The following is a 56,122-nucleotide window of genomic DNA, read 5'->3' as shown; positions in this document are numbered from 1 at the left end:
GACGTGCATCCACGCGCGGTCCTTCCACCCCGCCACCGACACCGGGACGAGCTCGCCGGCGTCCTCCAGGTCGGCGATCGCCGCCGCGGTGTCGTCCGCGCGCAACCGGTGGTGGTCCGCCAGGTCCGCCCGGGTGCCGATGCCCACCGCGCGGGCCGAGCGTCGGACGAGTTCCCGGACGGCGTCCTGCCGGTCCGGAGCGGTCGCGAAGTACCCGGCCGGCAACACCTGGTCGGGGAGCGCGTACACCCGCTCGAAGCCGGCACGGCCCGCGCTGACGACGTCGCCCCACCGGAAGAGCTGTTCCAGCCCGTGCTTCACGTCGCTCCAGCCCCACCAGGGGCCCCGGCGCACGTTCGACTCGTGCTCGACGGCGCTCGCCGGCATCGGCCCCTGCGCCGCGAGCAGCGCGAGGAGCTCACCGCGCACCCGGGCGGTGCGTTCGACCCCGGCGACCCGGTTCGGCCGCGTCGCGTCCCGCTCCCGGTACGCGTCCATGCGCCAACGGAACAGGCGGAGGTCGTCGCGCGGGACGAACGCCGCCTCGTGCGCCCAGTACTCGATCCACGGGCTGCGCTGGGTGAGCGTCAGCCGGTCGAGGGCCGCCTTGTCGTAGGCGCCGAGGCGTGCGTACAGGGGGAGGTAGTGGCTCCGCTCGAAGACGTTGACGGAGTCGATCTGCAGCAGGCCGAGACGTGCCGCGCCGGCCGACACCGTGCGCGCCGTGACCGCTTCCGGTCGGGGCCGGCCGAACCCCTGCGCGGCCAGGGCCACCCGGCGGGCCTCGGAGGCGGAGAGTGTCGTCCTGACCATGGGGGAACGCTACCGACGGCGCCCGACACCGCGTGCCGATCCGGTCCATGCCGCGCCCGGTACTCCTGCGGCATCGCGTGGATACAGTGAGCGCATGGCTTGGGTCAAGAAGGCGCACCCCGATCCCGTGGTCGAGGAATCGGTGCCGATCGGCATGCGGATCGCGGGGGCGTTCTCGTGGCGGGTGCTCGTCATCGCGGGCGTGATCGCGCTCTTCGTCTGGCTGATGACGATCTTCAGCGACATCCTCGTCCCCTTCCTCGTCGGCATCGTGATCTCCGCGCTCCTGGTGCCGATCTCGAACCGGCTGCAGCGGCACCACGTGCCGAAGTGGCTCGCCGTCGTCCTCAGTCTGCTCGGCGGGCTCGCCGCGGTCGCAGCGCTGCTCTGGCTCGTCATCGACCAGATCATCGCGTCGTACCCCTCGCTCCGCGACCGCACGGTGTCCCAGTTCGGCAACGTCCGCGAGTTCGTGCTGAACTCCGGATTCGGGATCTCACAGGCGGACGTCGACAACTGGATCGGGGAGGCCACCACCTGGGTGCAGGACAACACCGGGACGATCCTGTCCGGTGTCGCCACTGCCGGCTCGAGTGCCACGCACGTGTTCGAGGCGCTCTTCATCATCCTGTTCACCACGATCTTCCTGCTCATCGACGGCAAGAACGTCTGGCGCTGGACCGTGCGGCTCTTCCCGCGCAAGGCCCGCGCGACCGTGGACGGGGCCGGCGTCGCGGGGTGGATCACCCTGACGAGCTTCATCCGCGTGCAGATCTTCGTGGCCTTCGTCGACGCCGTGGGCATCGGCCTCGGTGCGTTCATCGTCGGACTGTTCTTCGGCGGCATGCCGCTCGTCATCCCGATCGCCGCGATCGTGTTCCTCGGTGCCTTCATCCCGGTCGTCGGTGCGATCGTCACCGGCTTCCTGGCCGTCTTCGTCGCACTCATCTTCAACGGTCCACTCGCCGCGGTGCTGGTGCTCGGCGTCGTCCTGCTCGTCCAGCAGATCGAGGGCCACATCCTGCAGCCCCTCGTGATGGGCAACGCCGTCAAGGTGCACCCCCTCGCGGTGGTGCTCGGTGTGACCGCCGCGTCCGGGCTGGCCGGCATCGCCGGGGCGTTCTTCGCGGTCCCGCTCATCGCGACGCTCAACGCGATGGTCACGACCATCGCGAGCGGCCGGTGGCGGGGACTCGACTCGGAGCACGTCCGCGAGGCAACCCCGAAGCGCGGCCAGCACGGCCGCATCCAGCTCCTCCGACGACGTCGTCACCAGATCGGCGACGACGTCCCGGCACCGGGCAGCGACGCGCAGCCCGCGGCCGAGCCCGGGACCGCCAGCACGAACTGAGCGTCACGTGGCACGCGACCGCTCCGCGACCGACGATGATGGGACCGTGACCGACACGACTGCAGCCCCGATCCCGACGCTCGCCGACATCGAGGCCGCGCGCGAGACGATCGCCGGGGTGGCGCGGGTGACCCCGATGGAGACGTCGAAGTTCCTCGAGGGCCTGCTCGGGTCGCCGGTGCACCTCAAATGCGAGAACCTGCAGCGCACCGGCGCGTACAAGGTGCGCGGTGCCTACAACCGGTTGTCCACGCTGTCGGCCGAGCAGCGGGAGGCCGGGGTCGTCGCCGCCAGCGCCGGCAACCACGCGCAGGGGGTCGCCTTCGCCGCCCGCGAGCTCGGCATCCCCGCGACGATCTTCACGCCGGTCGGTGTCGCCCTGCCGAAGCTGCAGGCCACCCGCCGGTACGGGGCGGACGTCGTCCTGCGCGGGCACTCGGTGGAGGAGGCTCTCTCCGCCGCCAAGGACTTCGCCATCCGCACGGGCGCCGTGTTCATCCCGCCGTTCGACCACCCCGCGGTGATCGCCGGTCAGGGCACGGTCGGCCTCGAGATCGTCGACCAGGTGCCCGACGTCGACACGGTCGTCGTGCCGATCGGCGGCGGCGGCGTCATCTCCGGCATCGCGATCGCGGTGAAGGGGATGGCCGAGCGCCTCGGTCGTGACATCCGGGTCATCGGCGTGCAGGCCGAGAACGCGGCCGCCTACCCGTCGTCGATCCAGGCGGGGGAGCCCGTCACCATCACGACGAGCCCGACGATCGCGGACGGCATCGCGGTCGCGCGCCCGGGCGACATGAACTTCCCGATCATCCGCGATCTGGTCGACGAGATCGTGACCGTCTCCGACGACGACGTCGCCCGGGCACTCCTCGTGCTGCTCGAGCGCGCGAAGCTCGTGGTCGAGGCCGCCGGTGCCGTCGGCGTCGCGGCGATCATGGCGGGCGCGGTGCACGACACCGGCCGGACCGTGGTCCTCCTCAGCGGCGGCAACATCGACCCGCTCATGATGGAGCGGGTCATCACGCGCGGACTCGTCGCCGCGTCCCGCTACATCGGGATCCGGATCATGCTGCCGGACCGTCCGGGTCAGCTCGCCCGCGTCTCGCAGATCATCTCGGACGCCGGCGCCAACGTCGTCGAGGTCCTGCACACCCGCCACGGCCAGGGCGTGGTGATCAGCGAGGTGGCGCTCGACCTGTCGATCGAGGCGCGCGGGCCCGAACACGCCGACGAGGTCATGGCCCGGCTGCAGGAGGCCGGCTTCCGCCCGGAGCAGCTCACGAACTGACGCGCGCTCCTGGGGCAGGACCGTGCTGCGCACGGCGACGGCCTGGAGGCCCGGGCCGACCCGGCGGACGGCGGTCGCGCCTCCAGGCCGTCGCGACGGTCAACGACCTCCGGCCCGCCGTGCGCGGCGGGCACACGACGGCCCGGCGTGTACCAGGAGGGTGCACGCCGGGCCGGAGGTCGGGTGCCGCGAGGCCGCGAAGGCCGCGAGGGCCTACGGCTCGTACCGCTCGACCTTCGTGACCTCGACGGCGATCTCCTTGCCGTTCGGGGCCGTGTACGTCGTCGCCTCACCGGCACGGAGGCCGACGATCGCGGCGCCGACCGGGCTGACCGGGCTGTACACGGTGAGGTCCGAGCCCTCCGCGACGATCTCGCGGTTGCCCACGAGGAACGTCGAGGAGTCGCCGGCGATGGTCGCGGTGACGACGGTGCCCGGTTCGACGGTGCCGTCGAACTCGGCCTCGGTGACGGTGGCGTGCTTGAGGAGCTCGGTCAGGGAGCGGATGCGGGCCTCGATCTTGCCCTGCTCGTCCTTGGCGGCGTGGTAGCCACCGTTCTCCTTGAGGTCGCCCTCTTCGCGCGCGGCCTCGATGCGGCTCGCGATCTCGATGCGGGCCGGGCCGGTGAGCTGTTCGAGCTCGGCGGTGAGACGGTCGAACGCCTCCTGGGTCAGCCAGGTGCCCTGCGTGTCGTTGCTCATGTCGTTTCCCTTCGGCCGCGACGGTCGGGACCGGTCACGGCGTGTGGCGCAAAAGAATCGAGACCGGCCGGCGGCCGGTCTCGAATCGTGATTCCGAGCAGTCTAGGGAACCCAGCACGAGTGGATCAAGCCGGTGACGGCGCGCGACGTCGTGTTCACGGGCGTCGAGAGCGAGCGGCTCCGCTGGTCGTCCGCCGGCACCGTCACCACCCGCCAGCCGACGATCGTGTAGCCCTTGTCGAGCGCCTGGACCGCGCACTCGACCTCGGTGCCCGGGTCGACCGCCAGCTGGGTGTGCACGACGACCTGGTGGTCCGACACGACCTCGTACCCGACGTCGTCGGTGTCGAGCCCGTGGTCGGTCTGTCCGGGGCCCGCCCAGATCGCCCAGACCGCGAACACGACGGCGATCGCGACCGCGGTGACGATGGCGAGCAGCCTGCCCCGGCGCCGGGTGCCGGCACCGCGACCGTAGCGGTCGTCCAGTGCTGCCCGGTCGGCGGGTGCCGCGCTACCGGCTGCTGCGGGCCCTGCTGCTGGGGCGGTGTGCTGATCGGACAGTTCGGGGCTCCCGGGGTGATTATCCTGATCCCAGGGTAGTTCACGCTCGCCGTGCGCCACCCGCGTCCGAAGGTCCGTGAGCAGTGGAGGAACGCTGTGCCCCGTCGTCTGCTCGCCGTGCACGCCCATCCCGACGACGAGTCGAGCAAGGGCGCGGCCACGGCGGCGAAGTACGTGGCCGACGGTGCGGAGGTCCTCGTCGTCTCGTGCACCGGGGGCGAGGCCGGGGACATCCTCAACGAGCAGCTGCCGGACGCGTCGAAGGCCCGCGCGCACCGCGACATGGCGGGCTTCCGCCGCACCGAGATGGCGGCCGCGCAGGCAGCCCTCGGGATCGACCACGTCTGGCTCGGGTACCACGACTCCGGACTGCCGGACACCGAGCAGGGTGAGACGGTCCGCCCCGGCACGTTCGCGACGGTCCCGCTCGAGTACAGCACCGCGGCCCTGGTCCGGGTCGTCCGTCGCTTCCGCCCCCACGTCCTGGTGACGTACGACGAGAACGGCGGCTACCCGCACCCGGACCACATCCGGACGCACGAGGTCTCGGTCGCTGCGTGGCGTGACGCCGCGGATCCCGAGAAGTACCCGGAGGCCGGGCCCGCCTGGTCCGTGTCGAAGCTGTACTACGAGCGCACCATGAACCCACGGCGGTTCTCGGCCTTCCACGATGCCCTGCGGGAGCGCGACCCCGAGAACCCGCTCCTCGAGCAGCTCGGCGAGTGGGTGCAGCGGTTCGCGGACCGGCCGGACCTCGCCACGTCGCACGTCGACGTGCACGAGTACTTCGAGGCGCGGGACGCCGCACTCCGGGCGCACGCGAGCCAGGTGCCGCCGGACAGCCCGTTCTTCTACTGGCCGAACGACCTGCTCGCCGAGGTCTGGCCGACCGAGGACTACCAGCTCGTCGAGGCACGAGTGCCGACCGAGCTCCCCGAGTCCGACCTGTTCGCAGGGATCCCATCCGAAGAGGACGCGCACGCGTGAGCACCATCGCCGCCGTACTGGCAGCCACCCCCAGCCCGAGCCCGAGCGGCGTCCCCGACGTCGACGTCACGCCCGGGGTCGCCGGCTTCGTCGCCATCGCGGTGGTCGCGATCGTGACGATCCTCCTCGTGCTCGACATGACGCGGCGCATCCGTCGCACCCGCTACCGCGCCGAGGTGCGGGAACGCCTCGAGGCCGAGGTCGCGGGCGAGCCCGCCGACGGCGCCGCGACCGACGAGCCGTCACGTCGCGCCGCCGAGGACGGCCGGGCCGACGTGGGCGACGACACCGAGCGCGGCTGACGCGTCCGCACGACGGACGGGAGGCTCCCCACCAGCTGGTGGGGAGCCTCCCGTCCGTCGTGGGTGCGGCGTCCGCGCGCCGCCTCAGCGCACCGGGTCGAGGGCGATGACCAGGATGCCCGCCCACTGCGCGGCGAAGGCGACGACCGTGAGGGCGTGGAAGACCTCGTGGAAGCCGAAGAACGTCGGCGACGGGTCCGGGCGCTTGAAGCCGTAGACGGCCGCTCCGAGGATGTACGCCACCCCGCCGGCGAGCACGAGCACGGTCATCGGCACGCTCGCCGCGAAGAGCTGCGGCAGGATGAGGAACGCCGCGCAGCCGAGCGCCAGGTACAGGGGCACGTACAGCCACCGCGGTGCCCCGATCCAGAAGACGCGGAAGGCGACGCCGAGCAGCGCCCCGCTCCACATCACCCAGAGCACCACGACCATGAGCGTGTGCGGCAGCGCACAGACCGCGACGGGCGTGTACGTGCCGGCGATGAGCAGGAAGATGTTCGTGTGGTCGATGCGCTTCAGCACGCGCTTGACGACCGGGCCCCACGGGAACCGGTGGTACGTCGCGGAGACGCCGAACATGATCATCGACGTCGCCATGAACACCGCACTCGCCGCCTTCGCGGCAGGGGTGGCCGCGAGCGCGATGAGCACGATGCCCATCGCCACGGCGAACGGGAACGTGCCGGCGTGGATCCACCCGCGCCAGGCCGGACGGGGCGCGTCCGTCGTGGCGGCGTCGGCGCTCGCCTCCTCCGTGAACGGGACGTGGGGAAGCGCTGGCGCGTCCTGGTCTGACTGCATGCCCTCGACGCTACGACCGGATCACGGAAGAGCGGCTGGGAGTCCTCGTGCGGAGTGGTTGCACTACAGTCGACGCGTGACGGGCAGGCTGGGATGGGCGGGGCGTGGGCTCCTCTACCGTGCGTACCAGAACCGCATCCGCCGTGAGATCGAGGGCGCGCAGAAGCCCAAGCACGTGGCGATGATCGTCGACGGGAACCGCCGGTGGGCCCGGCAGCTCGGTCTCGAGACCGCGGCACACGGCCACCGGGCCGGCGCTGCCAAGATCCCCGAGTTCCTGTCCTGGTGCGAGGACCTCGACATCCAGGTCGTCACGCTCTACCTGCTCTCGGCCGACAACCTGAAGGGTCGCGGCGGCGAGGAGCTCGACCAGCTGGTCGGGATCATCGCCGACCTGGCCGAGCGCCTGTCGCACCACCGCACGTGGCGGGTCCAGCACGTCGGGTCGAACGACGGCCTGCCACCGGAGCTCGTCAGCGCGCTCGAGCGGGCCGAGGAACGCACGGCGGACCACGCCGGGCTGCACATCAACCTCGCGGTCGGGTACGGCGGTCGGCGGGAGATCGCGGACGCCATGCGGAGCATCGTCCGGTCCCACGGCGAGGGCGGCGGGACACTCGACACCCTGGCCGAGGTGCTCACGCCCGAGCTCATCGGCGACCACCTGTACACGCAGGGGCAGCCGGACCCGGACCTCATGATCCGGACGTCGGGGGAACAGCGGCTGTCGGACTTCCTGCTCTGGCAGAGTGCCCACAGCGAGTTCTACTTCGTCGAGGCCTTCTACCCGGACCTGCGCGAGGTGGACTTCCTCCGTGCGGTCCGCGACTTCGGGTTGCGCTCGCGACGGTTCGGCGGCTGAACCGCTCCACAGGGTCCGAGCCGGGGTGGCCGGGGCCGATCGGCCGCCCCCGTGTGCCTGGCGTTCCGCGGACTGCATTCGACCGCCTGCACCGGTCCCAGTAGGCTCACAGGGTTCTGCCCACTGGAAGGTGCACCCCGTGACCACGATCGACGAGTACGTCGCCGGCTTCGCCGAGGAGCCCGGCTACCTCGACCACGCCGCGTTCGGCCCCGTGCAGACCGCCGTCCTCGAGGAGCAGCGTGTCCTCGGCCACATCCAGGAGCACATGCGCTTCGGGGCGATGGAGACGCTCGACGAACAGGACGCCCGGGTCCGCGCCGTCGCCGCCCGTCTCGTCCGCCGCCGGGAGGACCAGGTCGTCTCGCAGACCGCGACCACGCCCGGCCTGCTCCACACCGCCTTCGGCCTGACCGGCGGGGTCCTCGTCGCCGCCGACGAGTACCCGTCGCTGCCGCTCGCCCTCGCGAGTGCCGCGTCGGCGACCGGCGGCCGCGTGCAGCCCGTCGTCATCGAGTCCGGCGCCGGCTGGCTCACGCCCGAGCTGATCCGCGAGCGGCTCTCCGACGACGTGACCGCGGTGGCGCTGTCCCTCGTGGACTGGCGCACCGGCTACCTCGCCGACCTCGCCGCGATCCGGGACGTCATCGGCGACCGTCTGCTCATCGTCGACGCCATCCAGGGCTTCGGCGTCGTCGACGCCCCGTACGAGGTGGCGGACGTCGTCGCCACGGGCGGCCAGAAGTGGCTGCACGCCGGGTGGGGCACCGGCTTCGTGTCGTTCAGCGACCGGGCCCTCGAGCGTGTCCGGCCGGCGCTGTCCGGTCCGCACGGTACGACCGGGTGGCCGTCCGAGGTCCCGACCGTGCGCCCCGGTGCGACGGCCTTCAGCATGTCGCGGGTGGACCCCGTGTCCCAGGCCCGTCTCGCCGTCTCCCTCGAACGCCTCACCGCCGTCGGCGTCGCCGCCGTGCAGGAGCGCGTCGCCGACCGGGTGGACCGGGTCATCGCCATCGCCGACGAGTTCGGCCTGCCCGTCGTGTCGAGCCGCGACCTCCCGGAGCGCGCCGGCATCGTCGTGCTCCGACCGGGCGCCGGACGGCTCACCGCACTGAGCGCAGCGCTGCACAACCACGGCGTCACCGCGACGGCCCGCCTCGGTGAGGTGCGGGTCTCGGTGTTCGCGTCCACGACGGACGAGACGCTCGGGATGTTCCGGGATGCCTGCGTCTCGTACGCCACGATGACGCCTGACGCATGACGCCTGACGCCTGACGCCTGACGCCTGACGCCTGACGCCTGACGCCTGACGCCTGACGCCTGACGCCTGACGCCGGGCGCTGGCCGCGCCTCCCGGCCGTTCAGCCGGCCGACACACGACCGTAACCGCGCGATCAGGCGTGTCGCTGGTGCGCTGCGCCCACCCGTCGTAGCTTGGCGACATCGGGCAACGCGCCCGGTCGGAGCGGCCACGGTCGGTGCTCCGGGACCGCTCCAGTGGCCGCGTCGAGGACATGGACCGGGTCGCTCGCGGCCCGGGGATGGAGTGGTCGTGACCTCTCAGAACGTCTCCCGCGGAACCTCGTCAGCAGCGCCGGCATCGACGTCGGCCGCCCAGCGCACCTACGTGCTGGACACCTCCGTGCTGCTCAGCGATCCGCGCGCCCTGTTCCGCTTCGCCGAGCACGCGGTCGTCCTGCCCGTCGTGGTCGTCGGCGAACTCGAGTCGAAGCGCAACGACCCGGAGATCGGGTACTTCGCCCGGCAGGCGCTGCGCATCCTCGACGAGCTGCGGGTCGAGCACGAGCGACTGGACTTCCCGGTGGCGGTCGGGGACGGCGGCTCGCTCCGCGTCGAGCTGAACCACTCGAACCAGTCCGTCCTGCCGTCCGGGCTCCAACTCGGGGACAACGACTCCCGCATCCTGGCGGTCGCGTCCAACCTCGCGAACGACGGGCTCGACGTGGTGGTCGTGTCGAAGGACCTGCCGCTCCGGGTGAAGGCCGCGTCGATCGGCCTCGCCGCCGAGGAGTACCGCGCCGAACTCGCCGTCGACAGCGGGTACACGGGCATCACCACACTGCAGGTGTCCGGCGACCAGGTCACGGCGCTCTACGAGACCGAGGAGCTCCGCACGGTCGACCTCGACGGCGTCCCGGTCAACACCGGGGTCGTCATCTCCTCCGAGCGCGGCTCCGCACTCGGCCGCGTGCACACCGCCGGCTCGGTGTCGCTCGTGCGCGGGGACCGTGAGGTCTTCGGCCTCCGCGGGCGGTCCGCCGAGCAGCGGCTCGCCATCGACGCCCTGCTCGACCCGGAGATCGGCATCGTGTCCCTCGGGGGGAGTGCCGGCACCGGCAAGTCCGCGCTCGCACTGTGCGCCGGTCTCGAAGCCGTGCTCGAACGGCAGCAGCACAAGAAGATCATGGTGTTCCGCCCGCTGTACGCCGTGGGCGGCCAGGAGCTCGGGTTCCTGCCCGGGGACGCCTCGGAGAAGATGAACCCGTGGGCGCAGGCCGTGTTCGACACCCTCGGGGCGCTCGTGTCCGAGAACGTGCTCGACGAGGTCGTCGAGCGCGGCATGCTCGAGGTGCTGCCGCTCACCCACATCCGGGGCCGCTCCCTGCACGACGCGTTCGTCATCGTGGACGAGGCGCAGTCGCTCGAGCGCAACGTCCTGCTGACGATGCTGTCCCGCATCGGGCAGAACTCGCGCGTGGTGCTCACCCACGACGTGGCGCAGCGGGACAACCTGCGGGTCGGCCGGCACGACGGGGTCGCGTCGGTCATCGAACGGCTGAAGGGGCACCCGCTGTTCGCGCACGTGACGCTGACACGGTCGGAGCGCTCGGCGATCGCGGCGCTCGTGACGGAGCTGCTGGACTCGCCCGACCTGGCGTAGGGGCGGGCCGGGCCGGCCGGCTCGCTCCGCGCTGAGCGACAACCCTCGCGCTCGTCGGCGCGAGGGGTGTCGCTCAGCGCGATCCGACGTCCGGTGCGACGGCGCTCGACGGGAGGCGCGGGGCGGGTCCGGCGGCGCGGACCGGGTCCGGCGTCGAATGGGTCCGTCGAGGTTGAACGCCGCCGGACGAACGAGACGCCGCCGGACGCACGAGACGCCGCCGGGAACGGCGGCGTCTCGGCGACAGGGCGGCGTCCTGGATTGGACGCCGGCGTCTCGTCCGGACCGGAGGTCAGGCGGGGCGGGTCATGCTGAGGACGTCGAGGGCGCTGTCGAGCTGCTCTTCGGTGACCTCGCCGCGCTCGACGAAGCCGAGGGCGACGACCGCCTCCCGGACGGTGATGCCCTGGGCGACCGCCGTCTTCGCGACCTTCGCGGCCGACTCGTAGCCGATGACGCGGTTCAGCGGCGTCACGATGGACGGCGACGACTCGGCGAATGCGCGCGCCCGCTCGAGGTCGGCCTCCAGCCCGTCGACGGTCTTGTCGGCGAGGACGCGGGTGCTGTTCGCGAGCAGACGGATGGACTCGAGCAGCGCCGTGCCCATCACCGGGATCGCGACGTTGAGCTCGAACGAGCCGGACGCGCCCGCCCACGCGACGGTCGCGTCGTTGCCGATGACCCGCGCGGCGACCATGAGCGTGGCCTCGGGGATCACCGGGTTCACCTTGCCCGGCATGATCGACGAGCCCGGCTGCAGGTCCGGGATGTGCAGTTCGCCGAGCCCGGTGTTCGGGCCGGAGCCCATCCAGCGGAGGTCGTTGTTGATCTTCGTCAGGCTGACGGCGATGACCTTGAGGGCACCGGAGACCTCGACGAGGGCGTCGCGGGCTCCCTGCGCCTCGAAGTGGTCGAGCGCCTCGGTGATCGGCAGTCCGGTGTCCTCCGCGAGCTGCGCGATGACCTGCTGCGGGAAGCCCTTCGGCGTGTTGATGCCGGTGCCGACCGCGGTGCCGCCGAGCGGGACCTCGGCGACGCGGGGGAGGGTGGCGGTCAGGCGCTCGATGCCGAGGCGGATCTGGCGCGCGTACCCGCCGAACTCCTGGCCGAGGGTGACGGGCGTGGCGTCCATCAGGTGGGTGCGGCCGGACTTCACCGCGCCGGCCCACTCGGTCGCCTTGCGCTCGAGTGCCTCGGCGAGGTGGTCGAGTGCCGGCACGAGCGAACGGATGAGGGCGTCCGTGACCGCGACGTGCACGGAGGTCGGGAAGACGTCGTTCGACGACTGCGAAGCGTTGACGTGGTCGTTCGGGTGCACCTCGGTCCCGGCGGTCCGGGAGGCGAGCGTGGCGAGGACCTCGTTCATGTTCATGTTCGAGGAGGTGCCGCTACCGGTCTGGTACACGTCGACCGGGAAGTGGTCGTGGTGCTCGCCGCCGATCACGGTGTCCGCGGCGGTCGCGATCGCCTGGGCGACGTCGTCGTCGAGGATGCCCAGCCGGCCGTTCACCAGGGCTGCGGCGCGCTTGATCCGCGCGAGCGCCACGATCTGCGCGGACTCGAGGCCCGTGCCGGAGATCGGGAAGTTCTCCACGGCCCGCTGTGTCTGCGCACGGTAGAGCGCCGACGCGGGGACCCGCACCTCGCCCATCGTGTCGTGCTCGATGCGGAACTCGCCGTCAGCGGGGGTGGTGGTGTCGGTCACGTCGTCGTGGTCCTTCCTCGTGGTGCTCACACCGGGTCGCGGTCGCGGGCGGTGTCGGTGTCCGCTCGGCGGCTCGTCGCTGCCGGGGCGGTGTCGTCGTCGGACGTGGTCCGTCCGGGCGCCCACCCGTGTCCCCACGGGGCAGGCGTCCGCCGCACGGACCCGTCAGGCCTGTCCGACGACGGTGTCGATCGTGACCTCTCCCGTGGTGAGGTCGTAGGTCGCGCCGACCACGGCCAACCTACCCTCCGCGATGGCGTCGGACACCGCGCCGGAGCGGTCGAGGATCGTCTTCAGGCTCGACTCGAGGTGTGCGGCACCGACCGACTCCTGCGCGACGTCCGGGTCCGTGGCGCGGACACGCTCGACGCTCGGCGTGATGGCGTCGACGAGGGCCTGCAGGTGCGGCGCGGGCACGGGCTCACCCGACCGGGCAGCGGCGACGGCTCCACACTTGGTGTGCCGGAGCACGACCACCAGGGGCGTGCCGAGCGCGACGACGGCGAACTCGATGGAGCCGAGCACGACCTCGTCCACGATCTGTCCGGCGTTCCGGATCGCGAACACGTCCCCGATGCCGGCGTCGAACACGTGCTCGAACGGCACGCGTGAGTCGGAGCAGCCGAGGACGGTGGCGAACGGAGCCTGCGAGCCCTGCAGCTCCGAGCGACGCTCGGGGTCGATCCGCCCGGTCCGGCGCTTGTCGGCGGCGAAGCGTGCGTTGCCCTCGACGAGGAGTCGGAGGGCCTCGGCGGGGGTGGAGGCGGCGCGGTCGGTCATCGTGTGTCGTTCCTCGGGCGTTCGGGTTCTCGGGACGGGTTCGTGGTGGTTCTCGGCCGGTGCTGGCCGCGGTCGGCCGCAGGACCGGCCGCCGGCGGCTAGTTCCGGAGTTCCTCGCCGATCGCGGTCGCGACGGTGCGGAACGAGCGGTCGTCTGCGGTGCCGGCGAGCACGACGGTGTCCCGACCGGAGGTCGTCACGAGGGCGTACGCGTTGTTGCCCGCGTCCTTGCCCTCGTCGCGACGGTCGTAGACGGTCCACTCGACGCCACCGATGTCGCGGGAGCCGGTCGCCGGCTTCTGGTCCAGTTGGTCGGCGATCCAGGTGTCGTTCGCGTCGATCCCCTGGTGCATGCCGATGTACTGCGAGTCCGGCGTCAGCAGGCCGATCGTCCAGACGGCGACCCCACGAGCGGAGCCCGACTCGTAGTCGGCGTGGTTCGAGGTGTACGAGGACGGCAGCGTCGGGACCAGGAGGGTGGCACCGGACACGTCCGCCTGCTGTGCCACCTGGCGGTAGTCCACGGCGCGGTCGACGGCCTGGTCGGGTCGCACCACGACCGCCACCAGGAAGAGCACGATGCCGAGCGACGCGATGAGCGCCAGGACGAGGTTGAACGCCGTCTGGTGCTCACGCCGCGCACGACGGGCGGTGTCCTTCCGCGCCCAGGTCTCCTCGGCGGTCTCCGGGCGGCCGAGCTCGGCGACGATCGGTCGACCGGTGTCCGGATCGGTCATCGGGCACCACCGACCGCGGAGTCGTCGGCCGTGGGACGGTCCTCCGTTGCGGCACGCGCAGCGTCGAGGCGCGCGCGGGCCCCCATGAGCCACTCCTCGCAGCGAGCAGCCAGGGCTTCCCCGCGCTCCCACAGCCCGAGGGAACGCTCGAGGGTCGCGGACCCCTGCTCGAGTTCGGAGACGACACGGACGAGTTCGTCACGCGCCGCCTCGTAGCTCAACGAGCGGACGTCGGGCTGCTCGGACTGCTGCTCGGAAGACACGGTCCGATCCTACCGAGCCGCCACCGACGGTTCCGCTGTCCGGCGGGGTCCGTGGAGAACTCGCGCCGAGGCGGGCGGAGCGTCGCCCGGGAGGTCGGGACGGGCCTCCGAGCCGGAACGGACCGACCGGGGCGGGCCTCCCGCGTCAGGCGGCGTCCTCGGCCGCCCCGCCGGCGCCCGATCCGTCCGGACCGGGCCCGTCCGCTTCCAGCGTGCCGACCGCGGTCCCCGCTCCGAGCGTCACGTGCACCGCGGTGGCGCCGTGGAGCTCGTCCGCGCCGCGGACCACCGCGCCGTCCTGCGTCTGCACGATCGCGTACCCGCGTCGGAGGGTGTCGCGCGGGGACAGGGCCCGGAGCCGCCCCGTCAGGTGCCCGACGTCGGAGTGGGACCGCTCGATCCGACGGTCGAGCAGCTCCCGGGCGCGGGAGAGGTCACGGGCGACCTCCTCGGCACGTGTGTCCACCAGCCAGGCCGTCGAGGCGAGCGCGGGCCGGGACCGCAGCGCGGCGATCCGGTCCGCCTCGACCGACAGGGTGTGCGAGAGCCGCAGGCCGAGACGGGCTCGGGCCTGACGGACGTTCGCGAGCTCCTCGGCCACGTCCGGGACGACCCGCTTCGCCGCGTCGGTCGGGGTGGAGGCCCGGAGGTCGGCGACCTCGTCGAGGATCGGCCGGTCGGCTTCGTGCCCGATCGCCGACACGAGCGGTGTCGTCGCCGCGGCGGCCGCGCGGACGAGGCCTTCGTCGCTGAAGCCCAGCAGGTTCTGGAAGTCGCCGCCACCACGAGCGACGATGATGACGTCGACCTCCGGGTCGGCGTCGAGCTCCTGGATCGCCGCGGTCACCTCGGCCACGGCACGGTCGCCCTGCACCGCCGTGTGCACCGTCCGGAACTCGACCTGCGGCCACCGCAGCTGGGCGTTCCGCTTGACGTCCTTCTCGGCGTCGGAGTCCTTGCCGGTGATGAGGCCGATGCGGTGCGGCAGGAAGGGCAGACGCTTCTTGCGGGACGGGTCGAACAGCCCCTCCTCCGCCAGGGCACGCCGCAACCGCTCGAGCCGTTCGAGCAGGTCGCCCAGCCCGACGTGCTTCATCTCGACCACCTGCATGGTCAGCGAGCCGCCCTTGACCCAGTAGTTCGGCTTGACGGCGGCGACGACGCGGTCGCCCTGCTTGAGGTCGGTGGGCACCCGGGAGCGGACGCTCGACCAGATGGAGAAGGACACGGTCGCGTCGACCTCGACGTCCTTGAGCTTGCCGTAGACGTTGCCGCCGGCGACGTTCCACTGCGTGATCTCACCCTCGACCCAGGCGACGCCGAGGCGGTCGATCCAGTCGCGGAGCTTCGCGCCGAGCAGCGCGACGGGCCACGGGTCCTCCGCCGTGGGCGGCCCCTGTTCGATCGCCATCGTGCTCCTCCCGGTCGTGCGGACCATGGTGTCGGACGCCGGTGACATCCCGGCCGTCCGCGCGTTCTCCACGGGCTCGTCCGTGCCCAGGCTGCGCGGGTCCTGCTCACCTATCATCGGGGACGTGACGATCACCAACGGCCACTCGGTCCCGCTCGCCCCGCCGCGGGTCCCCGCAGCGCGCGGACGCCTGCGTGACCTGCCGGTCAGCGGGAGCAAGCGGGTGCTGCTCGCGGCGCCGCGCGGCTACTGCGCGGGGGTCGACCGCGCCGTGGTCGCGGTCGAGAAGGCGCTCGAGCAGTACGGCGAGCCGGTGTACGTCCGGAAGCAGATCGTCCACAACGTCCACGTGGTCTCCACACTCGAGCAGCGCGGCGCCGTGTTCGTCGACGACGTCGCCGAGGTGCCCCGCGGGTCGCACGTCGTCTTCAGCGCGCACGGTGTCTCCCCGGCGGTGGTGGCCGGAGCCGCTGCACGCGACCTGCACGCCATCGACGCCACCTGCCCGCTCGTGACGAAGGTCCACCGCGAGGCCTCCCGGTTCGCGAAGGCGGAGCGCACCATCATCCTGATCGGGCACGCCGGCCACGAAGAGGTCGAGGGCACCATGGGTCACGCGCCCGAGCGGACGATCCTGGTGAACGGCCCGGCCGACGTCGCCGCGCTCGAGGTCCCCGATCCGGACAACCTCGTGTGGTTGTCACAGACCACGTTGAGCGTCGACGAGACGATGGAGACGGTCCGGCTCCTGCGGGAGAAGTACCCGTCGATCGAGAACCCGCCCTCCGACGACATCTGCTACGCCACCCAGAACCGGCAGGTCGCGGTCAAGAAGGTCGCACCCGCCGCGGACCTGGTCATCGTGGTCGGGTCCGCGAACTCGTCGAACAGCGTGCGCCTCGTCGACGTCGCCCTGGAGTACGGCGCCAAGGACGCGCACCGGGTCGACTACGCCGAGGAGATCCGGCAGGAATGGCTCGACGGGGTCGAGACCGTCGGCGTGACCAGCGGCGCCTCCGTCCCGGAGGTCCTGGTCGCCGAGGTGCTCGACCAACTCGCCGACGCCGGCTACGGCACGGTCGAGGAAGTCGTCACCGCGCACGAGGACCTCATGTTTTCCCTCCCGCGCGAACTCCGCACCGACGCCGACGGCAAGCCGACGCGTCCGCTGGGCGGGCGCACCCGATGAGCGCTCCGGACGGACGCCCGACCGGGTGGGACGTCGTCCCGCCGCGCGGGACCACGGCCGTGGACGCTCAGGAGGCCCGGATCGCCCCCGATACCGCGGGTGCCGCCACGCAGACCCCGGGCGCCGTCCCGGCTGGGCGACCGGCTCCGCAGTACGGCGAGTACGCGCCCGAGGGCTGGGTGAACCCGGTCCTCGTCGAACAGGAACGTCAGGAACGCGAGGACCGCGAGCGCGCTGCCGCGTCGGCCGCTCCCGGGGCCACCGGCGGGTCGGGTCGTCCCGCTGTCCGAGCACGAGCTGCTGCGACGGCCGACCGGACGGCGACCACCGGGGACGCCGCGTCCGCCCGACGGCTCGGCGCGTCCCCCGTGGACGTGCTGCTGACCTTCGTGCTCCTCGGCATGGGGCTCGTGAGCGTCGTCCAGTCACTCTCGATCGGGTCCGTCGCCTCGACGGTGCGCGAGGAGCTCGAGACGAACTACACCGCTCTGCAGGACCCCGGAGCGCTCAACGGCGCGGCGATGATCAGTTCGGTCGTCATGCTCGTGGTCTTCGCGCTCGTCCTCTGGTGGTCCGTCGTCCGGCTCCGCGCAGGTCGGAGGAGCTTCTGGGTGCCGTTGCTCGGGGGAGCGGTGGCGACCCTGCTCAGCGCGGTGGTGTTCGCCGCCGTGGTCTTCCGGGACGACGGGTTCGTCGCAGCGATGATGCGGCAGGCCGCCGGAGGCTAGGCCCAGCGCCGATGCCACGCCGTCAGGCGAGGAAGGCGGCGACCGCCCCGTGCAGGTCGGCGAGGTCATCGACGTGCACGAGTTCCCGCACCGAGTGCATCGAGAGCAGACCGACGCCGATGTCGATCGTCGGGATGCCGAGACGCGTCGCCGCGATCGGTCCGATCGTCGAGCCGCCCGGGATCGTGTTCACGTTGACGAACGGCTGGAACGCCACGCCCGCGGACTCGCACGCCGCCGCGAACACGGCGGTGCCCTTCGCCTCGGTCATGTACCGCTGGTTCGCGCTGATCTTCAGGAGCGGGCCACCGCCCGGGCGCGGGCGGTTGGTCGGGTCGTGCTTCTCGGAGAAGTTCGGGTGCACCAGGTGCCCCGCGTCGCTCGACAGCAGCCACGATGCCCGGAAGGCGCGGGCGGACTCGGAGCGGCTCGCCCCGAGCCCCTCCTGCACGCGGGCGAGGACGTCCTCGAGGAACGGCCCGCCGGCACCGGACGGCGACGAGGACCCGATCTCCTCGTGGTCGAACGCGGCGAACACCGGGATGTGGTCGCCGTCGCCCGGCGCCTCGACGATCCCGCGGAGGCCGGCGTGCACGCTCGTCAGGTTGTCCATCCGGCCCGACGCCAGGAACGCGCGGTCGATGCCGATCCGCGACGGGGCCTGCGAGTCGGCGAGGAACAGGTCCCACGCCACGGCCGTCTCGCCGAGTCGGGAGCGCAGCCACGCCTCGACGTCGGTGCCGCCGGTGGTCCCGTCGGTGCCCACGATCGGCAGCGTGTGGCGCTGCTTGTCGATGCCCGGGCCGTCGTTCGCGCCGCGGTCGAGGTGGATCGCGAGGTTGGGGATCCGCGCGACGGCGTCCACGGTGTCGAACAGGCTCGCGGTGCCGTCGGCGTGGACGACCCGTCCGGCGATGCGGAGATCACGGTCGAACCACGTCGACAGGACCGGGCCGCCGTAGACCTCGACGTTGAGCTGTTCCCAGCCGCCGACACGGACGGACGGGTTCGGCTTGATCCGGAACCCGGGGGAGTCGGTGTGCGCGCCGAGGATGCGGAACGGCGTCGTCGCCGTGGCTCCTCCGGGGAGACGCCAGGCGATGACCGCGCCGTCGCGGACGACGACGTAGGCCCCGGGCTCGGTCGGCCATGCGTCGGTCTCGGCGAGGTCGGTGAACCCGGCAGCCACCAGGCGGTCGCGCGCGACCGAGGCGGCGTGGAACGCGGTCGGCGACTCCGTGACGAAGTGGGCGAACTCGCTGGCGATGGCGTCGACGGTCATCCGTCCATCGTGGCACGGCGGCAGTGGGCGGACGCAGCAGAGGCCACGGGACGCAGAACGGGGCACGTCCGTCGGACGTGCCCCGTGCCTCCCGGTCCGGGCCGGGTGCTCGCTGCTCAGCTCTGGGACTGACCCGCGGACCCGAGGACCTTCGTGGCCTCGACGACGCGGGCGGCCATCGCCGTCTCGGCGACCTTGCCCCAGGCGCGCGGGTCGTACTGCTTCTTGTTGCCGACCTCGCCGTCGATCTTGAGGACGCCTTCGTAGTTGGAGAACATCGAGCCGGCGATCGACCGCGTGAACGCGTACTGCGTGTCCGTGTCGATGTTCATCTTGATGACGCCGTTGCGGACCGCCTGGTGGATCTCGTCGTCGGTCGACCCCGAACCGCCGTGGAAGACGAGGTCGAGCGGGTTCTGACCGGTGCCGTGCTTCTGCGCGATGGCGTCCTGGATCTCGCCGAGGAGTTCGGGCCGGAGCTTCACGTTGCCCGGCTTGTAGACGCCGTGCACGTTGCCGAAGGTCAGCGCGGCGATCCAGCGGCCCTGGTCGCCCATACCGAGTGCCTCGACGACCCGCTCGACGTCGCCCGAGGTCGTGTAGAGCGCGTCGTTCGTGCCCTCGTGCTGCACGCCGTCCTCTTCGCCGCCGACGACGCCGATCTCGACCTCGAGGATGGCGTTGATGTTCCGCGTCTTCTCGATCATCGTCTTGGCGATCTCGATGTTCTCGTCGAGGGGGACCGCCGACCCGTCCCACATGTGCGACTGGAAGATCGGGTTGCGGCCAGCGCGGACCTCTTCCTCGCTCGCCGCGATGAGCGGGAGCACGAAGCCGTCCAGGGCGTCCTTCGGGCAGTGGTCCGTGTGCAGCGCGACCGTGATCGGGTAGTTCTTCGCGACCTCGTGCGCGAAGGCGGCCATCGCGAGGGCGCCGGCTGCTCGGTTCTTGACCGTGTGCCCGGCGAAGTAGTCCGCGCCGCCGGTCGTGACCTGGATGATGCCGTCGGAGCCGGCCTCGGTCAGACCCTGGAGGACCGCGTTGATGGTCTGGGACGATGACACGTTGACCGCGGGGTAAGCGAACTTCCCGGCCTTCGCGCGGTCGATCATCTCGGCGTACTGGTCCGGCGTTGCGATGGGCACTGGGTTCTCCTTCGACTTCTTCGGTGATGTCGCAACCGATGCTAGTCAGGGGCGGTTGGTGGGCGGTGGATGTGGTCGGCACCTGTGGACGGAGCACGGTGTGCACATCCGTGCGCGCGGGGAGGCCGGGAGGGTGGCGGTCGGTAGGCTCGGGTCGTGACTCCCACGACTGAGACCGGCTCCCTGTTCCTCCAGCCCGACCGCAACCTGGCGCTCGAACTCGTGCGTGCGACGGAGGCCGCCGCGATCCGGGCACAGCCGTGGGTCGGACGTGGTGAGAAGAACCTCGCCGACGGTGCCGCCGTCGACGCGATGCGCAAGTTCCTCGGCACGGTGAACTTCGACGGCGTCGTCGTCATCGGTGAGGGCGAGAAGGACAACGCCCCGATGCTCTACAACGGCGAGCACGTGGGCAACGGCCACGGCCCGGCCTGCGACATCGCGGTCGACCCGATCGACGGCACCTCGCTGACCGCCGCCGGGCGACAGAACGCCATCTCCGTCATGGCCGTCTCGGACCGCGGCTCCATGTACGACCCGTCCGCCGTGTTCTACATGGACAAGATCGCCGCCGGGCCCGAGGGCCGCGGGGTCCTGGACCTCGAGAAGCCCATCGGCGAGAACATCCGTGCGCTCGCCAAGGCGAAGGGCAAGGACCTCGAGGACATGGTCGTCGCCGTCCTCGACCGGCCGCGCCACGACGAACTCATCCGTCAGATCCGCGCGACCGGTGCCGGTACCCGACTGCTGCTCGACGGTGACGTCGCCGGTGGCATCGCGGCGGCGCTGCCCGGGTCGAACATCGACATGTGCGTCGGCGTCGGCGGCACGCCCGAGGGCATCATCACCGCCTGCGCGATCAAGGCGCTCGACGGCGTGATCCTCGGCAAGCTCCAGCCGAAGGACGACGAGGAGCGCGAGCGCGCCGTCGCCGCCGGTCACGACCTCGACAAGGTGCTCGACCAGGACGACCTGGTCACGGGCGACAACACGTTCTTCGTCGCGACCGGTGTCACCGACGGCGTCCTCGTCGACGGTGTCCGTCGTTCGCGCGGCGTCATCCACACCGACTCGCTCGTGCTCCGGTCCCGCTCGAACACGATCCGCCGCATCCAGGCGGACCACCGCGCCGAGAAGTGGTTCTGATCCGCTGACCCGCGGCGCGCCGAGGATCCGCACAAGGAGAACCCGCTCGAACCACGTACTCCCGTGGTTCGAGCGGGTTTTCGTGGTCCCGGTCCCGGTCCCGGTCCCGGTCCCGGTCCCGGCCCCGGCCCCGGCCCCGCTCAGTCGCGCTCAGTGCTCGCGACGAGCTCCGGCGCCGTCAGCAACCGCGGCTCGTCCTCGATCGACGTCGGGTCCGCGATGACCTTCGACTCGTCGAGCAGCGACAGTCGACGGGCACTCGGGAGCACCTGCCGCTCGAGTGAGCCGACGAAGCGGTTGTAGTCGACCACGGCACCGCGGATCGAGCGGCCGAGCTTGTCCACGTGCCCGGCCATGGTCGACAGCCGCCCGTGCAACTCGCGGGACACCCGGAACAGCTCGCGTGCCTCCTGCGTGACGACGTCCTGCTGCCACGAGAACGCGACGGTCTTCAGCACGGACCACAGCGTCACGGGCGAAGCCAGTGCCACCCGCTTGCGGAACGCGTGGTCGAGCAGGCCGGGGTCGGCGGCCAGGGCGCTCGCGATGAGGGACTCCGACGGGATGAACGCCACCGTCAGCTCGGGGGAGGCGTCGTAGCCCGACCAGTACTCCCGGGCCGCCAGGGCGTCGACGTGCGCCCGGAGTGCCCTGACGTGCTGCGCCATGAGGTGTCCGCGCCGCGCACCTTCCGCCCCCGTCGCGGACGCCGGGATGTCCATCGCCTGCAGGTACGCGGCGAACGGCACCTTGGCGTCGACGGCGATGTTCTTCCCGCCGGGTAGGTGCACGATCATGTCCGGGCGGGCCGCCCCCGCCGTGGTGGTCACCGACGACTGCACGTCGAAGTCGACCCGTTCGAGGAGCCCGGCGGCCTCGACCACGTTCCGCAACTGCGTCTCGCCCCACACCCCGCGCGTGCTGTTCGACGACAGCGCGCTCGCGAGGGTCTCGGCCGTGGCACGGAGGCGTTCCTCGGACTCGGCGGCCGACCGGAGCTGCGCCGACAGGGCGCCGTACTGCTCGCTGCGGGAGCGCTCGAGCTCGGCGATCTTCTCCCGCATGACCTGCAACGTGTCGGCGACCGGGCTGAGCGCGGAGAGCACCTTCGACTCGTCCTGCGCCCGGTTCGACTCGGCGCCGTGCATGCGCTGCACGAGGTGCTCCAATTCGGCCGCCCGGCGCTCGAGGGAGTCGACCTGTCGGCGGTACTGCGCGTCCTGCGCGTCGAGCCGCTCCTCGGCGTCACGTCGGGCCGCGTCGAGTTGGGAACGGAGGCCGTCCGCCGTCGCGTTCGCGGTCGCTGCGTCCACTCCGGCACGGGACCGGGCGAGTGACCACGCGACCACGGCCCCGACGGCGATGCCGATCACGAGACCGATGACCAGGGCGAGGATCTGCATGACGCGACCCTGGCAGGTCCCACCGACACCGGGCCTCCCGGCCGGCGGCGAGCCGTGCGACGGGCCGGACGGGGCCCGTCGGACCGCGGTCAGTCCGAGAAGACCATGGGGCGGCGTGACAGCCGCGGCTGCGGCGTGGTCGCCTTCGGCTTCTCGACACGGGCGCGGACCGGGTTGATCGTGACGCGGGTCACGGCGCCGAGCGCCTCCACCGTCGGGACGCCGTGGAACCCGGCCGCGTGGACGACGATGGCGGCGCAGGCCTCGGCGTCGGCCGCCGCGTCGTGGTGCTGGAAGCCGGAGAAGCCCGCTGCCGTCGCGGCCGACGGCAGGCGGTACGAGTCCAGCGTGTACGTCTTCCGTGCGACCGCCAGCGAGCACATCGAGTGGTGCTCGGCGATGTCGATCCCCGTCGCCGCACACCCACCCGCGATGACGCCCATGTCGAAGCGGGCGTTGTGTGCGACGAGCACGTCGCCCTCCGCGAACGCCACGATGTCCGGGTACTGCTGCTCCCACGTCTTGGCGTGGGTGACGTCCGACTCGACGATCCCGTGGATCCGCGTGTTCCACTCGAGGAACGCGTCATGCCCGGCGGGCGGGCGGATGAACCAGGAGGCCCGTTCCACGACGCGGCCGCCGCGCACCTTGACGAGACCCACGGAACACGCGCTGGCGGGCGAGTTGTTCGCGGTCTCGAAGTCGATCGCGGTGAAGTTCAACACGCGATCGATCGTCGCACGGGGATACGACAACTCCGGAATCGAGCGCGGCGTGGTGCCGGCAGCGGGAGTCCCCGCTCGTACGCTGTGGCGATGGAGACCGGTCCCGCACGCACCCCGCTCGTCCTCGTCCTGGCGGGCGCCGGGTACGGACAGCAGGCTCCGCTCCTCCGGTGGTCGACGACCATCGCGCGGGAGTGCGGCTGTGCGGTCCTCGCACCCGACTGGACGGTCGACGACGCTGCCCGCGCCGACCCGGTCGGCTTCGTCACGCAACACGTCGCCACCGCGCTCGGCGACCGGCTGCCCGACCTGGTGGTCGCCAAGTCTTCGGGTGCTCCGCCCTGCCCTGGGCGGTGGCGCACGAGGTCCCCGGCGTGTGGCTGACCCCGGTGCTCACCGACGACACGGTGCGCGACGCGCTCGCCACGGTCAACGACGGACACGTCGCGGTCGGCGGTTCCGCCGATCCCATGTGGCGGCCCGACCGTGTCACGCACACCCGGGCGCGTCTCGTGACCGTCGACGGAGCCGACCACGCGCTCGAGGTCCCCGGTGACTGGCGACGCTCCCAGCGCCTCCAGGTCGAGGTGCTGAGCGTCGTCGAGGAGCAGGTGGCGGCCCTGGTCCGACCAGGCGGGCGGCGGTAGCCTCCCGTCATGGCCGACCCACGCGACCTCGACGACCTGTTGGCGCAGGCCGAGGTCGTCGACGCACCGCCGCGCACCGCACGACGGGCGATCAGCCTGGCCCTCGTGCTCGCCGGCACCTGCGTCGCGATCGCCGTCGGCGCCCTCGCCGGGTTCCGCGGGCTCGTCATCGCGGCGATCTGGTACGCCACGCTGGATCCCACGTCCAGCGGCGGCTGACGGACACACTGGAGGCTCCCCACCGGCACGGCCTGTCCGTCGCCGGCGCGTCGGCTCGGAACCGGCGGCGGGACCCAGGGGCGGCCCCGTCACGCCGCCGCCGGTAGGCTCTCCTCCCGTGGCACTCACCATCGGAATCGTCGGTCTCCCGAACGTCGGCAAGTCGACCCTGTTCAACGCCCTGACCAAGAACCAGGTGCTCGCGGCCAACTACCCGTTCGCCACCATCGAGCCGAACGTCGGGGTGGTGAACCTGCCGGACCCGCGTCTCGACCAGCTCGCGGAGCTGTTCGGCTCGGAGAAGACCGTGCCCGCGCCGGTGTCGTTCGTCGACATCGCCGGCATCGTCAAGGGCGCGAGCGAGGGCGAGGGCCTCGGCAACAAGTTCCTCGCCAACATCCGCGAAGCCGACGCCATCGCGCAGGTCGTCCGCGGCTTCACCGACGACGACGTCGTGCACGTGGCGAACAAGGTCTCGCCGGCGGACGACCTCGAGGTCATCAACACCGAGCTGATCCTCGCCGACATGGAGACCATCGACAAGGCGCTCCCGCGGTACGAGAAGATGCTCAAGCTGAAGCAGGCCGAGCCGATCGTGCTCGAGACCGCCCGCGACGCCCGTGCCGAGCTCGAGAAGGGCGTGCTGCTCTCCGCGACCTCGATCGACCTCGAGCCGATCAAGGAGCTCGGGCTGCTCAGCGCCAAGCCCTTCATCTTCGTGTTCAACGTCGACGAGGCGATCCTGACCGACGAGGCCCGCAAGGCCGAGCTCGCCGCCCTCGTCGCCCCGGCGAACGCGGTGTTCCTCGACGCCCAGGTGGAGTCCGAGCTCATCGACCTCGACCCGGCGGACGCCGCGGAGCTCCTCGAGTCCACCGGTCAGACCGAGTCCGGTCTCGACCAGCTCGCGCGCATCGGGTTCGAGACGCTCGGGCTGCAGACGTACCTGACTGCCGGTCCGAAGGAGTCGCGTGCGTGGACGATCGGCAAGGGGTGGAAGGCGCCCCAGGCTGCCGGTGTGATCCACACGGACTTCGAGAAGGGCTTCATCAAGGCGGAGGTCATCTCGTTCGACGACCTCATCGCCACCGGCTCCATCGCCGAGGCCCGTGCGCAGGGGAAGGCCCGCATCGAGGGCAAGGACTACGTCATGCAGGACGGCGACGTGGTGGAGTTCCGCTTCAACAACTGAGGCCCGGTGTCCTGCCCGCACCCGTGGTGCTCGTCGCCACCGGTGGGTACGGTGGAGCCGTCGCGCGCGATGCGCGGCGGGTCGGCAACCCGGCCCGGGGAAGCAACACGGGGGAGTGCCGGTCATGACCGAATTCGTCGAGGTGCCACTGCTCCCGCAGTCGGATTCGTCCAACGGTGGGAAGTTCACGTACTCCACCGCTTCGGCACTGCAGTCGAAGCTCCTGGCAGAAGCGGCTCGGCTCGAAGGGCAGGCTGGATCCCGGGCCTCGTACGTCTCGACGGCGAAGCACGACTTCGAGGGCCACTTCTCGGAGTTGTTCGCCACGAACGCCACCACGGCGTCGCAGGACGCGTCGAACCTCGCCAGTGCCCTCCGCACGGTCGCCGGGTACGTCGGCAAGATGATCGCGGCCGGTCACGAGGAGGACGCCCGCCGCAAGGAGAACAACGAGTGGGTCCACCGGCACAACAACAAGGACTTCGGCGACCAGTTCCACGACTTCTGGTTCGGTGAGGACGAGCGTCCGAACGTCGATCCCGGACCGGCCCCGACCTTCCCTGCTGCCCAGGCCTCGACCGGCTCCCGCCAGACCCCGGCTCCCGGTGGCGGTGGAGGCGGAGGCGGAGGTGGTACTTCCTCTGCGCGGCCGGAGGACATGCGGTCCTTCGCAACCGGATCCCGCGGGCTCGACGACGCCCTCGCGGCGGCCCCGGGCGGCATCGAGGCGGCGCTCGCCGACTTCGCGAGCGACTGTTCATGGGGCCACATCGATGCGGCCGGAGTGGTGGGCGCCTACCGCCGGTACCTCAGCGCGAACGCCGAGGACGCCTCCTGGGCCGACACGATCGCCGCCGCCTTCGAGGCCGCCGGCGGCGCCGGGGCGGTCTCGACCCTGAGCGACGCAGCGCTCGGCGCGGCACTGCAGGCGGCCGGCGTCTCGGCGAGCCGTTCGAGCCTCCAGATCGACCCGCCGACCGCGGCGGGTGCGATGCCCACCAGCGGGTACGCGAACGACCCGGTGAACACGTCGACCGGCAACTTCCTCGAGCCGGAGACGGACCTGGCCTTCGTCGGGGCATCCGGCCTGGCCTTGACGCGCATGTACAACTCGATGCCGTCCGCGCTCGGGACGCCGGGGGTGTTCGGACCGGGATGGGCATCGGTCCTCGACCAGGCGCTCCTGCTGTCCGACACCGGTGCCCGCTGGGTCCGGGACGACGGGCGAGCAGTCGACTACCCGCGCGACGGTGACGGCTTCGGTCGTGCTGTCGGCGAGAACTCCTGGCTGCACCGGGAGCCGGGCGAGGGTCCCGACGGGGCCCGTCTCGTCGTGCGCGACAACCAGGGCGGGTGGTGGGCGTTCGACCCGACCGGTCGCTGGCTCGCGTCCGGACGTGGGCACGGCGAGACCACCACGGTCAGCCGTGACGGTTCGGGTGCCGTCATCCGCCTCGAGCACGAGTTCGGCCGGAACCTCGAGGTGGAGTACGTCGGCGGGCGCGTGGCCGTGGTCCGTGCGTCGGACGGACGCCGGATGGAGTACGGGTACGAGAACGGGTACCTCGGCCGCGTGACCGGTGCACTCGGGACACGGACGTACCGGTGGAACGAGGACGGCCTCATCGCCGCTGTCGTCTCGGCCGCCGGCGTGGTCGAGGCCGAGAACACCTACGACGAGCAAGGACGTGTCGTCCTGCAGGTGTCCCAGTACGGGCGGCGCACGAGGTTCGCCTACCTCCCCGGTCGCGTGACCGCTGTGTCGGACGAGGACGGCACCCGGTCGAACTCGTGGATCGCGGACGCGAAGGGACGCCTGGTCGGGATGCTCGACTCCGCCGACCAGCGGCAGTCGATGACGTACGACGCTTCGGGCAACCTGGTCTCGTCCACGCGTCGAGACGGGTCCGTCACGGTCCACGCCCACGACGAGCGCGGTCGGCGGACGCGCACGGTCACCGCCGAGGGTGCGGACCTGACCTGGGGGTACGACGCGCAGGACCGGGTGACCACCTTCGTCACCGCGTCGGGATCGGTCATCAGCTACGAGTACCCCGATGACGTGTCGCGGAACCCGTCGGTCATCCACGACGCCCTCGGTGGGCGCACCGAACTGGAGTGGGATCGCGGTCGGCTGCTCAGGGTCGTCGACCCGACCGGCGTGCCGCTGCACTTCGCGTACGACCGGGCCGGTGACCTCGTCGCGATCCGGAACGCCTCGGGGGAGACGTCCCGGACCGAGCGCGACGCCGCGGGACGTCCGACCGCTGCCGTCAGTCCGTCGGGTGCGCGCACCGAGTACCGGTACGACGGAGCGGGGCTGCTCGTGCAGCGGACCGACGCGGACGGTGCGAAGTGGCGGTTCGAGCACGACCCTGCGGGACGGCCCACGGCGGTCGTGGACCCGACGGGCGCGCGGACCCGGTTCGAGTACGGAGCGAACGGCGAGCTCGTCCGCACCACCGATGCGCTCGGCAGGACCGTCGAGCGCGAGTTCGACGACCTGGGCAACGTGGCCGCGGTCGTGCTCCCGGGTGGCGGGAGGTGTGCGTTCGCGCACGATGCGCTCTCGCGGCTCACGAGCGTCATGGACCCCGCTGGCGGCACCTGGTCGCGCGAGTACGACGTGGCCGGGAACCTGACGGCGAGCATCGACCCGACCGGACTCCGGACCTCGGCGACGACGGAGCGCGACACCGGCACCGTCACGATCGCCGACGCCTTCGCCCGCACCACGGTCCGCTTCGACGAGTACGGCCGCCCGGTGCGGGTCGAGGCCGAGGACGGCTCGGCCGAACTCGTCACCTACGACGCGGCGGGCAACGCGGTCGAACTCGTCGACGGCGAGGGCGGCTTGACGACGCTCGAACGCGATCCGGCCGGTCGGGTCGTCGCCGTCGTGGCGGCCTCCGGCGCGACCACGGCGTACGAGTACGACGCGTGCGGTCGCCCGTGGCGGACCACCGACCCGGTCGGCGGGGTCACGGAACTCGTCTGGGACGCCGATCAGCGTCTCGTCGCCAGGACGTTCCCGACGGGCGAGTCCGAGCACTTCGAGTACGACGCGGTCGGACGCCTCACGGTGCAGCGGGTGCCCGGGGTCGGGACCACGCGGTTCGAGTACGACCGGGTCGGGCGGCTCGTCGCGACCCGGGGCCCCGCCTTCGGTACGCGTCGCTTCACCTACGACGCCGTCGGGCAGCTCGTCCGCACGGTGAACGGGGTCGGTGGCGTCACCTCGTACGACCACGACGACCTCGGGCGGATCACCCGGGTCACGGGGCCGACCGGAGCCGTCACCGAGTACCAGTACGACGACCTCGGCCAGGTCACCGGCATCACCGACCCCCTCACGCGCCGAACGGTCCTCCGGTACGACGCGGCAGGCCGACCGATCTCGCGGACGGATGCGGACGGCCGCACCACCACGTGGACGCACGACGCGTCCGGGCGGCCGGTCAGCACCTCGGTCGACGGTCGGCTGGTGTCGGTCGTCGAGCACGACGCCGCCCGGCGTCGGGTCGTCGTGCACGACCACACGCGCGACGACGGCAGGGTCGTCGACCACGAACTGCGCTTCGACGGTCGTGGTCTGCTCACCTCCCGGACCCGGGACGGCTGGGGCATGACCTGGGAGTACGGACCGGACGGCGAGCGCATCGCGTCGACCGACACGAACGGCGTGCGGACGACGTGGACGCGTGACGCAGCCGGACGGGCGGTCGCCATCGAGCACCCGGGACTCGGCCGTGTCAAGTTCGACCGCGACGCGAGCGGTCGGTGCATCGCCGCGCGTGCCGGTGGGCACGTGCAGAGCTGGGCCTTCCACGACGGGTTCATGATCCGGCACACGGGCGGGAGCGGTGCGACCCTCGTCGAGCGTGACGACCACGGGAGGGTCTCCCGGGTCACCCGGCAGGGCCCGGACGACGGTCCGGCCCGTGTGACCACGGTCGAGTACGACGCCGCGGGGCAACTCGTCGCGGTGGAGACGGACGCGGGCCGGTCGACGTGGGAGTACGACCTCGGCGGACGCCTGGTCGCGGAGTCCGGCCCCGACGGCACGACGACACACGAGTACGACGCAGCGGGGCAGATCCGTTCGACGGAGCACCCGGACGGGTCGCGCAGCGAGTACCTGCACGACGCCCTGGGGCGGCGCGTGGCCGTCATCGACCCGGACGGGGCGACGACCGAGTACGGCTGGGGCACGATCGGTCGTCTGGCCGAGGTCGTGCACCGTCCCGTCCCCGGCACGAGCGACCACCCCGCGACGGAACACCGCCTGTGGGTCGACGCACTCGGCGAACTCGCGGAGGTCGACGACGCGTCGGTCTGGTGGGACACGGCCGCCGCCGTACCGACCCTCGTGGCGGTGGGAGGCGAGCGGGTGCTCGGGCTGCCCGCAGGGCTCACCGCGGTCGGGACGACCTGGACCACCGACCAGTGGCGTGGAGCACGGGCGACGGACGTCGGCGATCCCTGGGCGGTCACCGGGATCGTCGGCTCGTCGACCGCCGCATCCGGGTTCCCGGACGACATCGGGGTCACGGCGACGGGTGGGCTCGTCGTCGCGGGTTTCGAGTGGCTCGGTGCGCGTGTGTACGACCCGACCGCCCGGGGCTTCCTGTCCGCTGATCCGCTGCCCCCGGTCATCGCCGCCGGGTGGGACGGCAACCCGTACGCGTACGCGGGCAACGACCCGCTCGGGGCCGTCGACCCGACCGGACTCCGCCCGCTCACCGACGCAGAACTGAAGGCGTACGACAGCTCGGCATCGCGCGGCGCGTTCGCTGCCGCCGGTGACTTCTTCGCCGACAACTGGGAGTACTTCGCCGGGGGTGCCATGGTCGTCGCCGGCGGCGTGCTCATGGCGACCGGTGTGGGCGGCCCGGCGGGGATGATGCTGATCAGCGCCGGAGCCGACACGATCATCCAGAAGGCCACGACGGGCGAGGTCGACTGGGGCGAGGTCGCGCTCAGCGGCGCCCTCGGCGGGTTCGGCGGTGCGGGCATCGCAGCCCGGGCGGGACTGACCGGGATGAAGGCGTCGGTCGTCGCGGGTGCCAGCTCCGGCGGGATCGGTGGCGGCGTCCAGGGAGCGTACGGCTACTACACCGGGCCTGGCCCGCACTCGGTCACCGGAGCGCTCTCCGCCACGGGCCAGGGTGCGCTCGCGGGGACCGTCACCGGCGGCGCCGGTGGAGCCGTGGGCCAGAAGGTCAGCGAGGGCATCATGGGTGCGGTGACGCGGAACGCCTCCGCCGACACGGCGGTCATGGGGCGCAGCATGGAGTACCGCGTCCATCCCTACGGAGCTGCGCACGGGTACTCCTCGTACGAGGCGCTGCCGTCCCGGGTCTACGACTGGACAGAGGCGCACCTCCCCACGTCGGTCCACGAGCGGGTGCACCTCTGGGCGAACGAGAAATGGGTGGACTACCAGAAGATGCAGGGCAAGGACATCGTCGACATCGGCGCTCCGGACGAAGCGCTGCGCCCAGCAGGGGTCGATCCACTCGGACCGAGCGCGTACTACGACATGGAGCAGAGCCGGGTGGCCGGGTACTCCGGGTACTCCCAGGACCCCCAGCCGAGTTGGGACCTGCGATGACGTCGCCGACCTCGTCGCGCGCTCCGGAGCCGGGCCCACCGGAGACGCGGTACTTCCGCGTCGCAGGACGACCGCAGCGCCGGTTCCTGTTCACCGCCGGCGTCACCACGTGGGAGGTGTCGAGCGGCGCAGGGACCTCGTTCGTGGTGGACACTGCAGGACTGCGCGACGCGCTCGGCATCGCCCCCGGCGGTTCCCGGAACGACGAGCAGCACTGCCGGTCCCGAGCCGTCGAGCTGTTCGAGTCGGGCGACCGGGAGCACTGGGTGCAGTACCCGTTCGGCGGCACGGCCACGGACGAGGAAGTCCTGCGCGGCGCTGCCGGCCCTGACCCCTCGACGGCGTGATGCCCAGCCGGACCGGTGCTCGTCCGTGATGCGACGTCAGGCGTCGTCGGCGGCGCCCACGAACAGCGTCCGCCCGTCTGCGTTCACCGGGAGCACGTCGCCGCACCGCGCCGCTGCGTCCCGGAGCCGCCGGATGAACGCCGGGTCCTCCGGCTCCAGGAGGTCGTCCGGCGCCTCGCGCAGCAACAGTTCGCTGGACGGACCCACCAGCATCCTGGTCCGTTCGAGCGTCCCGTCGTCCCCGACGCAGGGCACCGCGATCGTGTCCGTCCTGGTGTTCGCGCCGAGGATGGCTGCGTAGTCGGCGACGGCATCCGCGATGAGGTCCCCGGTGAGGACGTCTGCGCCGTCGTAGTGGATGTACTTCACGATGTGCCCTCCCTGGTCCCCACGGTAGGCACCGGGGTTCCGGGAGCGGCACAGGATGAGTCGCCAGGCGCGGGGAGTGGACACCAGCGACCCAGGGGACGTCGCCGACGGCGCCACGTCAGCGCTTCAGAGCAGCCCGGCCGCCGGGTAGCGGACCCACGGGCCGGTACCCGACTCGGGGCGATGCTCCTCCATCACCCGCTCGACCACTCTGTGGTCAGCAGGCGCACGCCGGTACAGGGCGACGAGGTCGACCCCGGACTCCACGTGTCCGTCCTCCCAGCGAGCGTCGTAGCGGTACTCCCGTTGCGGTCGTCGGAGCCAGCGCGACGGCGATTTGCCGCCTGCCGCCTGCCGCCCACGGGCGCCGCGACCAGCAGGGCAGGAACGACGGAACGCCGCCCCCGGAGGGACGGCGTCTCGTGTCGAGTGGCGTCGGGCGGACCCGACCGTACGGCTCAGGCGGCCAGTGCCAGCTCAGGCGCACGCACGGCGCGCGCCTGCAGGATGGTGCGGCTGGCCTCGCCGCGCCAGGAGCGGCCCGGGACGACCCAGCCCGCTTCGCCGTCGACGGAGACGCGGACGCCGGGCGTCAGGAACAACCCGAGGTCGTCGGCGGGCATGCGCACGAGGTACTCACGCTGCGAGCGGTCCTCACGCACGGGGAACTCGGCGATGCGGTCGGGGGAGACGGTGGGCGCCGCGATGGCGGTCCCGGTGATGATGGTGTGTTCGTTCGTGGTCATGGTGCTGTCTTTCTTCAGTCGTTCGGCGTCGCGCGGGGCCGGACGGACTCCGTGGTCTCGTCGGCCGCAGGAGCGCGGACGCGCACGTCGACATTCGACGTGCATGCTCGCCGGTCGGGGAGCGGTGGTCTCGCTGGAATGCGATCCAGGGGGATCGGTTCGAGACGGTCGGTGTGCGCGAGTCAGATGGGTTCGCTGCAATGCACCAACTGAGGACACTACTCCGTAGACGTCCGTCTGTCCAGTCGCGCGGTCGGTTCCCGGGCCCCGCCGGCCAGGAGGCCCGCCCAGCGCTCGCCGTCGTGTCCGGTCTCCGTGCCGCATGACCGCATGCCAGTGGCAGCGACAGCCCGCTCCGAAGGTGTAACACGTGGGAAACCGACGAGGCCCGAGCGCGAAACACCCCGTCGTTACGGTTCGAGCACTGAGCAAGCGCTCAGCCCGAACCCCGACGAAGGACCCGCACGGATGCAGCACCGCACTCGGCTCCGCTCCCGCACGACCACCCGCCTGACCACCACACTCCGCACGGCCGTCATCACCGCGGGAGGTGTCGGCCTCGCCGTCCTCGCGGCGACACCGGCCGCCGCGGCCCCGGTCGCGACCACGGCCACGATCACCGCACCGGCCACGGTGACGGTCGGCGACACCGTCGACGTCGCCCTGACCCTGCCGGCCACGTCCGACGTCTTCGCGTACGAGATCGACATCGCGGCGGACGCCGACGCCGTCGAGGTCGTCGACGGCAGCGCGACCGGTCCGGACGGCGGGTTCGACTCGGTCGAGCAGGACGGCGACACCGTCACGCTCCTGCACACCCGCCTCGGCACCTCGCCCGCGCTGTCGGGTGACCTCGCGGCGTCGGTCGAGCTGACCGCGACGAGCCCCGCCACGGTCGACCTCGCCGTCACGAGCGTCACCCTGGTCGCCAGCGACGGCAGCACCACCACCCTGACCGACCCGGCCTCGACGACCGTGACGATCGCAGCGGTCCCGACGGCGAGCCCGACGCCGACCCCCGGCCCTCCCAGCACACCGACGGCGGCTCCGACCACCGCACCGGGCGGCACCGGCGGCGCCGGCGGACCCGGCACCGGCACGGGGACCGGCGGGTCCGTGGACCCGGTGACCGACACCTCACCCGCACCCGCCGGCGGCGCGCTCGCCTGGACCGGTGCCGATCTCGCACCCTGGATCGCCGCCAGCGTCGCGCTGCTGCTCGCCGGCGCGGGCCTCGTCGCCGCCCGTCGCCGTGCCTCCCGTGCGACCCGGACGGAGGACGCGCGATGACCGCCACCGACCGCTCCCGGACGGCCGACGCCACCTCGACCCGAACCCCCGGAGGAACCCCCGTGACCCGCCGTCGTCGCACCACCGTCGCCGGAGCCGCGCTCCTGGCCCTCGTCGGCACCGCCGTCGTCGCGACCCCCTCCCTGGCCGCGAACGCCGCACCTGCCGCGGTCGACACGAGCCCCGCCGCGATGCTCGCCCCGTACTACACGGCGCTCGACCTGACGGGCGACGACCAGGTCACGACCGCCGACCTCACCGTCCTGTCCGACCACCTCGGAGCGACCACCGCGGACGCGGACTGGTCGGCGGTCTCGGCGGCCGACACCGACGGGGACGGCACGATCACGCTTCCGGACGTCGCCGGTCTGTCGCAGCGGATCATCTACGACGACGGGCCGTTCACCCTCGTCGAGGCGTCGACGCTCGACATGCAGGCCGCGATGAACGCGGGCGTCACGACCTCGGCCGAGATCACCCAGGACTACCTCGACCGCATCGCCGCGTACGACCGGACCACCACGGACACCGGGACGGGCGGGCGGCCGCTCAACTCGATCGTCACGACGAACGCCGCGGCACTCACGGCAGCGAAGGCCGCCGACGCCGAGCGGGCCGCGCACGGGATGACGAGCATGCTCCTCGGCGTCCCGATCGCGCTGAAGGACAACTACGACACGAAGGACATGCCGACCACCGGCGGCTGCGGCTGCTGGGACGACAACCAGACCACGACCGACGCGGCCATGGTCGCCGGCCTCCGCGACGCCGGGGCGGTCGTCCTCGCCAAGGCGAGCCTCGACGAGTTCGCCTTCGGGTTCGTGTCCGAGTTCTCCTCGAACCAGCCGGCGGGATCGTCGCTCCTCGTCGCCAGCCCCTACGTGACCAACCAGACCGCCGGCGGGTCCAGCGGCGGCACGGGCGCGGCGATCGCGGCGAACCTGGCGGGCATCGGCTTCGGCACCGACACCGGCGGCTCGATCCGCATCCCGTCCTCCTACAACCAGCTCGTCGGCATCCGCCCGACGGTCGGTCTCGCGAGCCGCGACGGCATCATCCCGCTCGCGCTGTCCCAGGACACCGGCGGCCCGCTCGCCCGTTCGGTCACCGACGCCGCCGTGGCGCTCGACGCCGTCACCGGCATCGACGCGGCCGACCCGGTCACGCAGGGCCAGGCGGGCAAGGTCCCGACCTCGTACACGCAGTTCCTCGACCCGACGGCGCTGCAGGGGAAGCGGATCGGCTACGTCACGTCGATGGTCGGCACGAACCGCACCACCGCGCGGCTCTTCGCCGAGGCCCGGGCCACCCTGGAGGCCCAGGGTGCGACCGTCGTGCCGATCACCGCGACGCCCGAGTTCAACCGCGTCCTCAGCGAGGGCAGCGGCAGCACGAACGAGTTCAAGCACGACCTGGACCAGTACGTGGCGAAACACCTCGACCCGGACGTCACCGCGCGCTCCCTGCAGGGCATCCTCGACTCGGGGGAGTACGTACCGAGCCGGAAGGGCACGTACCAGCAGCGCAACGCGATCACGGAGGCGCAGTACCAGGCCTGGGCGGGACCGGAGGGCTCGCACACCACGCAGATCGCGACCGGGAAGCAGGTCGTCACCGGGATGATGGACGCGCAGGACCTCGACGCGCTCGTCTACCCGTCGGGAACCCCGTACGGCACGCAGGGCACGAACATGCGCCTCAGCCCGAACACCGGCATGCCGGCCGTGACCGTCCCGATGGGACAGGCCACCGCGGCGGACGCCACGATCACCGGGGCGGGCGTGAACCTCGAGTTCCTCGGCCGCTCCTACGACGAGGGCACCGTCATCGGCCTCGGCTACGGGTTCGAGCAGGCGACGCACGCCCGCACCAGCCCGGCGCTGTACCCGGCGCTCGGGTGAGCACGCCGGTCGCCGACGCGACCGACTGACGGACGGGAGGTCCGACCAGCTGGGGTCGGGCCTCCCGTCCGTCTCGTTGCGGCTCCGCAGCCGCGTCCGTCAGTTGAGCGTCGGGGTGTCCTCCGGCACGACGCCGCCGAGGTAGAGGTCCGCGGCGAGGTCGCGGAGCGCCCGCAGGGCGACGCGCTGTGTGAGCGGGCCGTAGGAGATGCGGGCGACGCCGAGCGCTTCGTACTCGGACGCAGGCAGTGCGCCCGGCAGGCCGATGACGCTGAGCTTGCCGCGGCCCAGGCCCTCGACGAGCTGTTCGACGACCTCGCGCTGGTGCCCGCCCGGCACGAACACGAGCGGGGCGCCCGCGTCGAGGAACGCCTTGCCGCGCGCGATGGCGTCCGCGATGCTCTCCGCGATCGGGCGGTCACCGCCGCGGGCGATGGCGTCGGTCCGGGCGTTCAGCTGGAAGTCGACACCCTCCTGCTCGGCGGCCTTGATGATCGCGGCGACACGGGCGACCGACTCGTCGAACGGGCGGAGACGGTCCTCGACGTTCGCGCCGACGATGCCCAGGCCGATCGCGCGGCGGATCGTCTCGGCCGGGTCCTCGTACCCGTCGTCGAGGTCCGCGGTGACGGGCAGGTCCACCGCGTCGACGACGGTCTTCGCGCCGGTGAGGGCGAGGTCGAGCGGCATGCCGCCGTCCTGGTACCCGTACGACGCGGCGATCGAGTGCCCGGCGGTGGCGATCGCGCGCGTCTCGGGCAGGGCCGCGACCGTCTTCGCGCTGATCGCGTCCCAGACGTTCACGACGCGGAGGATCTGCGGGGCTTCGTGCAGGGACTTGAGGGTCGTCGCCTTCTCGGCGGTGCTCGTGGTCATGGAGCCGACAGTAGGCGTGCGGCGGAGGCGCTGTTCACGCTGGGCGACACCGTTCGCGGGCGGCGGCCCGAACGGTGTCGCCCAGTGCGAACGGTCGCCTGCGGCGCGGGCCGCAGACGACGCGAGATGACGTCCGGACTCGTGCCGGGCCTCCCGGCGGGGCATGCTGGACGGCATGGCGAGCGACGAACAGGACCCGGTCGGCACGCTCCGCGGGGTCCGCACGAGCATCAAGTGGACGCGGTACGCGCCCGACGTGCTGCCCCTGTTCGTCGCCGAGATGGACCACGAGGTCGCGCCGGAGATCCGGCAGGCGCTCGTCGAGCGGGTGCAGCAGTCGGACCTCGGGTACCTGGACGGGCCGGGACCGCTCGCGCCCGCGTTCGCCGCGTTCGCCCGCGACCGCTGGGGCTGGGACGTCGACCCGGCACGCGTGTACCTGGCGACGGACGTCAGTGTCGGCATCGTCGAGACGCTCCGGCTCGCGCTGCCCGACGGCGGTCGCGTCGCCATCACGCCGCCGGTGTACCCGCCGTTCTTCGAGCTCGTCGAGGAGGCCCGATGTCAGGTCGAGGAGGTGCCGCTGCTCGAACGGTGGGGTGTGTACCGGCTCGACCTCGACGGCCTCGAGCGGGCGTTCGCCGACGGGGTCCGGGTGTTCCTGCTCTGCAACCCGCACAACCCGATCGGGCTCGTCCACGACCGCGCGGACCTCGTCGCGCTCGCGGAGCTGGCCGCCCGGTACGACGTCCTCGTCATCAGTGATGAGATCCACGCTCCGCTGACGCACCCGGGCGTGCAGTTCACGCCGTTCGCGAGCATCGCCGAGCCGCTCGGGGCGCGGAGCGTCTGCGTGACGAGTGCGAGCAAGGGGTGGAACCTCGCCGGCGTGAAGTGCTCGGTCATCGTCGCCGGGGACACCCGCACCACCGAGCTCCTCGACACCCTGTGGGAGGAGGTCGCCTGTCGGACGAGCATCCTCGGGCTGCACGCGAACGTCGCGGCCTTCAGCCTGGCCGTCGGGTGGCTCGACGACGTCGTCGACCGCATCGTCGCGAACGACCGGCTGCTGGCGAAGCTCCTCGCCGAGCACCTGCCCGGCGTCGTCTACGCGCGACCGCGGGCCGGGTACCTGGCCTGGCTCGACTTCCGGGGGCTCGGCCTCGGCGACGACCCGGCGGTGCAGCTCCGGGAGCACGCGTTCGTGGCGCTCAACTCCGGCTTGCCGTTCGGGGCGCAGGGGAGGGGGTTCGCCCGGATCAACCTGGCGTGCTCGCCGGAGACCCTGCGCGAGGCGGTGTTCCGCATCGCTGCCGCGTACCCGTCGAGCGCGCAGGAGGGTGTCGTCTGGCACGTCGCCTGACGGGGACTGCGGTCGCCCGCCTCTGCTTCCCAGATCGGCGACGAGGGTGGGCCGTCCACAGATGACGGTGCCCGACCTCGGCGCGGTGCTGCGTTCGGGGATCGTTCTGCTGTGCTTCTCCACCAGGAACCGGCCGCCGGGTCACCACGAGCGTCCAATGCCGCTAGACGAACTTGTCCAGCTCGAGTTGGACACGTACCGTGAAGCGTGCGGACCTCATCCGCGCCCTCCACCAGCGAGCGCAGCGACGGGGCGTCGAGTTCGTGCTCCTCCGGCACGGCGGGCGCCACGACGTGTTCCTGTTCGGCAGCGCACGCATCGAGGTCCCGCGACACCGGGAAATCCGGGAGATGCTGGCGCGCGCGATCATCCGTGCGTGCGACGACGGGGAGGACGACCGATGACCACGAAGCACACCGTCCGGGCTCAGCGCGACGGACGTTCCTGGCTCGTGTGGATCGACGACGAGTTGCGGACGCAGGCGCGACGGCAGCGCGACGTCGAGTTGATGGCCCGCGACTGGTTGGCGAACATGCACGACCGCGACGCGGACAGCTTCACGCTCGACGTCGAGTTCGTGCTGCCGGACTCGGTCCGTGCGCACCTGGACCGTGCGGTGGAGCTGCGGGCCGAGGCCGACCGAGCACGACGAGCCGCCACGAACGAGACGGCAGCAGCGGCCCGGGAACTGCACGAGGCCGGGCTCACCCTTCGCGAGATCGGGCCGCTGCTCGACGTCTCGTACCAGCGAGCGCAGCAGCTGGTGGCCGCCGCGGAGTGACCCGCTCAGGCGACGGGCGCGAAGTGGTTGCGACCGATGACGGTCACGTGTAGGTCGACCTCGCGGGAGGGGACCTGGTCGGTCAGGGAGATCCACTCGCGGGCCACGAACGCGACGGACGGCCACCGGCGGACCTCGGTCACGGGGAACCCGTCGATGAACACCTGCCACATGCCCTGCTCACGGACGGCCTGGACCTCGTGCGTCGCCATGCCCGAAGCGTAGCAACGGCACCAGCGGACCGGCCAGGACGGCGGAGCGCCCCGGCCGGCCAGCGGGTGGGAGCGGCCGCGGCTCGGAGCGGCCCCCGGCTCGGAGTGGTCAGGGCGTGACCATGCCGCCGTTCACGTTGAGGGTCTCGCCCGCGACGAAGCTCGACTCGTGCGAGGCCAGGAACACGTACGCGGGAGCGAGCTCGGCGGGCTGCCCGGGGCGACCCATCGGCGACTCGCTCGACCCGAAGTCCGGCAGCGTCTCGGGGTCGACCCCGGCGGACACCTGGAGCACCGACCAGGTCGGCCCGGGCGCGACGACGTTCACGCGGATGCCGCGCGGGATGAGCTGCTGCGCGAGCCCCTTCGAGAAGTTGTTGACGGCCGCCTTCGACGCCGCGTAGTCGAGCCGGTCGGGAGCGGGCTGGTAGGCCTCCATCGACGCGGTGGTGATGATCGTCGAGCCGGGCTCCAGGTGGGGGAGCGCCGCCTGCACGAGCCGGAAGAGCGAGAGCACGTTGACGGTGAAGGTGTCGACGAGCTGGTCGTCCGGGATGTCGGTGACCTCGGCGCGCCAGTGCTGCTTGCCGGCGCAGCTGACGATCGCGTCGAGCCCGCCGAGTTCGGCGACGGCCCGCTCGACGAGCGCTGCGGGGTAGTTCGGAGCGGTGAGGTCGCCCGGGATCGTGACGGCCTTGCGGCCGGCGGCCTCGACCAGGGCGACGATCCGCTGCGCGTCTTCCTCCTCGTCGGGCAGGTAGGCGAGGGCGACGTCGGCGCCTTCGCGCGCGTAGGCGATCGCGACGGCCGCGCCGATCCCGGAGTCGGCGCCGGTGATCAGCGCGCGACGCCCGGTGAGGCGCCCGGTGCCGCGGTAGGAGTCCTCACCGTGGTCCGGCTTCGGGTCCATCCGCGACTCCAGGCCGGGCTCCGGCTGCTGCTGCGGTTCCGGGCTGGTGTTCGGGTACCGGGTCGTCGGGTCGCTGTACTCGTACTGGTCGCGAGGCATGTCGAGGACCGTACGCGGACCGGCCGGGAGGCCCGTCAACAGGTGCGCGCTCCGGCCTGCGTCACCGGCGTCAGAGGTCGAGCACCATCGCCACGTCCGCTCGGACGTACGGGCTTGGCGGGTGCTCGTCGGTGCGGAGGTGACGGAACCCCGTCGTCTCGTACAGGTGCACGGCACTCGTGAGTCCGCTGTTCGTCTCGAGGAGCACCCGGCGTGCGCCGAGCTCCCGGGCGCGGTCGACCGCGGCGCGGATGAGCCGGCGTCCGGTGCCGTGCCCCTGGTGGTCCGGGTCGACGGCCATCTTCACGAGTTCGAACGCGTCGTCGCCGTGCGGGGCGAGCCCGACGCAGCCGACCACGTCGGAGCCGAGTCGGGCGACGAGGACGACGCCGCCGGGCTCGACGATGTGCTGGACGGGGTCGCCGAGCAGTCGACGGTCCTCGTCCTCGAGTGTGAAGAACGTCGTGATCCACCGCTCGTTCAGGGAGCGGAACGCGGCGGCGTCGGCGGCGGAGGACATGTCGTCGATGACGACCTCGGTGGTGGCGGGCATGCCTCCATCCTGGGTCGCCGAACCAGACACGTCCAATACTCGTTCGGTCGGATCGATAGCATCCCGCTATGGATCGTGCTCCCGAGGTCGACCTCCGACAGCTCCGGGCGTTCCTGGCGCTCGCCGGCGAACTGCACTTCGGTCGGGCGGCCGTCGACCTGGGGATCGCGCAGCCCGCGCTGTCCCAGCTCATCCGCCGCGTCGAGGTCGCCCTCGGCGTGGAGCTGTTCGCGCGCACCTCGCGGAGTGTCGCCCTCACGCCCGCCGGTCGGGTGCTGCAGGGGCGGGCGCGGTCCCTCCTGGCGCAGGCCCGACGGGACCTGGACGAGACCGTGCGGGTCGGACGGGGAGAGGCGGGGCGGCTCGACGTCGGGTTCGTCGTCTCGGCGCTGCCACTCGGTCCGATCGAGCGCGTGCAGCGGTTCCGGGAGCGCTTCCCCCTCGTGCGCGTCGAACTCACCGAGGGGTTCTCCTCGCGGCTCGTCACCGCGGTCCAGCGCGGGGAACTCGACCTGGCCGTCGTGCGCGACCCGGACCCGGTCGACGGCGTGCGGTTCACCCGGTTCCGGAGCGAGCCGTTCGTGGCGGCGGTGCCGCGCGACCACCGGTTCGCCGGGCGGCCGAGCATCCGGGGGCCGGAGCTGCTCGACGACCCGTTCGTGTTCTTCCCCGCCGAGGCCGGCAGGCTCGCCACCGAGCGGAACACCGCGCCCGTGGCCTCGGGTGGTCGGCGTCCGGTGATCGTGCAGGAGGCCACGACCTGGGCGACCGTGCTGCACCTGGTCGGCGTCGGCCTCGGGGTGACGGTGCTGCCGGAGAGCGCGGCGCTGGCGGCCCCGGACACGGTGCTGCTCCTGCCGCTCGAGGGCAGCGCGCACCGCAGCGAACTCGTCTGGGCGTCCCGGTCGGGTGACGACCGCGAGGTCCTCCGCAACTTCGCCGCCGCGGACTGACCGGGCGCGGAGTCAGCCGAGCGGCAGGACCGGTGCGCGCTGGTCGCCGAGCTCGTCCTCGCGCCACGGACGGGTGCCGGTCAGCGCGAGCCCGAGCTGCACGAGCACGAACGCCACGTGGGGTTCGACGTCGGGGTCCCACGGCCCCTCGACGCCGAGGCCGAACGCGCCGAGCTCGTCGTCGGCCTCGTCCCGGAGCGTGAGACGCCACCGGCCGTCCCCGAACTCCTCGGCGACGGCCCACCGTGCGGTGCGGAAGCGGTCCGGCGTCACGCCGTCTTCATGATGTCGGCCGTGAAGTTGTGCAGCCGCGCGAGCAACGACTCGGACCGCATCGCGATCGTCGCCGGCGGGTTGAGGTGCGGCGGTGCCGTGCGGATGAGCATCGAGCAGCCGAGGTCCTCGCAGATGTACGAGCCGATCGTGTTGCCGTTCCGGCCGGCCTCGCCCGCGCGGGCAGCGGAGAACAGGCGCACCTGCGTCGCCGGCTGCGGGGAGTGGCAGAACGAGCACATCGCCGCGATGCCCGGACGGAGCGAACCACCCGCGGCCCGGACGACGATGCCGACGGGCTTGCCGTCCATCCAGGACACCATGTACCCCCGGCGGGCGGCCTGGGGGTCACGCCAGCCCAGGTACTCGCGTTCGTTCCACAACGTCTCGTGCAGCCCCGGGATCGGGAGTTGCGCGAGTTCGTCGGGCGTCGCGTTGACGAAGGACGATCGGATGTCGGATTCGGTGAGCGGCTGCACGGTTCCCCTCGCGGTGGCGGACCGGACCAGGCTAGCCCCGTGCGCCGACAGGCGGACGCAGCGCGGGCCTCCCGTCCGGTTCAGGACAGCCGGGAGGCCCGGACCGCGCCGAGCGCACCGGTCCCGTCCGCCACCAGCACCGCCCGACGGAGCGCGTCGCGGCCGACGCGACGCGCGGCGGCGTCGTCGGCGGCGAACTCGACGAGGACACGGGTGGACCGGGCCATCGCCCGTGCTCCCGGGACCCACGGCACGGCCCGTTCCACGGACTCGGCGAAGCCGACGACGGACGCGTGGTGCTGCCGGAGGTGGGCACGCTCGTGGGCGACCACGGCCTCCAGTTCGTCCGTGCGCAGCCGGTCGGCGAGCCCGGTGCTGACGAGGACACCGCCCGACCGGCCGGGCACGGCGCACGCCAGGGCGGTGTCGGCCTGCAGCACCGCGACGAGGGTGCCGTCCACCTCGCGGTGCGGTGCTGCGCCGGCGCGGAAGGCCTCGCGCACGGCCGCGTGCGCGGGACTCGGTCGGACGCGGACCGCGACGGCGAACGCGATCACGGCGAGGACGGCGACGCCCACGTTGAGCCCGTGACTCGGCGAGTCGCCGATGCCGAACGGGTCGCCCAGCGGCCGGTCCGCGAGCACGACCAAGGCGATGCCGACGACGAACCCGGCCGTCCCGACCACCACCGCGGCCTGCCATGCGGCGATCGCCGTCCGCGGGCGGTCGATCGTCCACCCCGCCCGGGTGAGCACGCGCGGGACGAACGCGACCACGGCGAGGGCGAGCACGACCAGGCAGACGCCGGTGACGACCACGGGACGGACCGGTCAGGGACGGGTGCGCGAGTCGATCGCGCGGCGGAGGACCTCGAGGTCCCCGGACGCGAGCGAGCCGGTGAACTGCAGGAGCGCGGCCTCACGGTCGGAGGCCGCGGCGAGCGCGGTCGACATGAGCGACGCGGTGTGGTCCTCGCGCGAGTGCGCGGCACGGAAGGTCAGCGGAGCATCCGCGTGTTCCTCGCGCAGCACCGCACCCTTGCGACCGAGCCGGTCGAGCACGGTGAGGACCGTCGTCAGGGCGGGCCGGGGCTCCCCGAACGCGTCGAGGACCTGGCGGGCGGTGAGCCCGTCGCTCGCCGAGGCGTCGGCGGACCAGAGCGTGTCGAGCACCGCCTGCTCGAGCTGCCCACGGGGGCGCGATCGCTGTCCTGCCACGACCGCCACTCTACGTGATGTCGAACGGCCGACCGGTGCTCCCGTCGCCGAGGACCGGGTCGGTGGTCGGGGAGACCGCCGGACGCGCAGTCCGACACATGCCCGTAACGCGGGCTCGGTATGCTCAGCGGACAACAGAACACGACGGCCGACCACCCGCCGCGGGAGAGCCCGACCGGATCGCAGCGCATCATCGATGCTCCTCCGGTCCCGGGCACCGAAGGAGCAAGCTCCCCGCCAATCTCTCAGGTCCAACACCGCAGCGGACAGGCCACTCTGAAAAGCAGACGCGATCGACGTGGGCGCATCCCGCGGCGCACCGTCTCGCCCACGGTGAAAGCCGCAGGACCTCACGGGCCGCGGTGAAGCTCTCAGGCCCATGACAGAGGGGGAGTTCCGCACCCGACGACGGTCGTCGGGCCCTGCCGATGTCAGGAGGACTCCGTCTTGTCCGAACCACTGCGTTCGTCGCCGCTCGAGGCAGCGCACGAAGCCGCCGGTGCGACCTTCACCGACTTCGCCGGCCACCGCATGCCGGTCCGGTACTCGTCGGACCTCGCCGAGCACCACGCCGTGCGCCGAGCCGCAGGGGTGTTCGACCTGTCGCACATGGCCGAGATCGGCGTGCAGGGACCCGACGCCGTCCCCTACCTCGACGCCGCACTCGCCGGGTCGTTCGGCGCGATGCCGGTCGGCCGGGCGAAGTACTCGCTGCTCCTCACCCCGGACGGCGGCATCCTCGACGACCTCGTCGTGTACCGCACCGGTGAGGACGTCTTCCTCGTCGTCGCGAACGCCGGCAACCGGGACGTCGCCGTCGCGGCCATGCAGGACCGTGCCGCCGGGTTCGACGTCCTCGTGTCGGACGACTCCGACCGGACGGCCCTCGTCGCGATCCAGGGGCCGGCCGCAGCGGGCACGCTCGACGCCCTCGTCGTCGCCGATCGTCTGCAGCCGGAGTCCCCGCTCGACGAGCTCCGGTACTACCGCGTCCTGCACGCCCTGTTCGACGGCAGCGAGGTGCTCATCGCCCGCACCGGGTACACGGGCGAGGACGGCTTCGAGCTGTACAGCGACACCGAGGTGGCCCCGGCGATCTGGGACGCCCTGCTCGCCGCCGGGGCCGAGCGCGGGGTGGTGCCCGCCGGGCTCGCGGCGCGTGACACCCTCCGCCTCGAGGCCGGCATGCCGCTCTACGGCCACGAGCTCGACACCTCGGTCCGACCCGCACAGGCCGGACTCGGCCGGGTCGTCGCCACCTCGGGGTCCTTCGTCGGCGACGCCGGCGTGCAGCCGGCCCCCGACGCCCGCGTCCTCGTCGGCATCGTGATGGAGGGACGCCGTGCTGCCCGTGCCGGGTACGACGTCCTGCGCGACGGGGTCGTCGTCGGCACCGTGACCTCCGGCGCGCTCTCGCCGACGCTCGGCCACCCGGTCGCGATGGCGTTCGTCGACCCGGACTGCGCCGACGGGGGACAGGTCCTCCACATCGACGTCCGTGGCACCGCCATCCCCGGCACCGTGACCGCGCTCCCCTTCTACCGCCGCGCCTCGAAAGGCTGATCCCATGACCGACCAGACCGCACTGCAGTACACCAAGGACCACGAGTGGATCCTCGTCGAGGGCGACGTCGTCACCGTCGGCATCACCGACCACGCCGCCGAGCAGCTCGGTGACGTGGTCTACGTCGAGCTCCCCGCCGTGGGCACCACCACGACCGCCGGCGAGCAGCTCGGTGAGATCGAGTCCACCAAGAGCGTCGGCGAGCTCTTCGCTCCCATCGAGGGCGAGGTCGTCGAGGTCAACGAGGCCGTCGTCGCGACCCCGGACACCATCAACCACGACCCGTTCGGCGCCGGCTGGCTCGTCAAGCTCAAGGTCGACGGCACGACGTTCCCCGAGGACCTCATGGACCACGACACGTACCGGGCCTCGATCGCATGACCGCGGACCAGGACCTCACCACGTCGACGAACCTGCAGACCACCTTCGCCGACCGCCACATCGGCACGACGTCGGCCGAACAGCAGGCCATGCTCGACGTCGTCGGCCAGCCGTCGCTCGACGCCCTCGTCCGGGCAGCCGTCCCCGAGTCGATCCACGCCGCACCGGTCGCGCACTCGAGCGTGCCGACCGCGGTGGGGGAGACCGAGGCGCTCGCCGAACTGCGGGCCGTGGCCGGGCGCAACACCGTCCGCCGGGCGATGATCGGCCTGGGCTACTCCGACACGCACACGCCGGCGGTCATCCAGCGGAACGTGCTCGAGAACCCGAGCTGGTACACGGCCTACACGCCGTACCAGCCGGAGATCTCGCAGGGCCGGCTCGAGGCGCTCATCAACTTCCAGACGATGGTGTCCGACCTCACCGGCATGGCCACCGCGGGCGCCTCGATGCTCGACGAGGGCACGGCCGTGGTCGAGGGCATGCTCCTCGCCCGTCGCGCCTCGAAGGTGAAGGGTGACGCGTTCCTCGTGGACGCCGACCTCCTGCCGCAGACCGCCGCGATCCTCGGCCACCGCGCCGAGGCGGTCGGCATCACCCTGCGGTCCTTCGACGCCGCGGAGGGCCCCACCGACGAGCAGCTCGACGGTGCCTTCGGCGTCGTCCTGCAGTACCCCGGCGCCTCCGGCCGGATCGTCGACCCGAGCCGTACCGTCGAGCGCGTCCACGCGGGTGGCGGCATCGCCGTCGTCGCGGCGGACCTGCTCGCGATGACGCTGCTCGCGAGCCCCGGTGACCTCGGCGCCGACGTCGCGGTCGGGACCAGCCAGCGCTTCGGCGTCCCGCTCGGGTTCGGCGGACCCCACGCCGGGTACCTCGCCGTCCGCGCGGGCCTCGAGCGTCAGCTGCCGGGCCGACTCGTCGGGGTGTCCTTCGACGCCGACGGCAGCATGGCCTACCGGCTCAGCCTCCAGACCCGCGAGCAGCACATCCGCCGCGAGAAGGCGACGAGCAACATCTGCACCGCGCAGGTGCTGCTGGCGGTCATGGCGTCGATGTACGCGGTCTACCACGGGCCCGAGGGCCTGCGGTTCATCGCGTCCCGGGTGGCCCGGACGGCCACGGCCCTCGCCGACGTCGCCCGCGCAGCCGGCGCCGAGCTCGTGCACGACGCCTTCTTCGACACTGTCACGCTCCGGTTCGCCGGCCGCGCGGAGTCCGTCGTCACGGCAGCGCACGAGGCCGGGTACCTGCTGCACCTCGTCGACGCCGACACCCTCCAGCTCTCGGTCGACGAGACCACCACGCCCGAGGACGTCGTCGCCCTCGCCCGGGTGTTCGGCGCGACCGACGTGACCGTCCCGGCGATCGAGACCGCCGTGCGGGACGCGACCACGGGCGTCGTGTCCGGGCTGGAGCGCGCGAGCGCGTTCCTGACCCACCCGGTGTTCAGCGCCCACCGCAGTGAAACGCGGATGATGCGCTACCTCAAGCACCTGTCCGACAAGGACTACGCGCTCGACCGCGGCATGATCCCGCTCGGCAGCTGCACCATGAAGCTCAACGCGGCGACCGAGATGGCCGCCGTGACGTGGCCCGAGTTCGCCCGACTGCACCCGTTCGCCCCGCGCGGGGACGTGGAGGGCTACCTCGACATGATCGGGGACCTCGAGACCTGGCTCGCCGAGGTGACCGGCTACGACACCGTCTCGGTGCAGCCGAACGCGGGCAGCCAGGGCGAGCTCGCCGGACTCCTCGCGATCCGCGGCTACCACCGCTCTCGCGGCGACGAGGCACGCACGGTGTGCCTCATCCCGTCGAGCGCGCACGGCACGAACGCGGCGTCGGCGGTCCTCGCCGGCATGCGGGTCGTCGTGGTCGCCTGCGACGAGGACGGCAACGTCGACCTCGACGACCTCCGGGCGAAGACCGCGCAGCACGCCGAGCAGCTCGCCGCGCTGATGATCACGTACCCGTCGACCCACGGGGTGTACGAGCACGACATCACCGCGGTCTGCGACGCCGTGCACGACGCCGGCGGCCAGGTCTACGTCGACGGCGCGAACCTCAACGCGCTGCTCGGGCACGCCCGATTCGGGGACTTCGGCGGGGACGTCTCGCACCTCAACCTGCACAAGACCTTCTGCATCCCGCACGGTGGTGGCGGTCCGGGCGTCGGGCCGGTCGCCGCGAAGGCGCACCTGGCACCGTTCCTGCCCGGGCACCCGATGGCGCAGGAGGCCGACCGGCGGACGGGTGCCGAGGCGTCGACCGAGGACGGCCGGCTCGCGCACGCGGGCGGTCCGGTCTCCGCCGCGCCGTACGGCAGCCCGAGCATCCTGCCGATCACCTGGACCTACGTCCGGATGATGGGCGTCGAGGGCCTCACCCGCGCCACCGAGGTCGCCGTGCTCGGCGCGAACTACCTGGCGGCGCGGCTGCGCGAGGCGTTCCCGGTCCTGTACACGGGCGAGTCGGGTCTGGTCGCGCACGAGTGCATCCTCGACCTCCGCCCGCTGCGGGAGGCGACGGGGATCACCGTCGACGACGTCGCGAAGCGGCTCATCGACCACGGCTTCCACGCCCCGACGATGTCGTTCCCGGTCGCGGGCACGCTCATGGTCGAACCGACCGAGAGCGAGGACCTCGCCGAGCTCGACCGCTTCGTGGACGCGATGCTCGCCATCCGGGCCGAGGCGGACGCGGTCGGCCGGGGGGAGTGGCCGGCGGAGGACAACCCGCTCGTGAACGCCCCGCACACGGCAGCGTCGGTCATCACCGGCGAGTGGGACCACGCCTACACGCGGGAGCAGGCGGTCTACCCGTCGGCCGGGCAGGCGACGCGCAAGTACTGGCCGCCGGTGCGCCGCATCGACCAGGCGTACGGGGACCGCAACCTCGTGTGTGCGTGCCCGCCGATCGAGGCGTTCGCGTAGCAGGATCGCCATCCTGACGACGACGGTGGAGCGCTCCGACCACGAGCCGCTCTCGACCACACCTGTGGTTCACCGGGACGTCACCTGGACGATGCACGGACCTCGATGCAAACGCAACAGATCACCTGATCCCGGCTCGCGCACGCGGGGAAGTTGCACTTTGCCGCAACGATCCTGCAACTTGGTTTCAGACGTGTAACCGATGTGCGCTGGGTTTGGACGGGCCCCTCAGCACTGCCTACAGTTCAGGAGTCAAACGCGGCGGGAGGGACCTCTGTACCCGGCGCGTCCCATGCACCAGGAGGAACTCTTGATCAAGAAGCGCGCTGGGCTCTCTGCCCTCGCCGTGCTCGGGGCCACAGCTCTCGCCCTGACCGGCTGCTCCGGCAACGGTGGCGGAAGTGGCTCGGGCTCCGGCTCCACGAACGCCAACGGCATCGTCACCACCAACGGCAGCGAGCCGCAGAACCCGCTCATCCCGTCGAACACCACCGAGACCGGTGGCGGCAAGATCATCACGTCGCTGTTCGACGGTCTGTTCACCTACGACGCCGACGGCAAGCCGGTCAAGGAACTGGCGAAGAGCGTCGAGACCGACGACTCCAAGACCTTCGACATCACGATCAACACCGGGTGGAAGTTCACCAACGGTGAGGAGATCACCGCGGAGTCCTTCACGAAGGCGTGGAACTGGGCGGCGCAGAAGTCGAACGCCCAGGGCGCGAGCTACTTCTTCGAGAACATCGAGGGCTACGACGCCGACAAGGACTCCGAGCTCACCGGCCTGAAGGTCGTCGACGACGACGAGTTCACCGTCACGCTCAAGTCGGCGCAGTCGGACTTCCCGCTGTCGCTCGGCTACAACGCCTTCGTGCCGCTCCCCTCGGCGTTCTACGACGACCCCAAGGCCTTCGGTGAGAACCCGATCGGCAACGGTCCGTACAAGCTCGACGGCAAGAAGGCCTGGACCCACAACCAGGACATCAAGCTCGTCGCGAACGAGGACTACCAGGGCAAGCGCAAGCCGAAGAACGGCGGTCTCACGATCACGTTCTACAGCACCCAGGACACCGCGTACTCCGACGCCCAGGGCGGCAACCTCGACGTCCTCGACGCCGTGCCGGACGCCGCGTTCTCGACCTACAAGTCGGACTTCCCCGACTCGAACGTCAACCAGGCCGCCGCGATCTTCCAGGCGATCTACCTGCCCTACTACCTCGACCACTGGAAGGGCGAGGAGGGTCAGCTGCGTCGCGAGGCGATCTCGATGTCGATCAACCGCAAGCAGATCACGGACAAGATCTTCCAGGGCACCCGTACCCCGGCGAAGGACTTCACCTCCCCGGTGATCGACGGCTGGACCGGCGACCTGAAGGGCTCCGACGTCCTGAAGTACGACCCGGACGAGGCCAAGAAGCTCTGGGCCGAAGCCGACAAGATGTCGAAGTACGACGACACCCTCACCATCACCTACAACGCCGATGGTGGCCACGAGGCATGGGTGACCGCCGTCACGAACTCGATCTCGAACACGCTCGGCATCAAGGCCGAGGGCAACGCGGTCCCGACGTTCGCCGAGGCGCTCGAGCTCCAGACGGACGACAAGCTCAAGGGCGGAAGCCGTACCGGTTGGCAGGCCGACTACCCGTCGCTGTACAACTTCCTCGGCCCGACCATGGGTGAGGGTTCGTCGAACAACTACTCGCGCTACGACTCGGCCGAGTACAACGAGCTGCTCGCCAAGGGCCGTTCGGCCGCGACCGTCGAAGAGGGCAACAAGTTCTTCGACCAGGCGCAGGAGCTCCTGTTCCAGGACCTCCCCGAGATCCCGCTCTGGTACTCCAACGTCACCGGCGTGTGGTCCGCGGACAACGTGAAGAACGTCAAGTTCGGCTGGGACTCGGTGCCGCTGTACTACGACATCGAGGTCACCAAGTAACACCGGTCCTCGCGGAGGACCCATCGCGAGCAGGTATCCTGCTCCGCGGCCAACCGGACGGGGGTTCGGGGACCACACGGTCCCCGAACCCCCGTACCACGGCGGCTACACCTTCCCCCACGACCGCGGGCGCCGCCGCCCGCACCGGACACCCGTGCCGACCCTCGGACCGTCCACCCCACACGACATGAACCTGAACGACATGCGCGCTCCGTACCAGGCAGGGATCTGATGCTCTGGTACCTCGGCAAGCGCCTCCTGCAACTCATCCCCGTGTTCTTCGGGGCCACGTTCCTCATCTACTTCATGGTCTTCTCGCTGCCCGGCGACCCGATCGCCGCGCTGTTCGGCGACCGCCAGCCGTCGCCGCAGGTGATCGAGCAGCTCCGGGCGCAGTACAACCTGGACAAGCCGTTCATCATCCAGTACCTGCTGTGGGTCGGCGGTCTCTTCCGCGGTGACCTCGGGGTCACGTACTCGGGCCTCCCGGTGAGCCAGCAGCTCGCCCAGGCGTTCCCGATCACCGCCCGTCTCGCGATCCTCGCGCTGGTCTTCGAGGCCGTCGCCGGCATCCTCGTCGGCGTCATCGCCGGGCTCCGCAAGGGCAAGTGGTTCGACGCCACCGCGCTCGTCGTCTCGCTGCTGCTCATCTCGGTGCCGACCTTCGTCGTCGGCTTCCTGCTGCAGTACGTCTTCGGCATCAACCTCGGGCTGTTCCGTGTCACGGTCTCCGGTCAAGCGCCGTGGTCGGAGCTCGTGCTGCCGGCGATCGTGCTCGCGACCGTGTCGTTCGCCTACATCGTGCGCCTCACCCGCGCGAGCGTCGCCGAGAACATGAGCGCCGACTTCGTGCGCACCGCGACCGCGAAGGGCCTGTCCCGTCGTCGCGTCGTGACCGTGCACATCTTCCGGAACTCGCTCATCCCCGTGGTCACCTACCTGGGCGTCGACATCGGCAGCCTGATGGTCGGCGCGATCGTGACCGAGGGCATCTTCAACATCAACGGCGTCGGTGGGACGGTCTACAAGGCCGTCACGCTCGGCGAAGGCCCGACGGTGGTGTCGTTCGTCGCCGTGATGGTCATCATCTTCATGCTCGCCAACCTCCTGGTCGACCTGCTCTACGCCGTCCTGGACCCGAGGATCCGCTATGCCAAGTAACACCGAACCGCGATCGGCCACGCACTACGTCGCCCCGATCGAGGAGACGCCGCTGCAGGCGGTCGACCAGGTCAACGTGGACGAGAAGACCCGTTCGCTGTGGACCGACGCGTGGGAGTCCATGCGTCGTCGTCCCACGTTCTGGGTCTCCGCGGTCCTCATCCTGCTGATCCTCGTGGTCGCGATCGTCCCGGGGCTCTTCACGCACGTGGACCCGCGCGCCGCGAACCTCGACTACAGCGACGAGGGTGCCCGTGCTGGACACCCGCTCGGGTACACCCGTCAGGGGTCCGACGTGTTCGCCCGCGTCATCTGGGGTGCACAGAACTCGCTGCTCGTGGGGCTGCTCGCGACCGTGCTCGTCACGATCGTCGGCGTCGTCATCGGCGCGATCGCCGGGTTCTACGGCGGCTGGCTCGACGCGGTCGTGTCCCGCATCGCGGACATCTTCTTCTCGATCCCGACCGTCCTCGGCGCGATCGTGATCATGTCGGTCATCCCGCAGCGCAACGCCATCACGGTTTCGCTCGTGCTCGCCGTGTTCGCCTGGCCGCAGATCGCGCGCATCATGCGCGGTGCCGTGCTCAGCGCGAAGCAGTCCGACTACGTCACCGCCTCGGCGGCGCTCGGTGTCAGCCGCTTCCAGACGCTGGTCAAGCACGTCATCCCGAACTCGCTCGCACCGGTCATCGTCGTCGCGACCGTCTCGCTCGGGACGTTCATCGTCGCGGAGGCGACCCTGTCGTTCCTCGGCATCGGTCTGCCGCCGTCGGCGCTCAGCTGGGGTCTCGACATCGGCACGGCGCGCACCTCCATCCGCACGAACCCGTCGACCATCTTCTGGCCGTCCGCCGCCCTGTCCATCACCGTGCTCGCGTTCCTCCTCCTCGGTGACGTGGTCCGCGACGCGCTCGACCCGAAGGCGAGGGCCCGCCGATGAGCGAGACACTCACCCAGCCGAACGCCCGGACGTCCGGTGCAGCCGGCGCCCCGCTGCTCGAGATCACCGACCTGCACGTCGGCTTCCGGACGCAGAGCGGTCTCGTGCAGGCCGTGCGCGGCGTCAACATGACGCTCGAGCAGGGCGAACGCCTCGCGATCGTCGGCGAGTCCGGATCGGGCAAGTCGACGAGCGCCCAGGCGATCATCAAGCTCCTGCCCGGCACCGGCCAGATCACCGGCGGCTCGATCAAGCTGAACGGGCGCGAGCTCGTCGGCATGGACGAGAAGCAGATGGCCGAGATCCGCGGCACCGAGATCGGCTACGTCCCCCAGGACCCGATGTCGAACCTCAACCCGCTCTGGAAGATCGGTTTCCAGGTCGAAGAGGCGATCAAGGCGAACGGGATGGCGACGGGCAAGGCCGCCGTCCGTGCCCGTGCCGTCGAGGTCCTGCAGGAGGCCGGGCTCGGCGACGCCGAGAGCCGGCTCAAGCAGTACCCGCACGAGTTCTCCGGCGGCATGCGCCAGCGCGTGCTGATCGGTATCGGCCTGTCCAGCCGACCGAAGCTGCTCATCGCCGACGAGCCGACCTCCGCGCTCGACGTCACCGTGCAGCGCGTCATCCTCGACCACCTCGAGAGCCTGACGCGCGATTTCGGCACCTCGGTCCTGTTCATCACCCACGACCTCGGTCTCGCCGCCGAGCGTGCCGAGAAGCTCGTGGTGATGTACAAGGGCCAGGTCGTCGAGGCCGGTCCGTCGAAGGAGATCCTGGCCGACCCGCAGCACCCGTACACGCAGCGCCTCGTCGCTGCGGCGCCGTCGCTCGCGAGCCGTCGGATCCAGTCCAAGGTGCAGCACCAGACGGTGGACATCGCGTCCGGCACCGGCAGCGAGGACGACGAACTCCTGTCCCGCGCCCACGAGCGCGAGAGCAAGCCGACCGAGGACCTGATCGTGGTGAAGGACCTGCAGAAGGTCTACAAGCTGCGTGGGCAGGGCATCGCGACCCGCGAGCTCAAGGCCGTCGACGGTGTGTCGTTCTCGATCCCGAAGGGCACCACCACGGCGCTCGTCGGCGAGTCCGGCTCAGGCAAGTCGACGGTCGCCAAGCTCGTGCTGCAGCTCGAATCGATCACCGCCGGCTCGGTGCAGTTCGACGGCATCGACATCGGCGCGCTCAAGGGCAAGGACCTGTTCGACTTCCGTCGCCGGGTGCAGCCCGTGTTCCAGGACCCGTACGGATCGCTCGACCCGATGTACAACGTCGGGAACACGATCGCCGAGCCGCTCAGCACGCACAAGGTCGGCGACAAGGCGTCCCGTCGCGCGCGGGTGCTCGAACTGCTCGACCAGGTGTCGCTGCCGAAGTCGATGGTCAACCGGTACCCGAGCGAGCTGTCCGGTGGCCAGCGGCAGCGTATCGCCGTCGCGCGCGCGCTCGCGCTCAAGCCCGAGGTCATCGTGCTCGACGAGGCCGTGTCCGCGCTCGACGTGCTCGTGCAGGGGCAGATCCTCGACCTGCTGACCGAGCTGCAGTCCGAGCTCGACCTGACGTACCTGTTCATCACGCACGACCTCGCGGTCGTCCGTCTGGTCGCGGACAACGTGTGCGTCATGCGCAAGGGCCAGATCGTCGAGAAGGCGACCACCGACGAGGTGTTCGCCAACCCGCGGGAGCAGTACACGAAGGACCTGCTGGCAGCCATCCCCGGCGCCGGCTTCGAGTTCGGACGCTGACCCGCCGCACCTCGCGTCCGCCGGAACGCGCCGCCCCGATCACGGGACGGCGCGTTCCGTCATCGAGGGACGGACGCCGACGTCTGGGGTGGGCCGGTTCAGAGGCGCGCGCCGGCGAGGCTCGCGGCGATGCCCAGCACGACGAGCGCGGTGATCGACCAGCCGTGGACGCGGTGCACGATCGGGGCTGCGGTGACCGTGGCCGGGGGAGCACCGTCGTACACGACCGGCGCGGGGACGGACGCGCGGATCTCGTCGGCCGCAGCGGCGACGCCTACCGGCACCGGGCCTCCCGGCCGGAGCACCGCCAGGCGGGCGTCCGGACGCGGCGCGATCCAGACGCGCTGCTCGCCCTGGTCGGTGACCACCTCGAGCCCGTACTTCGTCCGGACCTCCCGGACGCGCCGCCACGCGAACCGGGTGGTGCGGCGCACGTCGACGACGACCAGGGCGTCCTCGGTGATCTCGATCCGCGGACGCCACAGCACGACCCACGCGAACCAGACGGTGAAGAGCGACGGCACGGGGACGAGCAACGCGGCGCCCGGCCCGTTCGTGACGAAGCCGATGACGACGAGGGCTGCGGCGACGATCCAGAGGACGACGGCGAAGCGGCGCATGTTCGTCGCGACGATCCGGGCGGGCATGGGGCAAGCCTAGGAGACCCGGCCTCGGGCGGTGACGAGAGCGCCTCCTCGGGACCACCAACCGAGCGGGCCAGACGGGCCGTGCGCGTACCGGCGGACCTGATGTCCCGAGGAGGCGAACCCGGGGGTCGTCGTCCAGACCATGGTCACGCCGACACGGCCGGCTGTCAACGGGTCAGACGACGAGCGCCTCGATCTGGCCGCGGATGACCTGGGCGCTCGGGAAGCGCAGTCCGACGAGCCCGACGTGCCGCCAGCGGATGACGCCGTCCGGACCGATGACGAAGACGGAGCGACGGAGTCCGATCCCCGGCAGGTGGACGCCGTAGGCGCGGATGACGTCACCGCCGACGTCCGACAGCAGCGGGAACGCGAGCGAGGCGCCGCGCGCGAACCCCTCGTGCGAGTCGAGTCCCTGCGGGCTGATGCCCCAGACGACCGCGCCGAGGTCGCGGAAGTCGTCGAGCTCCTCCTGGTACGAGCAGAGCTGCGCGGTGCACACGGGCGTCGCATCGCCGGGGTAGAAGGCGAGGACCACCGGGCGACCGATCTCGGAGGCGAGCGAGTACTCCGCGTCGGTGCGGACGCCCTGGCGGACGAGCATGCCGGGCAGGGTGAAGCCGGGGGCGGCGGAACCGATCTCGGGGATGGCCATGAGGCAGATCGTACGGTCCAGGGGCCCGTCGATCCGTGGACCGCACCGAGGATCCCCTGCGAGCGCGCGCACCGGATCGACGAAGGGGCCGGACGCAGTGCGTCCGGCCCCTCCCTCGATCAGCGGGCACCGCCCGTGGACGGTCAGTCGGTGAAGCCGACCTTCGTCCAGTCGATGTTCTGCGCCCCCGCGAACGCGCCGTAGTTGGCGAGCTTCGGGTTCTGCGCGACGAGCGCCGGCTTCGCGGTGATCGGCATGGAGTGTCCGATCGCCCAGACTTCCTCGTCGATCTTGTTCCAGATGGCGTTCGCCTTGTCCGTGTCCGGCTCGGACAGGGCCTGCTTCGTCAGGTCGTCGATCTCCTTCGAGCTGACCCGGCCGTAGTTCTGGCCGACGTCACCGGAGGTGTAGATCGTCGCGCTGCTCGAGTGGAAGCCGGTGCCACCCCAGACGAAGATCGTCATGTCGTAGTTGCCCGGCGTGACGTACTGCTCGAAGAAGTCGTCCGTGGCGACCGACTTCAGCTTCAGCTCGACGCCGACTTCCTTCAGCTGCTGCTGCATGACCTGCGCCAGCTGCTGCGACGTGGGAGCGCCGGACGGGATCGTGATCGCGATGGAGAGCTTCTTCCCGCCCTTCGAGCGGTACGCGCCGTCGGTCTTCCACCCGTCGTCGTCGAGCAGCTGCTTCGCCTTCTCGACGTCGAACGTCGCGTTCGGCTTGGTGTTCGACGTGTAGCCCTTGTCCGTGGACAGGAACAGGTGGTTGTCGAGCGTGCCGAGCTTGTACGGGAGCGTGCCGCCGATGACCTGCGCGAGCGCGTCACGGTTCACGGCGTGCTGGATCGCCAGCCGGAGCTGCTTGTCCTTGAGCAGGCCGTTCGACGAGAAGTCGACGTGCGTGTACTGCGCGGACGTCGACGCGAGGATCCTCGTGTTCTTCGCCTTCTTCACACGGTCGAAGCGCTCGGAGGTCGTCGTGAGGACGGAGTCGATCTCCTTGTTGAGGTAGGCGTCGACGTCGGCGTTGC

General features: G+C 71.5%; 56 protein-coding genes and 1 riboswitch (2 of these 57 running past the window's edge). Of the genes, 29 read left to right on the top strand and 27 right to left on the bottom strand.

Annotation, left to right across the window (positions count from 1 at the left end; translation table 11 throughout):
• On the bottom strand, window positions 1–813 hold the 5' portion of the coding sequence (locus DEJ16_RS01870) for a winged helix-turn-helix domain-containing protein (protein WP_110823623.1). It extends 405 nt beyond the left edge of the window; 813 of the gene's 1,218 nt are visible here — the first part of the coding sequence; the start codon lies at window positions 811–813; its stop codon lies off the left edge, out of view.
• Between the two features lie 94 nt (window positions 814–907).
• Between DEJ16_RS01870 and DEJ16_RS01865 the strand changes: the two genes are divergently transcribed.
• Both DEJ16_RS01865 and ilvA read left to right on the top strand, forming a co-directional pair.
• On the top strand, window positions 908–2,164 hold the full coding sequence (locus tag DEJ16_RS01865; RefSeq protein WP_258365748.1) for an AI-2E family transporter: 1,257 nt from the start codon (window positions 908–910) through the stop codon (window positions 2,162–2,164).
• Between the two features lie 46 nt (window positions 2,165–2,210).
• Complete coding sequence (gene ilvA, locus DEJ16_RS01860; RefSeq protein WP_110823983.1) at window positions 2,211–3,455, top strand: threonine ammonia-lyase; 1,245 nt, start codon at window positions 2,211–2,213, stop codon at window positions 3,453–3,455.
• A 213-nt stretch (window positions 3,456–3,668) separates the two neighbouring features.
• On the opposite strand, the gene greA is transcribed toward ilvA, so the two are convergent.
• Both greA and DEJ16_RS01850 read right to left on the bottom strand, forming a co-directional pair.
• Window positions 3,669–4,157: a transcription elongation factor GreA gene (gene greA, locus DEJ16_RS01855; RefSeq protein ID WP_110823625.1), complete on the bottom strand. Its 489-nt coding sequence runs from the start codon at window positions 4,155–4,157 to the stop codon at window positions 3,669–3,671.
• 102 nt (window positions 4,158–4,259) lie between these two features.
• The gene (locus DEJ16_RS01850) at window positions 4,260–4,778 is read right to left on the bottom strand and encodes a DUF4307 domain-containing protein (protein ID WP_181419410.1); all 519 of its coding nucleotides are present in this window, start codon (window positions 4,776–4,778) and stop codon (window positions 4,260–4,262) included.
• 36 nt (window positions 4,779–4,814) lie between these two features.
• Here DEJ16_RS01850 and mca point away from each other — a divergent pair, with 36 nt between their 5' ends.
• Window positions 4,815–5,705, top strand: a complete 891-nt coding sequence (mca, locus tag DEJ16_RS01845; RefSeq protein ID WP_110823627.1) for a mycothiol conjugate amidase Mca — start codon at window positions 4,815–4,817, stop codon at window positions 5,703–5,705.
• Window positions 5,702–6,007 carry a hypothetical protein gene (locus tag DEJ16_RS01840; RefSeq protein WP_110823628.1) on the top strand — a complete coding sequence of 102 codons (306 nt, stop codon included), beginning with the start codon at window positions 5,702–5,704 and terminating at the stop codon, window positions 6,005–6,007. The genes mca and DEJ16_RS01840 overlap by 4 nt, the downstream gene beginning before the upstream one ends.
• An 84-nt stretch (window positions 6,008–6,091) precedes the next feature.
• On the opposite strand, the gene DEJ16_RS01835 is transcribed toward DEJ16_RS01840, so the two are convergent.
• A complete protein-coding gene (locus DEJ16_RS01835) occupies window positions 6,092–6,808 on the bottom strand; it encodes a hemolysin III family protein (RefSeq protein WP_110823629.1) in 717 nt (238 codons plus the stop codon).
• Between the two features lie 76 nt (window positions 6,809–6,884).
• Here DEJ16_RS01835 and DEJ16_RS01830 point away from each other — a divergent pair, with 76 nt between their 5' ends.
• The 3 genes from DEJ16_RS01830 to DEJ16_RS01815 all read left to right on the top strand — a co-directional run bounded on the left by DEJ16_RS01830 (window position 6,885) and on the right by DEJ16_RS01815 (window position 10,572).
• Window positions 6,885–7,670, top strand: a complete 786-nt coding sequence (locus DEJ16_RS01830; RefSeq protein ID WP_258365747.1) for an isoprenyl transferase — start codon at window positions 6,885–6,887, stop codon at window positions 7,668–7,670.
• A 139-nt stretch (window positions 7,671–7,809) separates the two neighbouring features.
• Window positions 7,810–8,931, top strand: coding sequence for an aminotransferase class V-fold PLP-dependent enzyme (locus DEJ16_RS01825; RefSeq protein ID WP_110823631.1), 1,122 nt, complete (start codon window positions 7,810–7,812; stop codon window positions 8,929–8,931).
• Between the two features lie 291 nt (window positions 8,932–9,222).
• Window positions 9,223–10,572: a PhoH family protein gene (locus tag DEJ16_RS01815; RefSeq protein ID WP_375232105.1), complete on the top strand. Its 1,350-nt coding sequence runs from the start codon at window positions 9,223–9,225 to the stop codon at window positions 10,570–10,572.
• 292 nt (window positions 10,573–10,864) lie between these two features.
• Here DEJ16_RS01815 and DEJ16_RS01810 read toward each other — a convergent pair whose 3' ends face one another.
• From DEJ16_RS01810 to xseA, 5 genes are all read right to left on the bottom strand, one after another.
• Entirely contained in the window at window positions 10,865–12,277 is a 1,413-nt protein-coding gene (locus DEJ16_RS01810; protein WP_110823985.1) for an aspartate ammonia-lyase, read from the bottom strand.
• Window positions 12,278–12,442: 165 nt separating this feature from the next.
• Entirely contained in the window at window positions 12,443–13,057 is a 615-nt protein-coding gene (locus DEJ16_RS01805) for a carbonic anhydrase (RefSeq protein ID WP_110823632.1), read from the bottom strand.
• A 98-nt stretch (window positions 13,058–13,155) separates the two neighbouring features.
• Window positions 13,156–13,794, bottom strand: coding sequence for a DUF4245 domain-containing protein (locus DEJ16_RS01800; protein WP_110823633.1), 639 nt, complete (start codon window positions 13,792–13,794; stop codon window positions 13,156–13,158).
• Window positions 13,791–14,057 (bottom strand): exodeoxyribonuclease VII small subunit, encoded by a 267-nt coding sequence (locus DEJ16_RS01795; protein WP_110823634.1) that lies wholly within the window; start codon window positions 14,055–14,057, stop codon window positions 13,791–13,793. The genes DEJ16_RS01800 and DEJ16_RS01795 overlap by 4 nt, the downstream gene beginning before the upstream one ends.
• 145 nt (window positions 14,058–14,202) lie before the next feature.
• A complete protein-coding gene (gene xseA, locus DEJ16_RS01790; protein ID WP_110823635.1) occupies window positions 14,203–15,468 on the bottom strand; it encodes an exodeoxyribonuclease VII large subunit in 1,266 nt (421 codons plus the stop codon).
• A gap of 124 nt (window positions 15,469–15,592) precedes the next feature.
• On the opposite strand from xseA, the gene DEJ16_RS01785 reads away from it, so the two are divergent.
• Window positions 15,593–16,657 (top strand): 4-hydroxy-3-methylbut-2-enyl diphosphate reductase, encoded by a 1,065-nt coding sequence (locus tag DEJ16_RS01785; RefSeq protein ID WP_110823986.1) that lies wholly within the window; start codon window positions 15,593–15,595, stop codon window positions 16,655–16,657.
• Complete coding sequence (locus DEJ16_RS01780) at window positions 16,654–17,385, top strand: DUF6264 family protein (protein ID WP_110823636.1); 732 nt, start codon at window positions 16,654–16,656, stop codon at window positions 17,383–17,385. Before DEJ16_RS01785 ends, DEJ16_RS01780 begins: the two co-directional genes overlap by 4 nt.
• Before the next feature lie 22 nt (window positions 17,386–17,407).
• Here DEJ16_RS01780 and DEJ16_RS01775 read toward each other — a convergent pair whose 3' ends face one another.
• A complete protein-coding gene (locus DEJ16_RS01775) occupies window positions 17,408–18,667 on the bottom strand; it encodes a M18 family aminopeptidase (RefSeq protein WP_110823637.1) in 1,260 nt (419 codons plus the stop codon).
• A 116-nt stretch (window positions 18,668–18,783) separates the two neighbouring features.
• Window positions 18,784–19,812: a class II fructose-bisphosphate aldolase gene (gene fbaA, locus DEJ16_RS01770; protein WP_110823638.1), complete on the bottom strand. Its 1,029-nt coding sequence runs from the start codon at window positions 19,810–19,812 to the stop codon at window positions 18,784–18,786.
• 156 nt (window positions 19,813–19,968) lie between these two features.
• On the opposite strand from fbaA, the gene glpX reads away from it, so the two are divergent.
• Complete coding sequence (glpX, locus tag DEJ16_RS01765) at window positions 19,969–20,958, top strand: class II fructose-bisphosphatase (protein ID WP_110823639.1); 990 nt, start codon at window positions 19,969–19,971, stop codon at window positions 20,956–20,958.
• Window positions 20,959–21,098: 140 nt separating this feature from the next.
• On the opposite strand, the gene rmuC is transcribed toward glpX, so the two are convergent.
• Window positions 21,099–22,361 (bottom strand): DNA recombination protein RmuC, encoded by a 1,263-nt coding sequence (rmuC, locus tag DEJ16_RS01755; RefSeq protein WP_110823640.1) that lies wholly within the window; start codon window positions 22,359–22,361, stop codon window positions 21,099–21,101.
• An 89-nt stretch (window positions 22,362–22,450) separates the two neighbouring features.
• Window positions 22,451–23,086 carry an exonuclease domain-containing protein gene (locus DEJ16_RS01750; RefSeq protein ID WP_309146402.1) on the bottom strand — a complete coding sequence of 212 codons (636 nt, stop codon included), beginning with the start codon at window positions 23,084–23,086 and terminating at the stop codon, window positions 22,451–22,453.
• Between the two features lie 90 nt (window positions 23,087–23,176).
• Between DEJ16_RS01750 and DEJ16_RS01745 the strand changes: the two genes are divergently transcribed.
• The 6 genes from DEJ16_RS01745 to DEJ16_RS01720 all read left to right on the top strand — a co-directional run bounded on the left by DEJ16_RS01745 (window position 23,177) and on the right by DEJ16_RS01720 (window position 31,105).
• Window positions 23,177–23,470: a hypothetical protein gene (locus tag DEJ16_RS01745; RefSeq protein WP_110823642.1), complete on the top strand. Its 294-nt coding sequence runs from the start codon at window positions 23,177–23,179 to the stop codon at window positions 23,468–23,470.
• A gap of 5 nt (window positions 23,471–23,475) precedes the next feature.
• Window positions 23,476–23,733 carry a hypothetical protein gene (locus DEJ16_RS01740; protein ID WP_146238000.1) on the top strand — a complete coding sequence of 86 codons (258 nt, stop codon included), beginning with the start codon at window positions 23,476–23,478 and terminating at the stop codon, window positions 23,731–23,733.
• 9 nt (window positions 23,734–23,742) lie between these two features.
• Window positions 23,743–23,952, top strand: a complete 210-nt coding sequence (locus tag DEJ16_RS01735; RefSeq protein WP_110823644.1) for a hypothetical protein — start codon at window positions 23,743–23,745, stop codon at window positions 23,950–23,952.
• Between the two features lie 118 nt (window positions 23,953–24,070).
• Window positions 24,071–25,144, top strand: coding sequence for a redox-regulated ATPase YchF (ychF, locus tag DEJ16_RS01730; protein ID WP_110823645.1), 1,074 nt, complete (start codon window positions 24,071–24,073; stop codon window positions 25,142–25,144).
• A gap of 124 nt (window positions 25,145–25,268) precedes the next feature.
• The gene (locus DEJ16_RS01725) at window positions 25,269–30,758 is read left to right on the top strand and encodes a DUF6531 domain-containing protein (RefSeq protein ID WP_110823646.1); all 5,490 of its coding nucleotides are present in this window, start codon (window positions 25,269–25,271) and stop codon (window positions 30,756–30,758) included.
• On the top strand, window positions 30,755–31,105 hold the full coding sequence (locus tag DEJ16_RS01720) for a hypothetical protein (protein WP_110823647.1): 351 nt from the start codon (window positions 30,755–30,757) through the stop codon (window positions 31,103–31,105). The genes DEJ16_RS01725 and DEJ16_RS01720 overlap by 4 nt, the downstream gene beginning before the upstream one ends.
• 36 nt (window positions 31,106–31,141) lie before the next feature.
• Here DEJ16_RS01720 and DEJ16_RS01715 read toward each other — a convergent pair whose 3' ends face one another.
• The 3 genes from DEJ16_RS01715 to DEJ16_RS15425 all read right to left on the bottom strand — a co-directional run bounded on the left by DEJ16_RS01715 (window position 31,142) and on the right by DEJ16_RS15425 (window position 32,220).
• The gene (locus DEJ16_RS01715) at window positions 31,142–31,474 is read right to left on the bottom strand and encodes a hypothetical protein (protein WP_110823648.1); all 333 of its coding nucleotides are present in this window, start codon (window positions 31,472–31,474) and stop codon (window positions 31,142–31,144) included.
• A 126-nt stretch (window positions 31,475–31,600) separates the two neighbouring features.
• A complete protein-coding gene (locus DEJ16_RS15620; RefSeq protein WP_181419409.1) occupies window positions 31,601–31,741 on the bottom strand; it encodes a hypothetical protein in 141 nt (46 codons plus the stop codon).
• Between the two features lie 191 nt (window positions 31,742–31,932).
• Window positions 31,933–32,220, bottom strand: coding sequence for a hypothetical protein (locus DEJ16_RS15425; RefSeq protein WP_146232777.1), 288 nt, complete (start codon window positions 32,218–32,220; stop codon window positions 31,933–31,935).
• A gap of 468 nt (window positions 32,221–32,688) precedes the next feature.
• Between DEJ16_RS15425 and DEJ16_RS15420 the strand changes: the two genes are divergently transcribed.
• Window positions 32,689–33,510, top strand: coding sequence for a cohesin domain-containing protein (locus tag DEJ16_RS15420; protein WP_110823649.1), 822 nt, complete (start codon window positions 32,689–32,691; stop codon window positions 33,508–33,510).
• Entirely contained in the window at window positions 33,507–35,411 is a 1,905-nt protein-coding gene (locus DEJ16_RS01705; RefSeq protein ID WP_110823650.1) for an amidase family protein, read from the top strand. Before DEJ16_RS15420 ends, DEJ16_RS01705 begins: the two co-directional genes overlap by 4 nt.
• A 99-nt stretch (window positions 35,412–35,510) precedes the next feature.
• Here the strand turns inward: DEJ16_RS01705 and DEJ16_RS01700 are convergent, their stop codons facing one another.
• Entirely contained in the window at window positions 35,511–36,287 is a 777-nt protein-coding gene (locus tag DEJ16_RS01700) for an isocitrate lyase/phosphoenolpyruvate mutase family protein (RefSeq protein ID WP_110823651.1), read from the bottom strand.
• Between the two features lie 175 nt (window positions 36,288–36,462).
• Here DEJ16_RS01700 and DEJ16_RS01695 point away from each other — a divergent pair, with 175 nt between their 5' ends.
• The 3 genes from DEJ16_RS01695 to DEJ16_RS01685 all read left to right on the top strand — a co-directional run bounded on the left by DEJ16_RS01695 (window position 36,463) and on the right by DEJ16_RS01685 (window position 38,431).
• A complete protein-coding gene (locus tag DEJ16_RS01695; RefSeq protein WP_258365744.1) occupies window positions 36,463–37,650 on the top strand; it encodes a MalY/PatB family protein in 1,188 nt (395 codons plus the stop codon).
• Between the two features lie 200 nt (window positions 37,651–37,850).
• Window positions 37,851–38,054 (top strand): type II toxin-antitoxin system HicA family toxin, encoded by a 204-nt coding sequence (locus tag DEJ16_RS01690; protein ID WP_110823653.1) that lies wholly within the window; start codon window positions 37,851–37,853, stop codon window positions 38,052–38,054.
• Window positions 38,051–38,431: a hypothetical protein gene (locus DEJ16_RS01685; protein WP_110823654.1), complete on the top strand. Its 381-nt coding sequence runs from the start codon at window positions 38,051–38,053 to the stop codon at window positions 38,429–38,431. Before DEJ16_RS01690 ends, DEJ16_RS01685 begins: the two co-directional genes overlap by 4 nt.
• Before the next feature lie 5 nt (window positions 38,432–38,436).
• On the opposite strand, the gene DEJ16_RS01680 is transcribed toward DEJ16_RS01685, so the two are convergent.
• The 3 genes from DEJ16_RS01680 to DEJ16_RS01670 form a co-directional block, all read right to left on the bottom strand.
• Window positions 38,437–38,643 carry a hypothetical protein gene (locus DEJ16_RS01680; protein WP_110823655.1) on the bottom strand — a complete coding sequence of 69 codons (207 nt, stop codon included), beginning with the start codon at window positions 38,641–38,643 and terminating at the stop codon, window positions 38,437–38,439.
• A gap of 109 nt (window positions 38,644–38,752) precedes the next feature.
• The gene (locus DEJ16_RS01675) at window positions 38,753–39,652 is read right to left on the bottom strand and encodes an SDR family oxidoreductase (protein ID WP_110823656.1); all 900 of its coding nucleotides are present in this window, start codon (window positions 39,650–39,652) and stop codon (window positions 38,753–38,755) included.
• Between the two features lie 70 nt (window positions 39,653–39,722).
• Complete coding sequence (locus DEJ16_RS01670) at window positions 39,723–40,205, bottom strand: GNAT family N-acetyltransferase (protein WP_110823657.1); 483 nt, start codon at window positions 40,203–40,205, stop codon at window positions 39,723–39,725.
• 68 nt (window positions 40,206–40,273) lie between these two features.
• Between DEJ16_RS01670 and DEJ16_RS01665 the strand changes: the two genes are divergently transcribed.
• Entirely contained in the window at window positions 40,274–41,158 is an 885-nt protein-coding gene (locus tag DEJ16_RS01665; protein WP_110823658.1) for a LysR substrate-binding domain-containing protein, read from the top strand.
• A 12-nt stretch (window positions 41,159–41,170) separates the two neighbouring features.
• On the opposite strand, the gene DEJ16_RS01660 is transcribed toward DEJ16_RS01665, so the two are convergent.
• From DEJ16_RS01660 to DEJ16_RS01645, 4 genes are all read right to left on the bottom strand, one after another.
• A complete protein-coding gene (locus tag DEJ16_RS01660; protein ID WP_110823659.1) occupies window positions 41,171–41,431 on the bottom strand; it encodes a hypothetical protein in 261 nt (86 codons plus the stop codon).
• On the bottom strand, window positions 41,428–41,910 hold the full coding sequence (locus DEJ16_RS01655; protein ID WP_181419408.1) for an FBP domain-containing protein: 483 nt from the start codon (window positions 41,908–41,910) through the stop codon (window positions 41,428–41,430). Before DEJ16_RS01655 ends, DEJ16_RS01660 begins: the two co-directional genes overlap by 4 nt.
• A gap of 80 nt (window positions 41,911–41,990) precedes the next feature.
• Window positions 41,991–42,728 (bottom strand): M56 family metallopeptidase, encoded by a 738-nt coding sequence (locus DEJ16_RS01650; RefSeq protein ID WP_110823661.1) that lies wholly within the window; start codon window positions 42,726–42,728, stop codon window positions 41,991–41,993.
• Between the two features lie 12 nt (window positions 42,729–42,740).
• Entirely contained in the window at window positions 42,741–43,127 is a 387-nt protein-coding gene (locus DEJ16_RS01645) for a BlaI/MecI/CopY family transcriptional regulator (protein WP_110823987.1), read from the bottom strand.
• A gap of 152 nt (window positions 43,128–43,279) precedes the next feature.
• A riboswitch (glycine riboswitch) is annotated at window positions 43,280–43,397 on the top strand.
• Window positions 43,398–43,574: 177 nt separating this feature from the next.
• Between DEJ16_RS01645 and gcvT the strand changes: the two genes are divergently transcribed.
• The 7 genes from gcvT to DEJ16_RS01610 all read left to right on the top strand — a co-directional run bounded on the left by gcvT (window position 43,575) and on the right by DEJ16_RS01610 (window position 53,790).
• Window positions 43,575–44,690 carry a glycine cleavage system aminomethyltransferase GcvT gene (gene gcvT, locus DEJ16_RS01640; protein WP_110823662.1) on the top strand — a complete coding sequence of 372 codons (1,116 nt, stop codon included), beginning with the start codon at window positions 43,575–43,577 and terminating at the stop codon, window positions 44,688–44,690.
• A gap of 4 nt (window positions 44,691–44,694) precedes the next feature.
• Window positions 44,695–45,072, top strand: coding sequence for a glycine cleavage system protein GcvH (gene gcvH, locus DEJ16_RS01635; protein WP_110823663.1), 378 nt, complete (start codon window positions 44,695–44,697; stop codon window positions 45,070–45,072).
• Window positions 45,069–48,008, top strand: coding sequence for an aminomethyl-transferring glycine dehydrogenase (gene gcvP / locus DEJ16_RS01630; RefSeq protein ID WP_110823664.1), 2,940 nt, complete (start codon window positions 45,069–45,071; stop codon window positions 48,006–48,008). The genes gcvH and gcvP overlap by 4 nt, the downstream gene beginning before the upstream one ends.
• 310 nt (window positions 48,009–48,318) lie before the next feature.
• Complete coding sequence (locus DEJ16_RS01625) at window positions 48,319–49,947, top strand: ABC transporter substrate-binding protein (protein WP_181419407.1); 1,629 nt, start codon at window positions 48,319–48,321, stop codon at window positions 49,945–49,947.
• 231 nt (window positions 49,948–50,178) lie between these two features.
• A complete protein-coding gene (locus DEJ16_RS01620; protein WP_110823666.1) occupies window positions 50,179–51,108 on the top strand; it encodes an ABC transporter permease in 930 nt (309 codons plus the stop codon).
• Window positions 51,098–52,048, top strand: coding sequence for an ABC transporter permease (locus DEJ16_RS01615; protein ID WP_110823667.1), 951 nt, complete (start codon window positions 51,098–51,100; stop codon window positions 52,046–52,048). The genes DEJ16_RS01620 and DEJ16_RS01615 overlap by 11 nt, the downstream gene beginning before the upstream one ends.
• Window positions 52,045–53,790 (top strand): ABC transporter ATP-binding protein, encoded by a 1,746-nt coding sequence (locus DEJ16_RS01610; RefSeq protein ID WP_110823668.1) that lies wholly within the window; start codon window positions 52,045–52,047, stop codon window positions 53,788–53,790. Before DEJ16_RS01615 ends, DEJ16_RS01610 begins: the two co-directional genes overlap by 4 nt.
• Window positions 53,791–53,888: 98 nt before the next feature.
• On the opposite strand, the gene DEJ16_RS01605 is transcribed toward DEJ16_RS01610, so the two are convergent.
• From DEJ16_RS01605 to DEJ16_RS01595, 3 genes are all read right to left on the bottom strand, one after another.
• Window positions 53,889–54,437 carry a PH domain-containing protein gene (locus DEJ16_RS01605; protein ID WP_110823669.1) on the bottom strand — a complete coding sequence of 183 codons (549 nt, stop codon included), beginning with the start codon at window positions 54,435–54,437 and terminating at the stop codon, window positions 53,889–53,891.
• A gap of 175 nt (window positions 54,438–54,612) precedes the next feature.
• On the bottom strand, window positions 54,613–55,092 hold the full coding sequence (locus tag DEJ16_RS01600; protein ID WP_110823670.1) for a peroxiredoxin: 480 nt from the start codon (window positions 55,090–55,092) through the stop codon (window positions 54,613–54,615).
• A gap of 143 nt (window positions 55,093–55,235) precedes the next feature.
• Window positions 55,236–56,122, bottom strand: partial view of an ABC transporter family substrate-binding protein gene (locus DEJ16_RS01595; RefSeq protein WP_110823671.1) — the 3' portion only. It continues 796 nt past the right edge of the window; 887 of the gene's 1,683 nt are visible here — the last part of the coding sequence; its start codon lies beyond the right edge, outside the window; it ends in the stop codon at window positions 55,236–55,238.

The sequence above is a fragment of the Curtobacterium sp. MCJR17_055 genome (assembly GCF_003224335.1).
In the GTDB taxonomy this organism is placed as follows: domain Bacteria; phylum Actinomycetota; class Actinomycetes; order Actinomycetales; family Microbacteriaceae; genus Curtobacterium.
This window is presented reverse-complemented; position numbering and strand designations above follow the sequence as displayed.

What these genes read in the sequence shown, in the direction of transcription:
- DEJ16_RS01780 (WP_110823636.1), top strand. Translation starts at nt 16,654, where the DNA reads ATGAGCGCTCCGGACGGACGCCCGACCGGGTGGGACGTCGTCCCGCCG.
- rmuC (WP_110823640.1), bottom strand. Translation starts at nt 22,361, where the DNA reads ATGCAGATCCTCGCCCTGGTCATCGGTCTCGTGATCGGCATCGCCGTC.
- DEJ16_RS01775 (WP_110823637.1), bottom strand. Translation starts at nt 18,667, where the DNA reads ATGACCGTCGACGCCATCGCCAGCGAGTTCGCCCACTTCGTCACGGAG.
- DEJ16_RS01800 (WP_110823633.1), bottom strand. Translation starts at nt 13,794, where the DNA reads ATGACCGATCCGGACACCGGTCGACCGATCGTCGCCGAGCTCGGCCGC.
- DEJ16_RS01610 (WP_110823668.1), top strand. Translation starts at nt 52,045, where the DNA reads ATGAGCGAGACACTCACCCAGCCGAACGCCCGGACGTCCGGTGCAGCC.
- greA (WP_110823625.1), bottom strand. Translation starts at nt 4,157, where the DNA reads ATGAGCAACGACACGCAGGGCACCTGGCTGACCCAGGAGGCGTTCGAC.
- gcvH (WP_110823663.1), top strand. Translation starts at nt 44,695, where the DNA reads ATGACCGACCAGACCGCACTGCAGTACACCAAGGACCACGAGTGGATC.
- DEJ16_RS01700 (WP_110823651.1), bottom strand. Translation starts at nt 36,287, where the DNA reads ATGACCACGAGCACCGCCGAGAAGGCGACGACCCTCAAGTCCCTGCAC.
- DEJ16_RS01865 (WP_258365748.1), top strand. Translation starts at nt 908, where the DNA reads ATGGCTTGGGTCAAGAAGGCGCACCCCGATCCCGTGGTCGAGGAATCG.
- DEJ16_RS01835 (WP_110823629.1), bottom strand. Translation starts at nt 6,808, where the DNA reads ATGCAGTCAGACCAGGACGCGCCAGCGCTTCCCCACGTCCCGTTCACG.
- DEJ16_RS01805 (WP_110823632.1), bottom strand. Translation starts at nt 13,057, where the DNA reads ATGACCGACCGCGCCGCCTCCACCCCCGCCGAGGCCCTCCGACTCCTC.
- DEJ16_RS01605 (WP_110823669.1), bottom strand. Translation starts at nt 54,437, where the DNA reads ATGCCCGCCCGGATCGTCGCGACGAACATGCGCCGCTTCGCCGTCGTC.
- DEJ16_RS01745 (WP_110823642.1), top strand. Translation starts at nt 23,177, where the DNA reads ATGGAGACCGGTCCCGCACGCACCCCGCTCGTCCTCGTCCTGGCGGGC.
- DEJ16_RS01675 (WP_110823656.1), bottom strand. Translation starts at nt 39,652, where the DNA reads ATGCCTCGCGACCAGTACGAGTACAGCGACCCGACGACCCGGTACCCG.
- DEJ16_RS01680 (WP_110823655.1), bottom strand. Translation starts at nt 38,643, where the DNA reads ATGGCGACGCACGAGGTCCAGGCCGTCCGTGAGCAGGGCATGTGGCAG.
- DEJ16_RS01665 (WP_110823658.1), top strand. Translation starts at nt 40,274, where the DNA reads ATGGATCGTGCTCCCGAGGTCGACCTCCGACAGCTCCGGGCGTTCCTG.
- gcvP (WP_110823664.1), top strand. Translation starts at nt 45,069, where the DNA reads ATGACCGCGGACCAGGACCTCACCACGTCGACGAACCTGCAGACCACC.
- DEJ16_RS01725 (WP_110823646.1), top strand. Translation starts at nt 25,269, where the DNA reads ATGACCGAATTCGTCGAGGTGCCACTGCTCCCGCAGTCGGATTCGTCC.
- DEJ16_RS01685 (WP_110823654.1), top strand. Translation starts at nt 38,051, where the DNA reads ATGACCACGAAGCACACCGTCCGGGCTCAGCGCGACGGACGTTCCTGG.
- xseA (WP_110823635.1), bottom strand. Translation starts at nt 15,468, where the DNA reads ATGGCGATCGAACAGGGGCCGCCCACGGCGGAGGACCCGTGGCCCGTC.
- DEJ16_RS01695 (WP_258365744.1), top strand. Translation starts at nt 36,463, where the DNA reads ATGGCGAGCGACGAACAGGACCCGGTCGGCACGCTCCGCGGGGTCCGC.
- DEJ16_RS01705 (WP_110823650.1), top strand. Translation starts at nt 33,507, where the DNA reads ATGACCGCCACCGACCGCTCCCGGACGGCCGACGCCACCTCGACCCGA.
- DEJ16_RS15420 (WP_110823649.1), top strand. Translation starts at nt 32,689, where the DNA reads ATGCAGCACCGCACTCGGCTCCGCTCCCGCACGACCACCCGCCTGACC.
- DEJ16_RS01735 (WP_110823644.1), top strand. Translation starts at nt 23,743, where the DNA reads ATGGCCGACCCACGCGACCTCGACGACCTGTTGGCGCAGGCCGAGGTC.
- DEJ16_RS01720 (WP_110823647.1), top strand. Translation starts at nt 30,755, where the DNA reads ATGACGTCGCCGACCTCGTCGCGCGCTCCGGAGCCGGGCCCACCGGAG.
- DEJ16_RS01620 (WP_110823666.1), top strand. Translation starts at nt 50,179, where the DNA reads ATGCTCTGGTACCTCGGCAAGCGCCTCCTGCAACTCATCCCCGTGTTC.
- DEJ16_RS15425 (WP_146232777.1), bottom strand. Translation starts at nt 32,220, where the DNA reads ATGACCACGAACGAACACACCATCATCACCGGGACCGCCATCGCGGCG.
- DEJ16_RS01615 (WP_110823667.1), top strand. Translation starts at nt 51,098, where the DNA reads ATGCCAAGTAACACCGAACCGCGATCGGCCACGCACTACGTCGCCCCG.
- DEJ16_RS01600 (WP_110823670.1), bottom strand. Translation starts at nt 55,092, where the DNA reads ATGGCCATCCCCGAGATCGGTTCCGCCGCCCCCGGCTTCACCCTGCCC.
- DEJ16_RS01670 (WP_110823657.1), bottom strand. Translation starts at nt 40,205, where the DNA reads ATGCCCGCCACCACCGAGGTCGTCATCGACGACATGTCCTCCGCCGCC.